Annotated in this window: 75 protein-coding genes, 2 tRNA genes and 1 riboswitch (1 of these 78 running past the window's edge); of the genes, 34 read left to right on the top strand and 43 right to left on the bottom strand. The window is 46.9% G+C overall.

The features are described from left to right. From ICN48_RS05865 to thiE, 8 genes are all read left to right on the top strand, one after another. Positions 1 to 1,126: the 3' portion of an MFS transporter gene (locus ICN48_RS05865; protein ID WP_216152771.1), read on the top strand. The gene continues 74 nt to the left of window position 1, outside the view; only the last 1,126 of its 1,200 coding nucleotides appear in the window; the start codon falls outside the window, past its left edge; the stop codon is at positions 1,124 to 1,126. 213 nt (positions 1,127 to 1,339) lie between these two features. After that, positions 1,340 to 1,414 (top strand) — tRNA-Arg (locus ICN48_RS05860). A gap of 224 nt (positions 1,415 to 1,638) precedes the next feature. Further along, positions 1,639 to 2,472, top strand: coding sequence for an NUDIX hydrolase family protein (locus tag ICN48_RS05855; protein WP_216152770.1), 834 nt, complete (start codon positions 1,639 to 1,641; stop codon positions 2,470 to 2,472). 84 nt (positions 2,473 to 2,556) lie between these two features. Then, positions 2,557 to 2,665, top strand: a riboswitch (TPP riboswitch). Between the two features lie 37 nt (positions 2,666 to 2,702). Beyond that, on the top strand, positions 2,703 to 4,643 hold the full coding sequence (thiC, locus tag ICN48_RS05850; protein WP_255539489.1) for a phosphomethylpyrimidine synthase ThiC: 1,941 nt from the start codon (positions 2,703 to 2,705) through the stop codon (positions 4,641 to 4,643). A 28-nt stretch (positions 4,644 to 4,671) separates the two neighbouring features. After that, a complete protein-coding gene (locus ICN48_RS05845; protein ID WP_255539488.1) occupies positions 4,672 to 5,823 on the top strand; it encodes an FAD-dependent oxidoreductase in 1,152 nt (383 codons plus the stop codon). Further along, entirely contained in the window at positions 5,814 to 6,011 is a 198-nt protein-coding gene (gene thiS / locus ICN48_RS05840; RefSeq protein ID WP_216152769.1) for a sulfur carrier protein ThiS, read from the top strand. The genes ICN48_RS05845 and thiS overlap by 10 nt, the downstream gene beginning before the upstream one ends. Positions 6,012 to 6,039: 28 nt before the next feature. Further along, complete coding sequence (locus tag ICN48_RS05835) at positions 6,040 to 6,858, top strand: thiazole synthase (RefSeq protein WP_216152768.1); 819 nt, start codon at positions 6,040 to 6,042, stop codon at positions 6,856 to 6,858. 35 nt (positions 6,859 to 6,893) lie between these two features. Next, entirely contained in the window at positions 6,894 to 7,820 is a 927-nt protein-coding gene (gene thiE / locus ICN48_RS05830; RefSeq protein WP_216152767.1) for a thiamine phosphate synthase, read from the top strand. Between the two features lie 42 nt (positions 7,821 to 7,862). On the opposite strand, the gene thiD is transcribed toward thiE, so the two are convergent. After that, on the bottom strand, positions 7,863 to 8,741 hold the full coding sequence (thiD, locus tag ICN48_RS05825; protein ID WP_216152766.1) for a bifunctional hydroxymethylpyrimidine kinase/phosphomethylpyrimidine kinase: 879 nt from the start codon (positions 8,739 to 8,741) through the stop codon (positions 7,863 to 7,865). Positions 8,742 to 8,762: 21 nt separating this feature from the next. Here thiD and ICN48_RS05820 point away from each other — a divergent pair. Continuing rightward, positions 8,763 to 8,838: transfer RNA gene (locus ICN48_RS05820), tRNA-Asn, on the top strand. Positions 8,839 to 9,140: 302 nt separating this feature from the next. Here the strand turns inward: ICN48_RS05820 and ICN48_RS05815 are convergent. From ICN48_RS05815 to ICN48_RS05740, 16 genes are all read right to left on the bottom strand, one after another. Further along, the gene (locus ICN48_RS05815; protein ID WP_216152765.1) at positions 9,141 to 9,596 is read right to left on the bottom strand and encodes a hypothetical protein; all 456 of its coding nucleotides are present in this window, start codon (positions 9,594 to 9,596) and stop codon (positions 9,141 to 9,143) included. Beyond that, positions 9,583 to 10,215, bottom strand: a complete 633-nt coding sequence (locus ICN48_RS05810) for a phospholipase D-like domain-containing protein (RefSeq protein ID WP_216152764.1) — start codon at positions 10,213 to 10,215, stop codon at positions 9,583 to 9,585. Before ICN48_RS05810 ends, ICN48_RS05815 begins: the two co-directional genes overlap by 14 nt. After that, a complete protein-coding gene (locus ICN48_RS05805) occupies positions 10,212 to 10,769 on the bottom strand; it encodes a hypothetical protein (protein ID WP_216152763.1) in 558 nt (185 codons plus the stop codon). The genes ICN48_RS05810 and ICN48_RS05805 overlap by 4 nt, the downstream gene beginning before the upstream one ends. Beyond that, positions 10,766 to 11,251, bottom strand: a complete 486-nt coding sequence (locus ICN48_RS05800) for a lysozyme (RefSeq protein ID WP_216152762.1) — start codon at positions 11,249 to 11,251, stop codon at positions 10,766 to 10,768. Before ICN48_RS05800 ends, ICN48_RS05805 begins: the two co-directional genes overlap by 4 nt. A 196-nt stretch (positions 11,252 to 11,447) precedes the next feature. Continuing rightward, positions 11,448 to 11,726, bottom strand: a complete 279-nt coding sequence (locus ICN48_RS05795) for a hypothetical protein (protein ID WP_216152761.1) — start codon at positions 11,724 to 11,726, stop codon at positions 11,448 to 11,450. A 2-nt stretch (positions 11,727 to 11,728) separates the two neighbouring features. Next, entirely contained in the window at positions 11,729 to 11,983 is a 255-nt protein-coding gene (locus tag ICN48_RS05790; protein WP_255539487.1) for a hypothetical protein, read from the bottom strand. Positions 11,984 to 12,043: 60 nt separating this feature from the next. Further along, entirely contained in the window at positions 12,044 to 12,625 is a 582-nt protein-coding gene (locus tag ICN48_RS05785; protein ID WP_216863758.1) for a hypothetical protein, read from the bottom strand. 13 nt (positions 12,626 to 12,638) lie between these two features. Beyond that, complete coding sequence (locus tag ICN48_RS13845; protein ID WP_255539486.1) at positions 12,639 to 14,198, bottom strand: phage tail protein; 1,560 nt, start codon at positions 14,196 to 14,198, stop codon at positions 12,639 to 12,641. A 76-nt stretch (positions 14,199 to 14,274) separates the two neighbouring features. Next, positions 14,275 to 14,937 carry a hypothetical protein gene (locus ICN48_RS05775; protein WP_216152760.1) on the bottom strand — a complete coding sequence of 221 codons (663 nt, stop codon included), beginning with the start codon at positions 14,935 to 14,937 and terminating at the stop codon, positions 14,275 to 14,277. Position 14,938: 1 nt separating this feature from the next. Further along, entirely contained in the window at positions 14,939 to 16,066 is a 1,128-nt protein-coding gene (locus ICN48_RS05770) for a baseplate J/gp47 family protein (RefSeq protein ID WP_216152759.1), read from the bottom strand. 1 nt (position 16,067) lies between these two features. After that, positions 16,068 to 16,451 (bottom strand): phage tail protein, encoded by a 384-nt coding sequence (locus ICN48_RS05765; RefSeq protein WP_216152758.1) that lies wholly within the window; start codon positions 16,449 to 16,451, stop codon positions 16,068 to 16,070. Next, positions 16,448 to 17,128 carry a phage baseplate assembly protein V gene (locus ICN48_RS05760; protein WP_216152757.1) on the bottom strand — a complete coding sequence of 227 codons (681 nt, stop codon included), beginning with the start codon at positions 17,126 to 17,128 and terminating at the stop codon, positions 16,448 to 16,450. Before ICN48_RS05760 ends, ICN48_RS05765 begins: the two co-directional genes overlap by 4 nt. After that, positions 17,128 to 18,279, bottom strand: a complete 1,152-nt coding sequence (locus tag ICN48_RS05755) for a hypothetical protein (RefSeq protein ID WP_216152756.1) — start codon at positions 18,277 to 18,279, stop codon at positions 17,128 to 17,130. The genes ICN48_RS05760 and ICN48_RS05755 overlap by 1 nt, the downstream gene beginning before the upstream one ends. Continuing rightward, positions 18,272 to 18,457, bottom strand: coding sequence for a hypothetical protein (locus tag ICN48_RS05750; RefSeq protein ID WP_216152755.1), 186 nt, complete (start codon positions 18,455 to 18,457; stop codon positions 18,272 to 18,274). The genes ICN48_RS05755 and ICN48_RS05750 overlap by 8 nt, the downstream gene beginning before the upstream one ends. Then, a complete protein-coding gene (locus ICN48_RS05745) occupies positions 18,454 to 19,227 on the bottom strand; it encodes a hypothetical protein (RefSeq protein WP_216152754.1) in 774 nt (257 codons plus the stop codon). The genes ICN48_RS05750 and ICN48_RS05745 overlap by 4 nt, the downstream gene beginning before the upstream one ends. Positions 19,228 to 19,229: 2 nt before the next feature. Further along, positions 19,230 to 21,140 carry a hypothetical protein gene (locus tag ICN48_RS05740; RefSeq protein WP_216152753.1) on the bottom strand — a complete coding sequence of 637 codons (1,911 nt, stop codon included), beginning with the start codon at positions 21,138 to 21,140 and terminating at the stop codon, positions 19,230 to 19,232. A gap of 2 nt (positions 21,141 to 21,142) precedes the next feature. Between ICN48_RS05740 and ICN48_RS05735 the strand changes: the two genes are divergently transcribed. Beyond that, positions 21,143 to 21,415: a hypothetical protein gene (locus tag ICN48_RS05735; RefSeq protein WP_216152752.1), complete on the top strand. Its 273-nt coding sequence runs from the start codon at positions 21,143 to 21,145 to the stop codon at positions 21,413 to 21,415. On the opposite strand, the gene ICN48_RS05730 is transcribed toward ICN48_RS05735, so the two are convergent. The 26 genes from ICN48_RS05730 to ICN48_RS05605 all read right to left on the bottom strand — a co-directional run bounded on the left by ICN48_RS05730 (position 21,412) and on the right by ICN48_RS05605 (position 39,114). After that, a complete protein-coding gene (locus ICN48_RS05730) occupies positions 21,412 to 21,915 on the bottom strand; it encodes an HK97-gp10 family putative phage morphogenesis protein (RefSeq protein ID WP_216152751.1) in 504 nt (167 codons plus the stop codon). The genes ICN48_RS05735 and ICN48_RS05730 overlap by 4 nt on opposite strands. Before the next feature lie 163 nt (positions 21,916 to 22,078). Continuing rightward, entirely contained in the window at positions 22,079 to 22,474 is a 396-nt protein-coding gene (locus ICN48_RS05725) for a hypothetical protein (protein WP_216152750.1), read from the bottom strand. 89 nt (positions 22,475 to 22,563) lie between these two features. Beyond that, positions 22,564 to 22,995: a hypothetical protein gene (locus ICN48_RS05720; RefSeq protein WP_216152749.1), complete on the bottom strand. Its 432-nt coding sequence runs from the start codon at positions 22,993 to 22,995 to the stop codon at positions 22,564 to 22,566. A 69-nt stretch (positions 22,996 to 23,064) separates the two neighbouring features. Further along, positions 23,065 to 24,609: a phage tail protein gene (locus ICN48_RS05715; RefSeq protein ID WP_216152748.1), complete on the bottom strand. Its 1,545-nt coding sequence runs from the start codon at positions 24,607 to 24,609 to the stop codon at positions 23,065 to 23,067. Positions 24,610 to 24,685: 76 nt separating this feature from the next. Continuing rightward, positions 24,686 to 24,883 (bottom strand): hypothetical protein, encoded by a 198-nt coding sequence (locus ICN48_RS05710; RefSeq protein WP_216152747.1) that lies wholly within the window; start codon positions 24,881 to 24,883, stop codon positions 24,686 to 24,688. 8 nt (positions 24,884 to 24,891) lie between these two features. Then, positions 24,892 to 25,518, bottom strand: a complete 627-nt coding sequence (locus ICN48_RS05705) for a hypothetical protein (RefSeq protein ID WP_216152746.1) — start codon at positions 25,516 to 25,518, stop codon at positions 24,892 to 24,894. Positions 25,519 to 25,529: 11 nt separating this feature from the next. After that, positions 25,530 to 26,228, bottom strand: coding sequence for a hypothetical protein (locus tag ICN48_RS05700; protein ID WP_216152745.1), 699 nt, complete (start codon positions 26,226 to 26,228; stop codon positions 25,530 to 25,532). Continuing rightward, complete coding sequence (locus ICN48_RS05695) at positions 26,225 to 26,605, bottom strand: hypothetical protein (RefSeq protein WP_216152744.1); 381 nt, start codon at positions 26,603 to 26,605, stop codon at positions 26,225 to 26,227. The genes ICN48_RS05700 and ICN48_RS05695 overlap by 4 nt, the downstream gene beginning before the upstream one ends. 3 nt (positions 26,606 to 26,608) lie before the next feature. Further along, positions 26,609 to 26,869: a hypothetical protein gene (locus ICN48_RS05690; RefSeq protein WP_216152743.1), complete on the bottom strand. Its 261-nt coding sequence runs from the start codon at positions 26,867 to 26,869 to the stop codon at positions 26,609 to 26,611. An 83-nt stretch (positions 26,870 to 26,952) separates the two neighbouring features. Continuing rightward, entirely contained in the window at positions 26,953 to 28,323 is a 1,371-nt protein-coding gene (locus ICN48_RS05685) for a hypothetical protein (RefSeq protein WP_216152742.1), read from the bottom strand. Positions 28,324 to 28,420: 97 nt separating this feature from the next. Beyond that, a complete protein-coding gene (locus tag ICN48_RS05680; RefSeq protein WP_216152741.1) occupies positions 28,421 to 28,960 on the bottom strand; it encodes a hypothetical protein in 540 nt (179 codons plus the stop codon). Positions 28,961 to 29,036: 76 nt separating this feature from the next. Then, entirely contained in the window at positions 29,037 to 29,468 is a 432-nt protein-coding gene (locus tag ICN48_RS05675; protein ID WP_216152740.1) for a hypothetical protein, read from the bottom strand. A gap of 8 nt (positions 29,469 to 29,476) precedes the next feature. Next, on the bottom strand, positions 29,477 to 30,931 hold the full coding sequence (locus ICN48_RS05670; protein WP_216152739.1) for a phage portal protein: 1,455 nt from the start codon (positions 30,929 to 30,931) through the stop codon (positions 29,477 to 29,479). 126 nt (positions 30,932 to 31,057) lie between these two features. Then, complete coding sequence (terL, locus tag ICN48_RS05665; RefSeq protein ID WP_216152738.1) at positions 31,058 to 32,458, bottom strand: phage terminase large subunit; 1,401 nt, start codon at positions 32,456 to 32,458, stop codon at positions 31,058 to 31,060. 2 nt (positions 32,459 to 32,460) lie between these two features. After that, on the bottom strand, positions 32,461 to 32,889 hold the full coding sequence (locus ICN48_RS05660) for a hypothetical protein (protein ID WP_216152737.1): 429 nt from the start codon (positions 32,887 to 32,889) through the stop codon (positions 32,461 to 32,463). Next, positions 32,870 to 34,129 carry a site-specific DNA-methyltransferase gene (locus ICN48_RS05655; protein ID WP_216152736.1) on the bottom strand — a complete coding sequence of 420 codons (1,260 nt, stop codon included), beginning with the start codon at positions 34,127 to 34,129 and terminating at the stop codon, positions 32,870 to 32,872. Before ICN48_RS05655 ends, ICN48_RS05660 begins: the two co-directional genes overlap by 20 nt. Positions 34,130 to 34,251: 122 nt before the next feature. Next, positions 34,252 to 34,827, bottom strand: a complete 576-nt coding sequence (locus ICN48_RS05650; RefSeq protein WP_216152735.1) for a hypothetical protein — start codon at positions 34,825 to 34,827, stop codon at positions 34,252 to 34,254. Next, the gene (locus tag ICN48_RS05645; protein WP_216152734.1) at positions 34,824 to 35,030 is read right to left on the bottom strand and encodes a hypothetical protein; all 207 of its coding nucleotides are present in this window, start codon (positions 35,028 to 35,030) and stop codon (positions 34,824 to 34,826) included. Before ICN48_RS05645 ends, ICN48_RS05650 begins: the two co-directional genes overlap by 4 nt. Beyond that, complete coding sequence (locus tag ICN48_RS05640; protein ID WP_216152733.1) at positions 35,027 to 35,449, bottom strand: RusA family crossover junction endodeoxyribonuclease; 423 nt, start codon at positions 35,447 to 35,449, stop codon at positions 35,027 to 35,029. The genes ICN48_RS05645 and ICN48_RS05640 overlap by 4 nt, the downstream gene beginning before the upstream one ends. Before the next feature lie 56 nt (positions 35,450 to 35,505). Beyond that, a complete protein-coding gene (locus ICN48_RS05635; RefSeq protein WP_216152732.1) occupies positions 35,506 to 35,679 on the bottom strand; it encodes a hypothetical protein in 174 nt (57 codons plus the stop codon). Positions 35,680 to 35,903: 224 nt separating this feature from the next. Beyond that, entirely contained in the window at positions 35,904 to 36,893 is a 990-nt protein-coding gene (locus ICN48_RS05630) for a YdaU family protein (RefSeq protein ID WP_216152731.1), read from the bottom strand. Next, a complete protein-coding gene (locus ICN48_RS05625) occupies positions 36,890 to 37,741 on the bottom strand; it encodes a DNA adenine methylase (protein WP_216152730.1) in 852 nt (283 codons plus the stop codon). The genes ICN48_RS05630 and ICN48_RS05625 overlap by 4 nt, the downstream gene beginning before the upstream one ends. Next, on the bottom strand, positions 37,738 to 38,058 hold the full coding sequence (locus ICN48_RS05620) for a hypothetical protein (RefSeq protein ID WP_216152729.1): 321 nt from the start codon (positions 38,056 to 38,058) through the stop codon (positions 37,738 to 37,740). The genes ICN48_RS05625 and ICN48_RS05620 overlap by 4 nt, the downstream gene beginning before the upstream one ends. Next, the gene (locus ICN48_RS05615; protein ID WP_216152728.1) at positions 38,055 to 38,420 is read right to left on the bottom strand and encodes a hypothetical protein; all 366 of its coding nucleotides are present in this window, start codon (positions 38,418 to 38,420) and stop codon (positions 38,055 to 38,057) included. The genes ICN48_RS05620 and ICN48_RS05615 overlap by 4 nt, the downstream gene beginning before the upstream one ends. A 162-nt stretch (positions 38,421 to 38,582) precedes the next feature. Beyond that, positions 38,583 to 38,873 (bottom strand): hypothetical protein, encoded by a 291-nt coding sequence (locus ICN48_RS05610; RefSeq protein WP_216152727.1) that lies wholly within the window; start codon positions 38,871 to 38,873, stop codon positions 38,583 to 38,585. 1 nt (position 38,874) lies between these two features. Continuing rightward, on the bottom strand, positions 38,875 to 39,114 hold the full coding sequence (locus ICN48_RS05605; RefSeq protein WP_216152726.1) for a YdaS family helix-turn-helix protein: 240 nt from the start codon (positions 39,112 to 39,114) through the stop codon (positions 38,875 to 38,877). Positions 39,115 to 39,211: 97 nt separating this feature from the next. Between ICN48_RS05605 and ICN48_RS05600 the strand changes: the two genes are divergently transcribed. From ICN48_RS05600 to ICN48_RS05490, 24 genes are all read left to right on the top strand, one after another. Beyond that, entirely contained in the window at positions 39,212 to 39,604 is a 393-nt protein-coding gene (locus ICN48_RS05600) for a hypothetical protein (protein WP_216152725.1), read from the top strand. An 87-nt stretch (positions 39,605 to 39,691) separates the two neighbouring features. Then, entirely contained in the window at positions 39,692 to 40,336 is a 645-nt protein-coding gene (locus ICN48_RS05595) for a hypothetical protein (RefSeq protein WP_216152724.1), read from the top strand. A gap of 2 nt (positions 40,337 to 40,338) precedes the next feature. Beyond that, positions 40,339 to 40,644, top strand: coding sequence for a hypothetical protein (locus ICN48_RS05590; protein ID WP_216152723.1), 306 nt, complete (start codon positions 40,339 to 40,341; stop codon positions 40,642 to 40,644). Then, positions 40,641 to 40,916 (top strand): hypothetical protein, encoded by a 276-nt coding sequence (locus ICN48_RS05585; protein ID WP_216152722.1) that lies wholly within the window; start codon positions 40,641 to 40,643, stop codon positions 40,914 to 40,916. The genes ICN48_RS05590 and ICN48_RS05585 overlap by 4 nt, the downstream gene beginning before the upstream one ends. A gap of 132 nt (positions 40,917 to 41,048) precedes the next feature. Then, positions 41,049 to 41,183, top strand: a complete 135-nt coding sequence (locus ICN48_RS13840) for a hypothetical protein (RefSeq protein ID WP_255539485.1) — start codon at positions 41,049 to 41,051, stop codon at positions 41,181 to 41,183. Positions 41,184 to 41,406: 223 nt separating this feature from the next. After that, complete coding sequence (locus ICN48_RS05580) at positions 41,407 to 41,727, top strand: hypothetical protein (protein WP_216152721.1); 321 nt, start codon at positions 41,407 to 41,409, stop codon at positions 41,725 to 41,727. A gap of 2 nt (positions 41,728 to 41,729) precedes the next feature. Next, positions 41,730 to 41,903, top strand: a complete 174-nt coding sequence (locus ICN48_RS05575; RefSeq protein WP_216152720.1) for a hypothetical protein — start codon at positions 41,730 to 41,732, stop codon at positions 41,901 to 41,903. Further along, on the top strand, positions 41,900 to 42,712 hold the full coding sequence (locus ICN48_RS05570) for a PD-(D/E)XK nuclease family protein (RefSeq protein ID WP_216152719.1): 813 nt from the start codon (positions 41,900 to 41,902) through the stop codon (positions 42,710 to 42,712). The genes ICN48_RS05575 and ICN48_RS05570 overlap by 4 nt, the downstream gene beginning before the upstream one ends. Before the next feature lie 33 nt (positions 42,713 to 42,745). Further along, complete coding sequence (locus ICN48_RS05565) at positions 42,746 to 43,768, top strand: recombinase RecT (protein WP_255539484.1); 1,023 nt, start codon at positions 42,746 to 42,748, stop codon at positions 43,766 to 43,768. A gap of 239 nt (positions 43,769 to 44,007) precedes the next feature. Next, positions 44,008 to 44,751, top strand: coding sequence for a ribosome modulation factor (locus tag ICN48_RS05560; protein ID WP_255539483.1), 744 nt, complete (start codon positions 44,008 to 44,010; stop codon positions 44,749 to 44,751). Beyond that, positions 44,751 to 45,362, top strand: a complete 612-nt coding sequence (locus ICN48_RS05555) for a 3'-5' exonuclease (protein ID WP_216152718.1) — start codon at positions 44,751 to 44,753, stop codon at positions 45,360 to 45,362. The genes ICN48_RS05560 and ICN48_RS05555 overlap by 1 nt, the downstream gene beginning before the upstream one ends. A 1-nt stretch (position 45,363) precedes the next feature. Then, positions 45,364 to 47,109 (top strand): AAA family ATPase, encoded by a 1,746-nt coding sequence (locus ICN48_RS05550; protein WP_216152717.1) that lies wholly within the window; start codon positions 45,364 to 45,366, stop codon positions 47,107 to 47,109. Next, a complete protein-coding gene (locus ICN48_RS05545) occupies positions 47,110 to 47,424 on the top strand; it encodes a hypothetical protein (protein ID WP_216152716.1) in 315 nt (104 codons plus the stop codon). It abuts the gene before it with no gap. Beyond that, positions 47,424 to 47,636 (top strand): hypothetical protein, encoded by a 213-nt coding sequence (locus tag ICN48_RS05540; RefSeq protein ID WP_216152715.1) that lies wholly within the window; start codon positions 47,424 to 47,426, stop codon positions 47,634 to 47,636. The genes ICN48_RS05545 and ICN48_RS05540 overlap by 1 nt, the downstream gene beginning before the upstream one ends. Before the next feature lie 148 nt (positions 47,637 to 47,784). Continuing rightward, positions 47,785 to 48,009: a hypothetical protein gene (locus ICN48_RS05535; protein WP_216152714.1), complete on the top strand. Its 225-nt coding sequence runs from the start codon at positions 47,785 to 47,787 to the stop codon at positions 48,007 to 48,009. 174 nt (positions 48,010 to 48,183) lie between these two features. Next, positions 48,184 to 48,405 carry a hypothetical protein gene (locus ICN48_RS05530; RefSeq protein ID WP_216152713.1) on the top strand — a complete coding sequence of 74 codons (222 nt, stop codon included), beginning with the start codon at positions 48,184 to 48,186 and terminating at the stop codon, positions 48,403 to 48,405. Further along, entirely contained in the window at positions 48,392 to 48,868 is a 477-nt protein-coding gene (locus tag ICN48_RS05525) for a hypothetical protein (protein ID WP_216152712.1), read from the top strand. The genes ICN48_RS05530 and ICN48_RS05525 overlap by 14 nt, the downstream gene beginning before the upstream one ends. Further along, positions 48,865 to 49,140, top strand: a complete 276-nt coding sequence (locus ICN48_RS05520) for a hypothetical protein (protein WP_216152711.1) — start codon at positions 48,865 to 48,867, stop codon at positions 49,138 to 49,140. The genes ICN48_RS05525 and ICN48_RS05520 overlap by 4 nt, the downstream gene beginning before the upstream one ends. After that, positions 49,137 to 49,406 carry a hypothetical protein gene (locus tag ICN48_RS05515; protein ID WP_216152710.1) on the top strand — a complete coding sequence of 90 codons (270 nt, stop codon included), beginning with the start codon at positions 49,137 to 49,139 and terminating at the stop codon, positions 49,404 to 49,406. The genes ICN48_RS05520 and ICN48_RS05515 overlap by 4 nt, the downstream gene beginning before the upstream one ends. Then, positions 49,403 to 50,047 (top strand): hypothetical protein, encoded by a 645-nt coding sequence (locus tag ICN48_RS05510; protein WP_216152709.1) that lies wholly within the window; start codon positions 49,403 to 49,405, stop codon positions 50,045 to 50,047. The genes ICN48_RS05515 and ICN48_RS05510 overlap by 4 nt, the downstream gene beginning before the upstream one ends. Then, complete coding sequence (locus ICN48_RS05505; RefSeq protein WP_216152708.1) at positions 50,044 to 50,301, top strand: hypothetical protein; 258 nt, start codon at positions 50,044 to 50,046, stop codon at positions 50,299 to 50,301. Before ICN48_RS05510 ends, ICN48_RS05505 begins: the two co-directional genes overlap by 4 nt. Continuing rightward, entirely contained in the window at positions 50,298 to 50,519 is a 222-nt protein-coding gene (locus ICN48_RS05500) for a hypothetical protein (protein ID WP_216152707.1), read from the top strand. The genes ICN48_RS05505 and ICN48_RS05500 overlap by 4 nt, the downstream gene beginning before the upstream one ends. Then, the gene (locus ICN48_RS05495) at positions 50,519 to 50,737 is read left to right on the top strand and encodes a DUF4224 domain-containing protein (RefSeq protein ID WP_216152706.1); all 219 of its coding nucleotides are present in this window, start codon (positions 50,519 to 50,521) and stop codon (positions 50,735 to 50,737) included. Before ICN48_RS05500 ends, ICN48_RS05495 begins: the two co-directional genes overlap by 1 nt. 1 nt (position 50,738) lies before the next feature. Further along, positions 50,739 to 51,737 carry a tyrosine-type recombinase/integrase gene (locus tag ICN48_RS05490; RefSeq protein WP_216152705.1) on the top strand — a complete coding sequence of 333 codons (999 nt, stop codon included), beginning with the start codon at positions 50,739 to 50,741 and terminating at the stop codon, positions 51,735 to 51,737. The last annotated feature ends 525 nt before the right edge of the window (positions 51,738 to 52,262 follow it).

Genomic DNA, 52,262 nt, shown 5'->3' with positions numbered 1-52,262 from the left:
CAATTTACCCATTACTTCAGCCAATGGCTGGGGTCGTGAAACATTTGCGCTGACTATTGCCCTGCAAAATCTGATTTGGGGTGCAGTTCAACCAGTCACTGGCGCGTTAGCCGATCGTTATGGCGCATTTAAAATCATGGTCGCTGGAGGAATTTTGTATGCCTTAGGTTTGGCGGGCATGGCGATCTCTACCGATGTGATGAACTTCACTCTGGCTGGCGGCTTACTCATTGGTTTGGCACAAACCGCAACTACCTACAGTGTGGTCTATGGAATCTTAGGTCGCAACGTATCGGCAGAAAAACGGGTTTGGGCAATGGGCATTACTGCAGCTGCCGGTTCATTTGGCCAGTTCCTCATGATTCCAACAGAGCAAGGTTTGCTCAGTATGTTTGGCACTCAAGATGCACTACTGATGTTGGCATTGATGGCTAGTTTGATAATTCCAACTGCGTTTATGTTGCGTGAGAAGAATTTCACTCACAAGCATCATTTGGGTGATCAAACGATCAAGCAGGCTTTAAAAGAAGCCATCAGCAACCCCAGCTTTCGCTACTTAACCTTGGGTTATTTTGTTTGCGGCTTTCAGGTGGTGTTTATTGCAGTTCATCTAGCTCCATACCTAAAAGACCTCTCTTCAAGTTATCCAGCCGTAGGCGCTCCAGTTGTCGCCACAACTGCCCTAGCCTTGATTGGCCTCTTTAATATCTTTGGCACCTATAGCTCAGGCATCTTGGGTCAGCGCTTTCCTAAGCGATATTTGCTATCCGCAATTTATATTGGGCGATCCATTGCTATTACAGCATTCTTATTGCTGCCCCCAACGCCGATGAGCACATACATCTTTGCAGCCATCATGGGATTCTTATGGCTGTCCACTATTCCATTAACTAACGGTATCGTTGCGCAAATTTTTGGCGTGAAGTATTTGACAATGCTTTCGGGTCTCATTTTTTTCTCGCATCAGCTGGGAAGTTTCTGCGGGGCTTTCCTCGGTGGTTATTTGTTTGATCAGACAGGTTCGTATTTAATTGTTTGGGAAATTGCAATTGGATTGGGTGTCTTTGCCTGCCTAGTCAACCTTCCTGTAAAAGAACGAGCAGTACATCGAGTAGCCAATGCTTAGGAAAAGATCATTCCCATGGAACATCATTTCCTATGGATTTGCTTTCTTTGTTTTGCTATTTATTTTTTCGATGTACTTTGCACCCGATATGATGGTGGCAGTAACCAATCAGGTTTGGGCTCTTTGTGGTTGGTAGCTCTTGGCAGGTCTTGACGGGTCTTGATAGGTAATTCGTTAGAATTCCCCTTAACATATTTTTAGATTCACATCCGACTCGCCGTAGCACAATGGATAGTGCACATGCCTCCTAAGCGTGGGATACAGGTTCGATTCCTGTCGGCGGGACCAAAAATTCTTCAAACTTATCCACAGGCCTTGTGGATAAATCCTCAAAAGTTTTCGTAAGTCACAGATTTGTATAGGATGACCTAGCTTGCCTAATTTGTGTGCAGAATGCATTGCACTATTTTGCGTGTTTGCTTATGAATATTTAATCTAGTTCCTATCAGATTTTGTGTTAGGAGCATTGATTAACAAGGGCACAGAACGCCAAGTTCCCTTACACTTGGGCCATGAATAGCCTATCAACCAGCACACTAGCAGCCCTTGAGGAAATGCTCCAAAACACGGCGCGTTCTGCTCCCGGGGATTACTTGCCAATTTATTTATCCCGCGGTGCAACAGGTGAACAACTCATCGGCCACCTAAGTCCTGATTTCACCCCCTATTTGCAAGAGTCTTTGCACAAGGAATCTATTCCAATGATTTCAATAGGGCATGACAAACTCTCCATTCAATTAGGCAAACCCAGGGATTTATCAAATAGCCTTTATCAATTAGCTAATCGCATGAGGTTGGGTGGATTTATTCCAGGCTGGCGTAACGAAGACTTTGCTTGGGTTGATCAAAATGGTCACAAGTACTTTCGTATGGAACGCGCTGCGTTTCGTACCTTTGGCTTTCGCAGCATGGCAACGCATATCAATGGCTATACGCAAGGCAATACGGTTTGGTTAGGTAGACGCAGTGAAACTAAGCCTACCGATCCGGGCAAGTTAGATAACCTAGCTGCCGGCGGTATTACAGCCGATGAGACGCCCTGGGTCAGCGCGCGTCGCGAACTTTGGGAAGAAGCTGGCGTGCCCGAACAAACTGTAGATCAAATCGAGCCTGTTGGTCGTATTCATATGCGCCGACCATCCATCGGGCGAGGCTTTCATGATGAACAGCTCTATGTTTATGACTTAGAGCTTGCGGATAACTTTGTACCAACCAATCATGATGGTGAAGTAAGCGGTTTTATTGAAATCTCCCTCACCGAGGCTGCCGCACGCATCTTGGCCGATGAATTTACCTCTGATGCTGCTTTTGTTACTGCGGACTTTATATTGCGTCGCAATAAATAGATCTTTTGGTCTTATTGAGCCGTTTTATTCCTGTTTGACTGGCATCATGCCGTAATCAGCCAATTCGTGGTTAAATCCATGTTAAGGATGAAACAGGGGTGCCCTTTAAAGCGGATTTAGCTTGAAGGCGCTGAGAAAGACCCTATAACCCGATCCAGGTAATGCTGGCGTGGGGAGTTACATCAGACCGACACCCGGTTTCGTCCATCTAAAACAGCTAGGAGATGGACATGAGTACAGGCAACACCTCAACTAAAAATGCTAAACACGAGATTCCCAGTTTAAAAAGTTTGGAGCGCGACTTTGGACAAAAGTTTGCCTATCCAGCCTCGACAAAAACTTATCTCCAAGGTTCTCGAACAGATATTAAAGCGCCAATCCGCATGATTGAGCAGCTACCTACTCGGGTTGGCGAAGAAATGATTGCCAATCCGCCAGTACCGGTCTATGACACTTCAGGCCCATACAGCGATCCAGATGTTGTGATCAATCTTGAAAAAGGTTTGCCAAGACTGCGTGATGCTTGGATTGCAGAACGTAACGACACAGTACAACTTTCCGGCCCTACTTCTGAATACGGTGTTGCTCGCTCTCTAGACGAGGCTACACAAAATTTACGCTTTGCTCACATTAGCGCACCGCGCGTAGCCAAATCTGGTCATAACGTGAGTCAGATGTATTACGCCCGCCAAGGAATCATCACCCCTGAAATGGAATACATCGCTCTGCGTGAATCCATGGGTCTTGAGCAACTTCGTAAAGATCCAGCATATAAGCAGCTTCTTAAGCAGCACCCAGGCAAAAGCTACGGTGCTAACTTACCAGAAATCATTACTGGCGAGTTTGTCCGCTCTGAAATTGCTGCGGGCCGTGCAATTATTCCGGCCAATATTAACCACCCTGAATTAGAGCCGATGATTATTGGCCGTAATTTCCGCGTGAAGATTAACGGCAACTTAGGCAACTCTGCGGTTACCTCATCGATTAATGAGGAAGTAGAAAAGATGGTGTGGTCTATTCGTTGGGGTGCAGACACCATCATGGATCTCTCCACTGGCAAGCATATTCATGAAACGCGTGAATGGATTATTCGTAACTCTCCCGTTCCTATTGGTACCGTTCCAATCTATCAAGCTCTAGATAAAACGGGTGGAATTGCAGAAGACCTTACTTGGGAAATGTTCCGCGATACTTTGATTGAGCAAGCCGAGCAAGGCGTGGATTACTTCACTATTCATGCGGGTGTTTTACTGCGCTATGTACCCTTAACGGCTGATCGTATTACCGGCATTGTTTCTCGTGGTGGTTCGATCATGGCTAAATGGTGCTTGGCTCATCACAAAGAAAACTTCCTTTATACGAAGTTTGATGAGATTTGCGAAATCATGAAAGCCTATGACGTGTCATTTAGCTTGGGTGATGGCTTACGTCCAGGCTGTATTGCTGACTCCAATGATGCCGCTCAGTTTGGCGAACTCCATACACTCGGTGAATTAACTGCCAAGGCCTGGAAACATGATGTGCAAGTCATGATTGAAGGTCCTGGTCACGTACCAATGCAGCGTATTGAAGAGAATATGACTGAAGAGCTGAAGCATTGCTTAGAGGCTCCTTTTTATACTCTCGGACCATTGATTACCGACATTGCCCCAGGCTATGACCACATCACTAGCGGTATCGGTGCAGCGCAAATTGGTTGGTATGGCACAGCAATGCTTTGTTATGTCACACCAAAAGAACACTTAGGCTTGCCGGATAAAGAGGATGTGCGCGAAGGCATCATCACCTATAAGATTGCTGCCCATGGCGCTGACTTAGCAAAAGGTTTACCTGGCGCGCAAGTGCGCGATAACGCCCTATCTAAGGCTCGCTTCGAGTTCCGCTGGGAAGATCAATTTAATCTTGGTCTAGATCCTGAGCGTGCACGTGAATATCACGATGCGACTTTGCCAGCAGAAGGCGCCAAGATTGCTCATTTCTGTTCAATGTGCGGTCCGAAGTTCTGCTCTATGAAGATCACTCAAGAAGTTCGTGACTACGCAGCAACACTAGATGCAGATGGCAACCCCAAAGCTAAAGTCATTCCAATTGCTGAGGTGACCGATGCGTCTAAGGGCATGGAAGAAATGTCAGCTGAGTTCCGTAAACGCGGCAGTGAAATTTATCAGTAAGTCATTTGGGCATTAAGTCGAATAAGCAATGATGACTAGCGCGAGCTTCTCCAATAGCAAGTATGCGATTGTTGGCGGCGGCCTGATGGGTCGCCTGCTAGCGCTTGCGCTTGCTAAAGGCGGTGCTCAAGTTGATCTGTTTGATAAGGGGGGTCCCGACGGAGCTCATGCTGCCGCCAGGATTGCTGCAGCAATGTTGGCGCCCTTAGCCGAATCAGCCATTACCGAAGCTTCGGTGGTTCGCATGGGTTTGTATAGCCTGCCTCGCTGGAAAGAGCTTATTGCCAGTTTGACTGCTCCGGTTTACTTTCAGCAAGAAGGCACCTTAATTTTGTGGCATCACCAAGATGTTAGTGATGCAGAGCGCTTTGCTGCGCATCTAGAAAAAAACTGTCGTTCTAATTCTGGACTAAGTGCACCGCAAAAACTCAATAACGAAGCATTACGAGAAATTGAGCCTGGCGTTGCTGATCGGTTTAATCAAGGCCTGTATTTACCCAATGAAGGTCAATTGGATAATCGCCAATTATTAGATGCCCTCGCTAATGAGTTAAAGCTACAGAAAGTAAATTGCCGCTGGCATACCGAGATCAATCCATCAGAACTGAGTAAACAGACAAGCTATAAGGCAGTAATTGATTGCCGCGGCACGGGCGCTAAGGAATCGTGGTCTTCTGGCGAATCACCTAATAGCTTGCGTGGCGTACGTGGTGAAGTGATTCGACTCTACGCTCCAGAAGTAAAGCTGCGTCGCCCTACGCGCTTAATACATCCGCGCTATCCAATCTACATTGCCCCCAAAGAAAATGATATTTATGTGGTGGGTGCAACGGAGATTGAATCCGATGATTTGTCAGAAATGAGTGTGCGCTCTGCGATGGAATTACTGAGTGCGGTGTACACAGTTCATAGCGGCTTTGCAGAAGCCCGTATTTTAGAGATGGCTACGCAGTGTCGCCCAACTTTAAAAAATAATCTTCCAGAAATTAGATCCCAAAAAGATAAAGGACTTGCTGATTTGATCCTGATCAATGGCTTGTATCGCCATGGTTTTATGATTTCTCCAGCAGTGCTGGATTGCGCCTTGGAGCTTTTAGAATTTGACACGAGCAAAACGGCATTGGAGTTAGGCTTGAGCCTTACTCAAGACAATAATCGTATTGAGGTGGTATGCGCGTAATCGTCAATCAAATTGCTTATGAGCTGCCTAGCAAGAGCATGGTGAGTGATGCATTGGCTTTAATTAATGCAAAGCCACCTTACGCTGTTGCTGTAAATCTGAATTTTGTGCCTAAGACAAAGCATGCAAACTTTGCTTTAAATGAGAATGATCGCATTGAAGTCATTGCCCCAGTGACTGGAGGTTGAATTAAATGAATATAAGAATGAAGTTGAAATGAACGCACCTCTACCCAGCAGCCTCAACAGCGCCGATACGCTTGTCCTCTATGGCGAGAGCTTTGCGAGTCGCTTGCTATTGGGTACATCACGCTACCCGTCTCCGCAGATATTAGAGAATGCAGTGCAGGCATCTAATCCCGCCATGATTACTGTGAGTCTTCGTCGCCAGGGAACGTCTACTGCGCAAGCGCATAGTGGCTTTTGGGATTTACTCAAGAAAATGGCTGTTCCAGTTCTTCCAAATACTGCTGGCTGTCATAGCCCCCAAGAAGCGATTACGACAGCACAAATGGCGCGTGAAGTTTTTGAAACGGATTGGATCAAGTTAGAACTCATTGGTGATGACTACACTTTGCAGCCCGATGTTTTGCGCTTAGTGCAGACAGCAGAGACGCTCATCAAGGATGATTTTAAGGTACTACCGTATTGCACTGAAGATCTGATTTTGTGCCAACGTTTGGTTGATGTGGGTTGCCAAGCGGTGATGCCTTGGGCTGCACCAATTGGAACAGGGCAGGGCCCTTTAAATCCGTATGCCATGAAACTCTTGCGCGATCGCCTCAAGGTTCCGCTTTTGGTCGATGCTGGCCTGGGCCTCCCTTCACATGCTTGTACCGTCATGGAATGGGGGTTTGATGGCGTACTACTCAATACTGCAGTAGCCTTGGCAGATGACCCGGTAGTAATGGCTAAAGCCTTTGCGATGGCTACTGATGCTGGTCGTGCAGCCTATTTATCTGGCGCCATGAAACCCCAAGAGTCAGCCCAAGCAAGTACGCCTCTGGTGGGCACGCCTTTTTGGCACCAATCATAGTTACTTAGTTACACCAAGTTGAGTACACTGAACTCATGAGCCTAATTCGAGATCTTGCAGACCAAATCGTTGCTGCGCATCGCAATGAAGATCTAAGCATTGCGATACCAGCTTTTAGCCTCAACTCACCGCCTCCACTGATTGACAATGAAGCCGCTGCTGATCATTACGAACTAGCTGGTGCTTTAGCCAGTATTGAGATGGGGTTTATTGAGTCAGATGCAAAAGTGTTAGGTAAGGCATGGTCACGTATGACTTTGCAAGATGGCGGTTTTAATCCTTTTAAATGGCCCAGCAGACCAGAGCATTTTGATTTATTGCCTTGGACTCGGAACATGAATCCCAACGCCTTCAGAGAATGTCCAAAACGCTTAGGTTTATACGGTGTCATGCCAGATGCTGACTGGGTCAAACGTATGGTGGATGCCCAATTACCAACTGTACAGCTACGCTTTAAGTCGGATGAAAAATCCAAGATCAGAAAACAGATTAAAGAATCTGTTGCTGCCGTCAAAGACAGCAAAACCCTGCTCTTCATTAATGATTATTGGCGAGAAGCGATTGACGCAGGAGCATATGGTGTGCATCTTGGTCAAGAAGATTTGGTAGATGCCAACTTGGAAGAGATCCGTGCAGCAGGCTTAAGATTGGGTTTAAGTACGCATGGCTATGCAGAACTAGCTTATGCAGATCGATTTTGCCCAAGCTATATTGCGATGGGCGCTGTTTTTCCGACAAACTTAAAGAAGATGCCAACAGCACCACAAGGGCTTGGTCGCTTATATCAGTACGCCAAATTAATGAGTAACTATCCACTGGTAGCTATTGGTGGCATTGATCAAGATAGTATTCATGCGGTTAGTAAGAGCGGTGTTGGTTCGGTGGCCGTAGTGAGGGCCATTACACAAGCCAAGGACCCCAGGGCAGCAGTTAAGCACTTACAAGAATTAATGCAGGCTTAGAGCTTTCTTTGCTTCTTTCTCTGTTCAGTATTGGTTTTAATTCTAATCTTTTTCATCTAGCAGTACTGTTTGATAAAAATCATGCATATGCCATAAAGGGCCTGGACCTTCACCAATACTTAAGAAGCGACCCGCCTCTAGGCCTGCCTCTACATAGGCAATTGCTTTAGCAACTGCATGCGCTAGATCATGACCATCAGCAAGGTATGTAGCAATTGCAGATGCTAGAGAGCATCCAGTGCCGTGGGTGTTTGGAGTATTCACGCGATAGTGTTTGAATTCTTTTGTCTGGACAACTTCAAGACCATCTTCGAGTGTGCGCCACATTAGGTAATCGGTAATTTGTGTATGCGTGCTATCTAAGTGGCCACCTTTGATGAGTATTGCTTGTGGACCCATCTCGAGTAATTCTTCTGCGGCTAATTTGAAATCGTTGGGGCCACTAATCTCGCGACCAAGTAACAAAGAAACTTCATCCATGTTGGGTGTAATGAGCGAGGCAATCGGAAACAATTCAGTGATCATCGCTTGGGCGGTATCGTCACCACCTAAGCTTGCGCCAGAAGTAGCACGCAAAACAGGGTCAAGGACAATGCGTTTCACACCGTGCTTGCGTAAAGATTTAGCAACTGTGCGGACTATTTCTGGACTTGCCAGCATGCCGATTTTGACAATATCAGCACCAATATCCATTAAAACAGCATCAATCTGGGCTTCAACTACTTCAAGCTCTACATCCTGAATACGGGTGACGCCCAAGGTATTTTGGGCAGTTATTGCCGTGATGACAGACATCCCATAGCCACCTAAGGCGGTGATCACCTTGAGATCGGCTTGCAGCCCCGCCCCGCCGCCACTATCAGACCCAGCAATGGTCAGTACTTTGGGGATCTGTACAGAAGTAGGAAGAAGTGATTTCATCTTGCTATAATATCGGCTTATTCCTCGATAGCTCAGTCGGTAGAGCGCCGGACTGTTAATCCGTAGGTCCCTGGTTCGAGCCCAGGTCGAGGAGCCAAATAGTAAAAGGGGTTGCCGTCAGGTAGCCCCTTTTTTATTGTCCAAGAATAGCGGTTTATTAGGCAATTGCCTAATATTTTCTAAATAAGAGCCCCATAATCCCACGCATTTTTTGCTCAAATTCCCATTGGTCGGCGCAATCTTCTATGTCTTTATTACAGAACCGCCCTATCGTTATTTCCTCGTTGCAATAGAGGCATCTACCCGTGAACTTTAAGGGCTGATTCTTGGCTCTTTGACGTGCTACCGAGTAATCCCTGAATTTATCCTCATCTTCTGATGCCTGATCAATGAAATCGGTCATGGCAAGGCCTCATACTTCAAGATGACCTCATTACGCTCTGCCTCACTTATCGAACATTCAGCTGCGAAGTTGGTAAGTATTTGTTTAAGGTAGATTGCATCCTGTCCTGATAATCGGAGTGCTTGACCTCCAATTCCAAAGCTGGTTTCTGCGCCGGCTGGTACGCTGGCTCCTGATGGGCGCAAGCCGATAGCAGGGTTAATGTCAGCAAGGTATTGATTGCGTTTTTGCTCGATAGCATTTTTCTCTCCCAGAGTGTTTTTCTCGATCTTGTTTTGCTTGGCGCCAGCCTGATGCTCTGCCGCCCTTGCACCATCATTGCCTTTGGCGATCTCAATTACCTGATCTTTTTTATCCACCACGCCACGATGATGATCGCCGGCGACAAAGCCCCCACCAAATGACAAAATGACGGCCAGAATTGCTCCTAAAATGAAACTAAGACTTGGCATGATTTGCTTTCTGTTGCTGTTGTTGTGCGATAAGGTGCTCGTTAATTAATTCAGCCTGAAAGCGAGCCAAGGCATCGGGACAGGTAAAGATGCTTTGGGTGTTGTTTTGAGCCTTGAAGTTGGAGCCACCAGCCTGCCCTCTGCCACCAACTACAAAATAGCCCTCGCCACTTGCGCTCCAATTGGTTGAACCCTCACCACCTACTACGCCATCAATCACAAATCCCTTGGTATGGCTTATTTGATGTGTAGCTGATTGCCCGATTGTGAAGTGCGTATTAAAGGCTTTGAGGTTGTGAGCCTTATCCGCATTAAGCAGTTTGGACTCATGAACCCCGCCAGCCTGCGACTTGTCCAAGGTAATCATCATGGTGATGTCAGGATCAAGCGCCTTTTGCATCAATATCTCGTTAAGCTCATCGTCATCAAACCCAAACATGTTGAGATAAATGGACACACTTGCCCGAGAAAAAACGTGCTTTAGGATTTCGTGAACGTTATCTCTGCCAACGTAGAACAAACGAAAATCTGAACTTGAATTAGGCGAGAAACTACGCTCTTTGGTGTACTGAGCCAAATCATCCAAATTAAATCTTTGGAGTGTTGATGGATTATTCATGGCAAGAATCCTGAGCGCCGTGGTGAGAATACGAAAGTGGCTTGATAAGGGTTTGGCTTGGGGTTTACGTTGTTGTCAACCAGAGCACGTATGTTCCAGCCAAAATTACAGTAGAGACATGTATCAGTGGAAAATATCCGCTTCACATAGGTCAACTGAAATAGCCCACCAGCCTTAACAAGGCACCACCCCTCTTTGGCGCCTTGGTTGTCTTTAATGGTGTTATCACCCGAGAAGGTGGCGTTATAGGGCGGGGTCAACCAAACAAGGCAGAATGAATATGCAGGGTTACGCCTTAACCATTTGACTTGCGCCCAGTATCCGGTACCGTTAATTAATTTAAAAGTAGCGTCGCCATCCAAAGAGTTATCCGGTGTCATAAACCAATTGAGCCAGTTTGGTAAACGTGGGCCATAACCTTGATAGCTTTGGTTGTCGCACCAACCCATTTGCTGTGTTGCAAGTAACGGCAATACAAAAGCTAATGGGTAGGCTATCAAATATGAAAAGAGAAAGTTCACCAGCGCCAGCGCTGGGTAAAGTAAATACATCATGACAGCCCCTCTAGGCAAACAGCCACTTCAGCATTTCTGCGTTTAGTTAATCCAGGCAAAGGCACAAGTACCCCGCCGACCTTGGATTTATTCCACTTCGGCAATTCCTTGCAAGCGGCAACATAGTTATGACTGGCCAGATACCTAGCGGCATGACTAGCCGATTTATTGCAGGCGGCTGTAGGGCCCTCGTTGTAAACGATGTCGCCAAAGGCACCGAGCACATTGGCAGGCAATCCAGGCACGCAGCGCTCAACAGTGAGCACCGCCTCTTTCATATCTTGATCCATGAGCGCGTCACATTGAGCAAGGCTGTACTCTTTGCCGCGAACCACATCCTTGCCCGTGTGGCCCCTACATACAGTCAGAACGCCGCCTGTATCGTCATAAGCCCACCTACGCAAACCCTCTGCAGGCGTTGCTATTGCTACCGCCAAAGCTACAGCAGAAGCAATACGCCTTTGGTTCTCGCTTGGATTCATACGCTTTCCTGAAAAACAATGCGGGATAGATTGCTCCCAAAAATGGCAAGAATTGATAGCAACGCAAAAATGCCTTTGGGAAATGAGTCTGAGTAATAAGGCAGCAGATACTCTGCGCAAGAAAATAGCGCCGCCAATACGTTAAATCGAATAGACCATGCCCTTTTAAGAATCGTCTTCCAATTTGGGTAGAGCTTCATGGCTTATCGGCCTTCCGATCGAGCAAATCAAACATGCGCTTCATGTCCTCACGCAGGGCATGAAACTGTTGATCAAAGCGCTCCATGAATTGCTCAAGGTCGCTTTTTCTGTGATAAAACTCAGAAACATGGAGCTTGAATTCGCTTAACTCCTTTTGAGTTTGATCGACCTTCTTTTTGACGTCTTGATAGTTTGACCAAAGCACAGACCAGAGACCCAATATCAATAGGTAAACGAGCAACTGGACAACTTCTTTTGTTGAAAATGCTTCCATGCTTAATCTTTCAAAATGGCATCGCTGCCTAGGTTGGGTTCAAGGGCTTTATCGCAATGCCCCTTTTGAAATAGGTCGAGAAACTTGCACATCACACAGCCCCAAGCCTTGCCCTCATTGCGAGCTTTAGCGCTTCGGCTGGAAATCGTTTCTGCCGGATCACCTAATGTGATGGCGTTGCCACCTTCATCAATCCACAACAGCAAATCGACGATGTACTTTCGCAGATAAGCCCAGCCTGTTTTAAGGTATTTCATTGACGCTCCATAAATGAAAAAGCCGCCCGAAGGCGGCCTTAAGTGGTTTATAGGTAACTGTTAAAAGTTGATTGCTTGTACTGCATCAACAGTCTTTGCGGCTGCTACTTGCGCTTGCAAAGTCGCATTACGAGTTAGGCAATTGAGCTTAAATGTCTTAAAGTCAATTCCAACCTGTTGAATCTGCGCAACGGTGTGTGGCAGATACGCCCAGTTACTATTTTCATCGCAGCACGCCTGCAGAGTTGTCCAGTTCGCCGGTAAATTCGGAAACAGGCTAGACATAACGCTACCTGATAAATTGAGCTGGTCAGTCTCGTTGCTTGGATATGTGTAAGACTTGCCAAGCGCAGAAGATTTAAAACCACCGACTATGGCGGCGGCGCAAGCAGAACTAATGGTGGCTAGTTGGGCTTGCTGGGCTTGAGCTAATTTCTGGGCAGCAGTAGGTTGAGGAATATCTTTTAAAGTCCACGCCCCATTTGCAAACACTGCCACTTGATTAGCGCCGGCGCTAGGAGGGGCTAGAGCTGTTGCGAAGGCGGGAATCAAAAATACCCCATCCTCAAGAGGTGATGGATCTGCATTTGATGAATTAATAAAAGCCCCAGATTGAGGGTCATAGTTATAGATTTTGGTCATTTTCAGCTCTCAATTAAAATTTAATGCAAGCAAGCAGCGCAACGTTGCGTGGACGTGAAACGCCTCCACCCCATCCAACCCCATGCATCCAGTCCCCGCTATTTGTGCCTGCTGAAGCTGGGGAAATTGCATATTCGGTTGACCCACTGTAATTTGTTGATGAATTTGCATCATCGTCATACCCAAGTATGGCGCGATGAGTTTGTCCAGTATCGGACCCAGTTCCAGCGCAAAGACCATGAATCAAGTTTTCAGATTGCGGCGCATTCGCAGCAATTGCAGAACCCTTTTGCCACGAACCAAAAGTACGACCGCTATCGATCCCACGACTATCGTCGTATGCACGCAAAAACTCACCGCGTAAATCAGGAAGGTTGAAGGTCGTTGTCCCATCTCCTGCGCCAAAGGTTATCCCGATTGCGGAGAAAAGCGCCGAATATGTCGAACGCGATATTGCTGCGCCATTTGCCTTAAGCCATCCACTTGGTGCGGACGTATTTGCAAAGAAACTTACCGATCCTGGAGCGCCAGATAAAGCCAACATGGCGGCAGCTGCGGCCTGCACGAAGGCTGTAGTAGCAAGTTTTTGACTGTTATCACCTGCAGTTGGCGTGGTGCCGTGAGCAATGCCGCCTGTGTTTTCACACAAAACCCAGCCATTGAGCGTACTATTCCACTCCACCTCAACAAAGCCATTAGCCGCAATTTCACCTGACAGCAAAGCCACATGCGCCTGAGAATAAATTGTGCTGGCGGCTAGACCATTCGGTGAAAATGTAGCCGCACCGGTATTGGTGTTTTTAGCCTTAAATGATAGAAGCATTCCATCAACAGGCTGCGTGACAGGTGGGTTGTACTGTGCTTTATACGCATTTACCGTGCCAGTATCCATCGCAAAAGTCATGGAGCTACTTTGAATCGACGGGACTATTCCTGCTGGCAAGAAAGGGGCATTAATAGCTTGAGCAATATTTGCCGAAGTAATCGTGGTTTGACCATAAGCAACAGTAACCACCCACAAGCCAACATATCCACTATCAGCTGATGGTGTAACTTGGGTGCCAGTAGCTGCAGCAATACCAGCCTTAACTTGCAAGGTACAAACACCGTCACGGGTAGTATTTTGAGCTGCGCCATTATTGCCAGCGCCTGAGAATGCTTGAGAAGGATTGCTTGCGTTGTAATAAGGCAAGACCAGTGCATTTGAATCTACGTCCTGATAGATCGCCTCAATCAGGTAATTCACACTAAAGCCGTTAGTGGTTGGCGCAGGGCAACTCAGCGTTACAGCGTCCAACAAAATACCCTGTTTAAGGATCTGATGTGCGGTATCAGCCGCCAATGAGCCGTAGGCTGTGCCATCCAAGTTGGCAAGGCTATAAATCTCACCTGGCGCAACTTGCACCTGCATAGATACTGGGCTTGTTGGACTACAAGCCAGTCCATTCACAATCGTAGCCGTCCCAAGCATGGCAGCGGCAACCTTTGCTATTGCCACCATCGTATTTCGATTGGTGTTTAACAAGTCAGAATCTAAGGGGATAGATCCAGGGTACACAATCTGTCTTTTCATTTTGCATCCAATAAAAAACCGCCCGAAGGCGGCTGGTTGTTAAAACTGATTTGGGCGCAACTTTCTGCGCCAACGATTAATTGCTGATTCGAGCCCAAACGGTTGTGCCGACGGGTTTCACGCTATCAATGGCGGCATATATATCCGCATCGGTTACAGCGCCTTGGATCATGCTCAAAGAGGCAAGCTCTGCTTGTGATGCCTGTCCATAACCACCCGTTGAAATGCCATAGCCAGCAACATTCGGAATACCCGTACTCGTTGGCCTAAATGCGGTTACAAAGGCCTGAAATGGCAAGAGCATGGAGCCATAACCACCTGCTACTCCATAACCGATCAATGGGCCACCATAAACGCCAGTATCAAGCGGTCTAGTGGGCTCAAATACTGCTGGGGCTCTGCCCGTTAGATCGGTTAAGACTTTAATTAAGCCGTTGCGTGTTGCACGCTCACGAAACAAGTTGATGATGATGGTATTGCGAAACGATGCGTCTGATTGACCAGACTTGCGCAAGACAGATGAGCCAAAGAAATCAAAAGCAATCATGTCAAGCCAGCCATCCGTCGCAGTTTTAATGCGAGTCTGCAAGGTTGCATACATGATCATGCTGTACACAAATGCCTTGGCCCACGCGATACCGGACAAAAGAGCGTTGAGTATTGGATTGCTATCGCTAAACCAATTAGGGATTAGCGCCTCAATCCTCGACAAGAAATCATTTTGATCACCTGTTGCCATATCAAGCCACCGCTACCGTTCCAGCCTTAATGACCTGTTTATTGTTTGCAGACAAGTCGCCAGTTGCTCCATTGAGTAAAACTGCCGATACGTTAATCACCCCTGGGGATGCCTCATAAGCAACCTGAGATAAACGAGTCCACGCCAATGAAGACCCCAATGGCAATGCATTGATGTAATTTGTCAGCGCTGTAGAAACCAGTGCAGCAGTTGCGGCATGGTCATATCCCGCAGCCGTTGAAACCGTCATACCAATATTTGCCAGCACAACAATGGGAGCGAATACTCCGAAGGTGCTGGTTAATGGCCTTACTGCATCGACAGCGTTATAAACCGATGCTAAGAGTGACGATGTTGGATAGCCAGTTCCATCATCAACAACCAAATAGAAATAACCCATCTGAGCCGTACCGCTGTACTGCTGGTTTTCAACCAATGTACAGGTCAAGCCCTGCTTAAGCGCAGAAGCGGCAAAGCCAACGGCCTGTTTAGTTGCCTTTGAGAGTGACGAAATATAGGCAATAAACCGAATGCGCAATGCGGTATCGCTCTCCGCGTCGGCACCATTGGTAAACGCTGCGGAATTGGTGACCGTATCAATGCCAGGTATTGCCTGCCCTAGGGTATTAACCCCATTAACGGATGCATTGCCGGCGGCACCAGCAGAAACCGCAATAACTGGAACATTAACGGATGCATTGCCGGCGGCAGAAACATAACCCCCAAGAGCAGCGCTATAGGCTGGATTTGTGGCATCAACCACAACAGCATATTGCTGTGTACCGTCCGCAGTTTGAGCAATAGCACCAATGGGGATGATTGCTTGAGCTGTGGGGGTAAACCGTGAGAACGTCACCAATCCACTTGCCGCAACTACCTGCAGGCGAACAAGCCCAAAATCAGCCATCCAAGAATCTAAATCGGCATCGCTTGAGGTGGCTGCGCGCGTAACAACCAGTAACTGCAAAATCAAACTTTGCAACCAAAGAGCTACCGCACTGTAAGCCTCAACTATTGAGCGCAAGATGCTCCCAACAGATAGATCCACCAGCTGGGTACTGCTACCTTGAATTGCCGCAACTTGATTGCGTACTAGCGTTTGAAAATCTTGCGCCTGTAAATTAGACATATCACTTGCTCACATTAAAGTTCAAACTGGTTTGCTCACCCGTTGAGGCATCGGTATAAGAAATTTCCACCGAAAACCCACCAGATACACCGCCATTAATCGCTTTCACATTAACCACCGGTGCCGGAGTTTTTGCCACCGAATCTTCCAAAAGAATCTGCCCTCTAATGAGGGCAGTAATCTTAGGAATATCGGCTAATTGACCAATGTATTGCGGCAAACCAGCGCCGTAATCAAGCTGAAAAATGTAATCGCCTGGATTGGTTAGCAATCTTCGCAAGATACGCTGTTTGCCTCTCAGAATGCCGTTAGCCGTTTGCATGTCGCCAGTACCGGACGGGGATAAATCACCGCCTATGTAATGCGATAGATCATTTAAGCTCATTGTGGTTTTCCTGATGTTCCTGATCCAGGCTGTACGCCTGCGGTCAGATGGTTTTTCAGGCTGATGCTATCGGCTGTTACATCACCACCACTGACAGCCAAATTACCAGCCACAGATGCGCCATTACCACCACTGACAGCCATGCCGCCCTGACCAGTGATAGCGCCCTTGCTTAATGTCGTGCCGTCGGTCTCTGTATTGCCTTTAGTCGTTGTGTTTCCACTGACAATCAAATTTCCAGTGATGCGGACATTGCCATCGTTTGAAAGCTGAAGTACGGTGCCCGATGGGTCCGATAGCGTAAGCATTCCATTGTTGGTAGATTTGATTGAGGCCCCACTTTTATGCACCAACCAAAACTCACCAGACGGACAAGGAAGCGGTCTATCTTGGTCATTAAAGAACCGCATACCAACTGAGCCTACTTCGTTATCGCCCTCTTGATAGTCGATTTCAACCGCATCGCCAATGGAAGGAGGGCAAAAAATTCCCCAGCCATTCCCAATGAAGATTGATTTAAGCGGTAGCCAACCAGTCTCCACGTTATCCGGCTGAAGCATGACCTTCACAGCGTATGCGCCAGCGTCATAACTGGAAATAGTGCCGTGTCGCGTATTTGCACGCCCCTGAGTGGCCTGCTGTGCGGTTGATTTCAGCTGGTTGAGTAAATGATTCATTACTGCGGATTCTCCAATACAGGGCCAGTATTCTTAGCCCTGATATTCATGCGATAACCTTCAGACATACTCATGGAGCGCATTACGCTTTCAGGGTAATAGGCTTGATCAAATGAGCTGCCAGTGCCTTGAACCACGATCATTCTTGAACAATCCAAAATACTGTCCGCAGGCAAATACCCCGTAAGCCGCATTTCATGAGCCACGATCTGCTTATAGATGCTTTGTGCTCGTTGCTGGGCCTTATCACGATCAAGCCCAGGGAATGTATAGCGATAGACCTGCGATCTTGCCTCGGCTTGCCCAGGCTTTATAGCCTTTGCATTTCTAGGCCAAGTTTCTGAAAAGCCAGCTTTGCTTTTTGAGTTCCAGCTATGGACTTCAACAACAACACCCTTTGCGATATGCAAAGCTCTTGTAAACCTCAGATCCACAACATTGGATATGGCATAACCATGACTAGCATCGGGAGCCTTCCAGTCAATGATGTAGTCACCACTTGATGCGACGCGAGGCTGGAAATACAGATCCCGACCTTTGACATAAACATCAAAATCTTCCAAGTTCGCTAGGTAGGTTAAAAGCTCCCATTCGCTTTGCTCTTGAGTGGTGCTGGAATGATCGTGGGCATAGTAATAACCAGCCGTTTTTGTGGTTGCGACAATGTTGCCAATACCAAGCCCATGACGCTTTGCCAAAACTGCTGCAATCTGGCTAGAAGTCTTTTCCTTGAAATGCTCACTGGTTTTGGTATCAATCAGTTTTGCGGTTAAGTCTCGGCCTGTTAGCTCAAGAGCTCCTAGAACTGGGTCATAAGCAATATCATCAACGCTTCCAAAAATCAAACTATCAGCCTGCAGTGGCACATAGTTATTTGGGTCCAATGGACTCTCATTAGCAAATATTTCAACGCCAATATTTGCCTGATTTGAAAGCCAATTTATATCCCTTGTGGCTGGCAACAATGCAGCGGAAAACTTTACTCGAAAAGTGTCGGCACTGCGATAGGCATTGTTATCAACCTCCCATGAAGTCCATCCAGGCACAATCTCGCCAACTGAATTGCCATAATCATCAAGGTAGTAAATCTTTACTGCGCCCCTTGGCTGACGTGAGGATGGCGTGGCGGGAGTGATATTTAAGCTAGGCATTCCACACCCCTGTTGAATCGCCGTTGTATGGCGGAATAATCAAGGCCACCAGTCCGACCAACTTTGGATCGCTAAGTCCATTGGCTTGCGCTATCTGCACCCACCCCATTGGGTTGCCATACTGCTGCGCGGCAATCTGATAAAGATTCCCACCAGCAACTGTGATTTGCTTGCTCATTTCCCAATGGATCCTAAGTTGTTGGTCAGGCTACCAAGCGTTGCATTCATCGAAACTAGATTAGTGAGCTTCTTGACATTTGCAGTTTGATTAATCAATGCACTTGCCTGCTTTGCTATTGGGTTCCCAGGAAGAATTCCCCCAAGAGTGGTGACTGAACTTACGGCTGAGTTTGTAGCCTGGATAAGTTGCCCCACTTGCTGCCTTGCCTGGACCAAAGGCTGAATTACTTGATTTAACTGCGATTGAGTTGCCTTCGCAAAATCTTTGATTTCTGCAGTAGCAGTACGAATATCGGCCATTGCCGACGATAAGCCCGAATCATTTATCAAGCCAGCCAATCCACTGGATTTATCTAGGTCATCATTAATTGCCTGATTAATGCCTGTGCTCGATAGCGGCGCAGGCCTTGTCAGGTCTGAAATCACTTCAAGCGAAATGCTGTAAGGGGATTTATAAAAACGCTGAAACTTGTACTTGAACGAACGAATCAGCACGCTATACATGTAGTCATGCATCGAGAGAACCAATGGCAAGCCATCAATTCGCATGCCATCGATCATTTTGGCGCGATCAATTGCGCCTTGACCCATGAATAGCCCACTCCACTCAATCATTGATGGAGACTCGCCCATTACATCAATTTTTCTTACGCCACCAACTAGCTCGTGAACGTTTAGACGTTGATCACCACCAAAGCCGATTTCCTCTGGGACCTCAACACCATCAAATTGAAATGTTCCAAGCACTAAAGATGTATCAGGTGCCATAGTTAATTCAATCCAACAGGAACAGGGCCCATAGATGGGTCATAAGTAGGAGCGCCTGCACCAGGGCGGGATGCCTCTCTTGCTTGGTGCTGACTAACGGCTTCGGCTAACTTTCTGCCATCAACATTAAGTTCCGTTTTCACTTGAATGGTTTTTTGATTGCCACCATCAGCTGAGGGCTTGTTATTAACCCAAGTACCGCCACGCCCAGCCCTAACAAAGTGTTGTCCAGCATGATCTTGCTTTACAGCATCATTTTTCTTGGTGGCATCGTCATACACCCACACGCCATTATTGGCACCACGACCATGGCGCTCAAAGTGTTGGCCAGGATGATCTTTGTCATGAATGCCATCACCAAAAATCTTAGGCAGTACATAGGAAAGACCAGCAACAGCGGCCACCAATGCGCCCAATCCCAATAAAACGGGGGCAACAGCTACGCCACCAATGGCAAGTGGGGCGCTAGCCATAGCGACAGCCCTTAATCCAAGAGCAACAGGATTAAGCAATGACAAGCCCATGAGCGCAGACTTAAATAGCAATAATGAGCCACCTAAAACCGCCAAAACTGACACGATCGCGAAAGCCTGAACAATAAACTTAGTTAGAACTGGGTAGGATTGTGAAAATTGGGTGACCTTATCAATCACGTTAATTAATAACTCTAGAGATCTAACGGCTAATGGCAATATCTTCTGTCCAAGCTCTAATTTGAGACTTGCTAACTTAGCCTCATAGTCAACTTCTTTGCCGCTTAATGTTGTGGCGCCAAGTTTTGCAAGATCATCAACACCGAGCGCATTTTTTGCAGCATCAATATGTTTTTGAATATTGGCACGCTCTTGGTACATCGTTACCCATTGACTGCCGCCAACTCGATTGCTAAACAATTTAGCAATCTCCATCTTCATGGCCTCGCCGTCTTGAATGCCTTTTGCCCGTAACTGAGGCAACATGACTTCATTCATGTACCTGAATTGATCGGTTCGGAAAAGGTCTGCATCCTTTAGTGATCCAGCATCGATCTTAGCTAGGTGTCCCGTCTTTCCATAATGCAGCTTATCCTTTTGGAGCAAGCCCATTTTGTTCATTTCCTCAGCCACCTGCTGAGTAGTACGGCCCATATACATATTTTGGAATGCCGACATCAAGCCAGTACCGGTACGACTACCGCCCTGCTCCTGAGCCATGTGCATGAGCCCAAAATAAAACGCCTGATCAGACAAAGACTTGGCAGCAATACCGCCAGTTTTAATCATATTTAAATACTCGGTTGGCTTTACCAAACCACCAGACGCTGTATAGGCGCGAGTCATAAAGTCCATTGTCTCTTTGAACTTTTCTGCGCTAAATTTCCCAGTGCTCTGATCTATAAGGGCTCCACGCAACTCGCCTACTTTCAGCGCATCCATAAACATGCGCTCTGCTTTTTCGCCATGACCACCGCCATGCCCACCTTGAGTCATTACGGACTCAATGCCAAACTTCATCTTCAAAAGCATGGGCGTTACCTCTTCAGCATGATGCATATCGCGAAGTACGGAATTAGCCTCAGACAGCATCTTGAGCGTATCAGTCGAGCTGGCGCCAATAATGCGCTGTGCTTTTGAATACTTGTCAGCTTGAATTAATGCCGCATCCCCAACACCCTGGGCCTGGAGCTTTGCCATTTGGTTTTGATATTTCTTAGCCTCTTCAAGCGGCCCTTTCATCAAATGAAGCCCTAAACCACCTATTGCAACCAATCCACCGCCCAGCATGGCGGTTTGACCAATGCTTTTGAGCTGGGCATTGAGCTCTTTTGCGCCCAAATTTGCTGTGGCAAAATGCTTAGACATGCTGGCAAGGCCAGCGGTCACATTTTCAACCAGCGCTATCTTTACCGCAACTTTGTAAGCATCTAGGCTCATATATGACTTTCTTTGAACGCATCCAAGAGTTTTTAGCGAATAAATTTAGCTTTATTCAGTACCCACACATTCGCCAAGAATCTAAGCGCCCTAACTGGCAACGCCACGGAAGCAACCCATTAATTGAAATGGATGGCAATAGCGAAAAGGCGCGCCTCAGTTGGGCTGGTAAATTGTTTGTGCTGATGTACTCTTTGATTGCTGGGGGCTTCTCTTTAATTCTGATACTCGTTGCTTGCATAGTTCTCTACGCAATTGTTTCTAGCTGGTTCTAACCCTCATGAATATCGTGGTCATACTCCAACTCAGCGGGTATTGAGCCACCACCCAGCAAACCTCTAATTGCTGCGCCACCTACAATCTTTTTAATTGCATTACGGTTTTGCTCAACAGCCGGACCAAGGAATGGTCTAGGCGGTATCTTTTCCGTACCTAGCTCTTGATAAACGGCAATATCTGACGTTGAACCAACAACGGCTTCCAGGCTATTGACATCCGTTTGATGGCCTATTGAATCTCTTAAGGCGCCAGACCGAAGCAAGGGGTCGTTTTCAGTAAAGCCCCTCCTAACCCGATCTTCTTTGGTGCTATCTGCTAACTGCTCCCAGTCAGGGAATGGTCCAATAGCCTCTTGATATTCACCAATCTCATCTTTAGCGGTTTTTTCAACCTTTTGAGCCACCTTCTCAAGCCCATGAGCAAGTTGCATGTGAAAGCCAACCTCAACAGCAATTAGCTCGGCTGCGAATGAACCAAGATCTTCAAATGACCTCATGATTTGTCCTTAAAAGTCATGCTATTGAGATCAAACTCAGCGCCATTAAATTCTTGAAATGTAATAGCAAAAGCAGTTCTCGTCACATCATCAAGAGAAAAGGCGACATCAAAAGGAACTCCATTGTGGACAAGCCATAAACAATCGCTTATGGCGTTGTCCTCTAGGAGTTTTTTAGTTCTGAATCACTTTTCTGCTCAGACTGAGGATTAAGGAAATGCTCCATGACACCAAGCATTGCGGCTTGGTTGCCCTCATCCCCCAGGCGCTTGTATAGAGCCCTTAATTCACCCTCGGTGCTTGGCGTAATGACTATGTCGCCATCAATGCCAGCAACATACTTAAGGTGAAATACCTCAGATAAATAGCTCACGTTGAGCTTTTCACCACCCGAAGCCTTCGCAAAATCTAAATTCGCCAATGGGTTTGGCTTCTTCAATTTAATGATTCGGCCTAAATCGTCGATAACCTCAAATTCCTTTGCGGCAGCTCTTGCGATCTGCTCACTTGGTTTGAGGGTTACATTTACATCGCCAACTTTATTTGTATTTTCAGACATTTTCACTTCTCCAAAATCACCATTAAAGGTGCGTGGCAGGCGGGAGGTGTGCCCCGCTTTTCAGGAATGACCTTAGCCACGCATAAGTCTTAAATTGGTTCGCGAGAACTAAAAAAGAAACCGATGGTCAGCGACACAGACTTATCTTGCTGCCAATCGCCAGCGTTATCAAAAGTCAATGTACCGCCTGTAAATCTCCATTGAGTAACAGAACCATTTGGTTCATTAATTGTTAACTGCATGGTGCAAGGCTGACTGCTGATTCCGTTGTAATAATTTTTTTCTTGCGTTGCAAAGTAGTTATCAATATCGGCTGACATACGTTCAACTTGAATACTTCCACTCCAACCATCGATGTGGACTAACTCAGCATTTTTTCCGTTAATTGGCTTAACTCGCTGTTTGGTGATTTCTTGCTTTGGCTTGAAATCAAGGATATTTCCGAGATTGAAATTTGTGCCATCGCCAGCCACAATTGCAATGCTTAAGTCACGTCCGGTTGATCGTCCAAGAGTACTCATATTTGATGCCTCCAATAATGGAAAAAGCCCTCACGAATGAGGGCTTAGGTGTTAGTAAAAAGTATTTAGTTATTGAGCCGCTGGCACTGGTGCGCCGCTTGGAATAACCGTGGCTTGTGAGCCTTCAACGTTGACGAGGAAGGTTTCAATTACGGACCAGTATTGAACCTTGACATCGGCTTGCTCGATACCCAAAGAGACTTGAGATAAAGGGTTATTGCCTGCGTCTAATTTTGTCCAAAACGCTGGGCCACCGTTAACAGCGCCGATCATTCCTTGGTTTTGAAGGCTTGCAAAGAAGCCATCTAATCCAGCTTTTGCCTGACGGCGTTGATCGATCGTCTGCAATTTACCAACCCATTGACCTGACCAGCCACCAATGCTCTTAGCAATGAAGTTAGTCAATGATGTGTAGTTATCGCCACGCGTCAGCGGATTGCTTGAAGTGTTGTGACCAATGCGGGATGAGAAGAAGTTGCCGCCCACAGAAGGGTTGCTAATCACGTCGATACCAGCATTTGCCAATTGCAATAAATCAGCATCAGAGTATGGACGTGTTACTGAGGTGCCTGGCAAGCCATTACGCTGAGTACCGACAATGCCCTGCATTGGGCGATTCAACAGCGAGAGGTGCGGAGCATAAGCAGCTCGCAAACCAGCAATAGCCGCCTGTGGAGATACCAAGCGAATCAATCCGTTATCGGTATCGTTGAAGTAAGTCCAGTCACCGAATTGCAACCGGAAGCACCAGTTATCGATTCCAGCCGTATTCTTGGTTGAAACAGCATTAGCGATCGTGTCGCCTGCAGGACCTGTACCAATGACATAGCAGTTCTCACCAAGTCCAAATGCCGCCTGACTAGCCCATTGAGTGGAATCATCAGCATCGCAGAGTGATACAACGGCAGCGCCACTTTTACGCAATGCATACATGCCGGTACGATTGGTGCCATCAACACCAACCAATGAAGTGGAAGTTACGCCTGTGTATCCATCAGTACCGCCAGCCAATGTAATGCTTGCCACAGTTGCGGATGCAGCGCCCAAGTTATCGAATGTTTCCACATTTCGACCTGGCATTGATACCGTTACTTTTGTGGTGTTTAAGCGAGTGCCAGTGGCAACGCTAATAGCCGTATTGTTGCCATAACTGCCGGTGTACTTACTGCTCAGAGTTACGACAGCATTATTGGCAGAGGCGTTGATCAACGCAGAAGCCCCACGAATTGAGCTTTGACCAGAGTTAATGGCTAATGCAATAGCAGTAGCGTCAGCAGCACTTGCGGCTGTAATCGTACCTGTAGCCGATGTATCGGTTCCGTCGGTAACTCGCACGAACATAAACATGCTCGCGCCTTGCATACCCTGAATCGTTACATGAGCGCCCATGTCGTATTTGCGAGGCATGATTGGGCCAAATTGGGCTTTGTAGTCAGCAATGCCACCACCATAGGCAATTTGATTGACTGGACCCCATGATGCTGTACCTACCAATGCAGAAACATTGGATTGCGCGCCGACAATGGGAGCAGCGCTTGGCTGCATGATTTGCACCCACCAGTTAGGGACGTTCGATCCAATAGGATTAATTTGGCCTTGTTGAACAATAGGCATAAAACCTCCAAAATAAAAAAGGCCGCATATAGCGACCTAAAAATTGAAATCCACCATTTAAGGCGGTCGGGCGAAATTACTTTGCTGTCTTTTTCGCTACCTGAGCGCTTTGAACAGTGTCGACATCTGCTACCGGAGCATCTGCAACCTTTGTGACGAAATGCTCTGATCCGTTTTCGAGAATAAATTTCACCTCGCCGGCATCGGAAATTGATTGGCCTTGGCTATATGACTTGCCATTAGCTGTAAATGGTTGGTTTGCAATTAAATGCATGAATTCACCTATGTATTGGTTATGTTGAGGTTGGCGCTACCTGGTGTTGCTGGTGGCGAAGGATTGGCTTGCGGGGCAGAAACATTGACATTGACAACGTGCTTAGTCACAGGCCATGCCACCGAAGTAAGCACGATTGAGTATTCAACCGAATAAAACAAGTCGCGCCGATAAATACCCTGCTTTTGACTGCTATCATCCTGAGCGCTAGTTGAGTACCGCAAAATTGCGCTACTGCCATCTGACACAGGCAACACATTGATATTCGCCAAGGCGCTATCAATAGCCTTTGCAACAGGATCTCGCAAGTCATGGGTAGAAGCCCAAACCGTTATCTGAAAATCACGCTTGCGCCTTTGGATTTCTTGAAAGTAATTTACAGACCCATCAGGGTTTGTGGTTCCAGCCTGCGGAGTTCCCTGCCCCACCCAAGTTTTTTTATCACCAGGGCGAGGGAAAACAGAAATATGCACCTTACCGATCGGAAGATCAGAGGCTAACTGCTCTGGGTTGGGCCATCCCTGATAAACAAGAACTGGGCAATTTCCAATAGAGGGGGCGGCATTACCATTTGGATAAGCTGCGCCTGCAATCAATGCAACCAAAGCCTGCCCAACGTCTGTAATGTCTGCCATGTACCACTCTCTTAAGGATGCATTTCTATTGCATTAATTCGCCAACCAATATCAGACTGCTCGGCACCATTAACCACAAACATCCTGCCAAGATCGTCAATCAGCCTATCGCCAGAACCCACCACAATTGGTACAGATATTGGGAGGTAAACCATCGATCCCATCTGCTCAGACGTTCCGCTTGGTAATGCCTCAGCATTTCTTAGTCTGCCCTTGCCAAAGATCATTGAGCAAGGCCAGCCAATAAAAGTGCCGTTGTTATTTAATGGGTTAACACCAAGCACATCAGATGACTCGGTGCTCGTATCTGCAATACCGCTATACCCAAGGGCACCTACCGCACCCACAGCACCAAGAGGGGCAGCTCTCGCAATCCGAATAAACCGATTGCAGTCAATGCAGATTATTGGCAATAGTTGCTGTTGGGCTGCAATATATTTAATGTCTGTTGGATTTTCCGAATGAATCAGATAGTCGCCAGGTCGGGTTAAGCGCCCATCAAAATCGCCATACCAAATAGGATCGCCTGGTAGGTTTGGGGATTTGTAAGTACTATCACCAGCATTAAATGCGGCATTAATACTCAGGATCTGATTGCTTAAAGGGTCGGTGGCTTGGATTGGTCTATATACGTTGTAGACCAATCCCAGTCGCAATGCCGCCTTTGCCCTACCTGCATAAATCTTGGCGTGTATTTGAGCTGCGTTCATACGATGACCGTTATTCCACCGCCACCAAGGTTAGGCCCAGGTGGTATTCCAATAAACCCGCACATTTGACGGCGAAAATCAAAATACAATGCTCGTCGGTCTCGGTGCTCATTTTTGTTGTGCTTCCAAACTGCAGCTTCATCCGTATCAAGATTTTGCGAAGTTTGATCGACCTGATCAGTTTCTAGTTGATAAAGTCTGGCTAAAAAGACCGTTGTAAGAGTTGCCTCTTCCTCGGGTCTAAAGTTATTGAGCTTATATTCAAGCACGCCGTACTGGGTTGAAAACCGATAGCCAGAGGCGGGCAATGATTGAGAGCCAAAACTGCCATATCCAGCAAAGCGCCGGACGTCTGCCTTTTGTGCGTCGGTTAACATTTTTTACTCCAGTGGGGCTTGACGATCAATCAATAGCTTGATTTCTTCGGGGTCAGTGACTTCCATGCCAGCATGCCAGTAGCGATGCTCACCAGTATCTTCATCAATAAAACCATGCGGTGCCGACAATGTAATGCTTGTTGGCAGTAAAGGCTCATCGCTTTTTACCTTGCCTTTGTTGGGTTGCTTAGGAGCATCTTCGCCCTGCGCGCCATCCTGTTTCAAATCTTCAATAGATGCAGTTTTTGGATTAGCTTTTGCCATGATTTTTACCTTGCCTTTGTTGGGTTGGGTTGTGCCCGACCGCCGAAGCAGTCGGGCAACAAGATTGCTACCTAATTAATAGGTCAGGCCGCATGTTCAAGTATGATCGCGCGCTTGTAATAAGTTGGCGATGCAGTTGGAATGATGTTGCTAGTTGCAGTTGCATCAGTTGGGACGGCAAAGCCACCAATCCAAAACCATGACTGCGCAACGATTTGTTGCAAGCGGTCGATAGGTGCACGCACAACTTGCACAACATCGTCAACGGTTTGAACAACGCTATTTTTACCGGCGGTATCAAAAGCACGTTCAGCCATACCAGCAAAGTCGCCCTCAACCAATGCACCAGGAGCACAAAGAATTGGACGGCGAACACCGGCGGTAACGCCAGCATTGGAGGCCTGCACAGGGGCTTCTGTAGTTGGGATGAAGTTGCAACCAAGCAATTGGAATACCTTGCCAACACGCATTTCTTGGGAGCCGTACTGACCTTGATACATCAACTTAAAGTCGTTATCAGCCCACAACTGGCGCATAGACATATTGTCCAAGTACAAGTTGAAGTTCACGCTATCCATGCCGGTGTTGTTACGCAACAAGGCAACAGCATCTTCAACAGCGCCCAAGGTCAATTTATCAGTAGAAGCAAGTGAGGCTTGTGTAGCTGTAGCCTGAGTTGCTGAACCGCCGATGTATTTACCGTTTGGACGGATGATTGGAGGCGCATAAGTGCTTGTTACGGCATTTAGAGCAGTACCGTCAGCGACAGATACGTTACCTGAGAAGGTCAGTGTGCCAGACACGCCGCTTGTGCCGCCACCAGTGATAACCGTGGTAGATACGTTAGTGCCATCAGGCGTAGCGCCAATAACGCTGTAAACAGTGCCACCAACCAATACAGGCAATGGGTTGCTTACCGATACAGCCAACATTTGACCGTTTGACAATGCTGTGGTGAAACCACGAATATCATCTACCGCCAATGTAGTTGCAGGAGCGCCCAAAGTGGTACGCACACGAGTATTGCCACCCATGTAAGCGTTAAATAACGCATTACGCGCAATACGATCTAGCGACTGACGAGCCTGCACGCCATTGACCTGAGCGTTCTTTAAAAATTGATTGGCGATACCAACTTGTGAGGTAACGATATTCAGATCGATCGAATCGCCGTATTGGTTAATACCAAGCGTGTACTGCTCAACCGTGAAGGATGACGGCGTAATGCCATTGTCCATATTGGTATTTGTGTTGGCAGCCAATGGGGTTGTAACAGGGCCTTTTAAGCCGTTACGAGTTTTGGTGACAGTTTCACCAACGTTAATTGCTACAGGCTCACGATCCGCTACGGCACGATAGCCAATAGAGGATTGCAATGCATCATGGAACTCACGCTCCAAGAAACCTTGTTGAATAATTGGCTGTAAAGCCGTTGGCATATTTTGAATAGGCATATTTCACTCCAAGAAAAATGAGGTTGGTTTCATTCCCCTTGGTGGCCTGCACCCGATGGGATACTCGCCCTAGCTACATAGCCAGGGCGTTTACTAATTACTTATTACCTTTAAGCGCAGCGGCTTTAGCAGCCGCATACTCTTCCTGAGTCATTTCCGAAGCCTTTTTAGAGGCTGGTGGATTTGGATCAGGTGCTTTATTGGTGTTGGTGGTTGTTGACAGCTTTTCAAATAGGTAAGGCTTATCCGTCTTAAGGCCCTCCATTAATTCATCGGCACCCTCTAAAGAACCATCTTCTTTTAAAGATACCTTTGAAAGATCTGCCAACTTCAAACCGTCAAGATCGATCATCCCCGCCTTTAAAGCGGCGGCCTTTAGCTCTGCGCGAATAATTCGACTATCAGCATCAGCCTTAGCCTTTGTGGTCGTTTCTTCCGCATCCTTAGCGGCCTTAATCGCAGCTTCTTCCTTCTCTTTTGCCTTTGTGCGGTAGTGCGCATTTTCACGACGCAGCTCTTGCACATATTCAGCGGAGAAATTTTCAGGCTCCTTTGGAGGTGGCGCTGGTGGCGCTGCCGGTGGAGCCGGAGGATTTGCTGGTGGATTAGGATTTGGGTTTGGGTCTGAATTAGGCATCTAGCCACTCCAATAAAAAAACCGCCATCAGGCGGTCGGTTACAAAATTCCCACATCAAGCGGAAGGTTTAAAGCATTAAGAGTCGTACATGCTCACGCCGAGCACCAAACTTGTTGGGACTGACCCAGCTAAAGTAAGTGCCACCCTAACCCTCGATCCAACGGGTTTGCAGGCCATGACGTTGCAGTTTGTATTGGCGTTACTCGTTCCAGGCGTATTTGCATAAATGCTAAATAGCAATGGTTGAACACCGGTATTAAATTGCGGATCTACTGATGACATTACCAATGAATCTGCGTTGCTTGTCGAGCTACGCTTCTGACTGGTGATCGTTCGCACCCATTCAGGTACATCAATATCGAAATACGCAACGTCGCCAACAACTAAGCCAGCCTGTGCCAGCACGTTGTAATAGCGATCGTAGCGATAAGCGCCATTGCCATTTTGACGCTTCATTGAATCAACAATTAATGCGTTGGCAACAGTATCAAGGTTGTAAGTCGTCATTTAGAGCCTCAGTCGTTTGCATCTGAATTAGGTTTTTGCAGCTTTGGCGTTTGCGCCGTTGGTGCAGGCGGGTCAGCCTTAATGCTTTCTAACTCGTCTTGTGGATCTTCAATGTCGTAAGAATTTGACAGCGATTTGATTGCTGTTTCTCTCGATAAAAGCTCGCCAGTACGAAGCGTTGTCAGGGTTTCAGCTTCCGTTTGCTTATCTGCATAGGTTGGCGCATACCATGCTGGCCAGCGCAATGAAACCTTTTTGTCAGCATTAAGAGGCTCAATTGCTTTGCCGTAAATCTTGAGCTCATATTTTGCTGAAACGGCTACTATTTTGCGTAGAAGCGAGAGCAAAGCGCCTTCTCCATAGCTAATGCGTAGCTTATCTGCAAGCCAGATCAAGGCTTGATTCATAAGCTCCATGGCGCGGCCTGATTGGGCGGCGCTTACCTTGTCAGCATTGGCGCGATTTCCATGAATCGACTCAAGAGCCAGCTCACGTAATGCGCGCACATACTCAACCACTGCAGCTGCAGCATCACCACTAATTTCTAAGAGCTTGGCATCGCCTTCAGCGGAAACCACTAAAGCATTTCCGGCACCGCGAACAATCTTGCCATCCTCGACAGACGGCTCTTTAAGAACCAATGTCGGCTCACTGCTGTATTTCAAGCCTCTACCAGCTTGCGATAGCTGGTAATCGATTTCAATGCTGGTATTAATGGCATCCAAGAATGTGCAGGCACCATCAATGCCATTACCGCCAGGCAGATTCTTCACCCACTCAACCGGCACAAAGCCTAAAGAATGATTTTTTGTCTTGGCTGCATCCACTACGGGACCAGCATTTTCATCCTTGACCTTCCAGGGAGTGAACCACGTCTCGTTTGTGTCATCCCATGTGCGCCGAAACCAAAAGTCAGCAACTAGATCATCGTTGCTTATGGCGTAACCAGCCAGTTTTAAGGCTGAACCTTTAACCTTGTATTGCTCCGTGATTGACTCTAGCGTATCAGGCGCATCATCACGCCAAACGGGGGTCAAGAACTGTGTGCCCTTAACTTCAAAGAACATGCGTCCGTTAATCACGCGCATGAAGATTGCCACCGATCCCACTGAGCCACGCAATGCTGCCTCGATCATCACCTCATTGAGCTTTGATTCTTTGATCAAGTCAGAGAGTGAATCACGGGTGTTCTCATCTTCGCAGTCGATGGATGGGAAATGCCCTTCGCTAAACAGTAGCGAAACAGAATCATCAACCACAGTCTTGCAAAGTGCATAGCGCACAGATGGGCGACGATTGCGTAACGGGATATATTCCCCGCTAGTGGTCATTTCCGTTTGAAAATCATGCTCCAAATGGTCGTACAGCTTTCCCTCTAGCACCCTAGTTAACACGTCGATGGTGAACTGGCGCTCTGGGTAGTCCTGATCTCGCTCAATTTTCGAGGTAATTGTTTTAAACATCAGTCCTAATCCATATTGGCCGCGCCTGCCGCCGTAAAAACACGCCTAAGCGTAGAAGGAGATTCGGCACGCTCCACATCACGGCCTGCAAGTTTTATTAGCCCCAATCCCTTGCTGTGGGTTTTACTATCGCTGCATGTGTGGCACACGAATGGTTCGAGCTGGTTCAGGCGGTGCAATCAATTCAGAAAATGCCCTTGATAGCGCATCGACCTGATCGTCCGCAGTTCCGTTTGGAAACATTCGCATTTCATTAATCAATTCATCATTCCATTGCCCTCTGAGCATCAGCACATTGCCGACGTTGATCTGAGAAGCTAATGGTTCAGCCCTGACAATCTTGTTTCCTGATTCAGGGGATGAATGAACGGTGTATCCAGTCAAGCTACGAATCAAATACAAAACCTGACTCTTGCCTGATTGCCCTGGGTCTTGCGGCAAGCTAATGCGCACACCTTTGCCATCACGGGCAGCGGTATTTTTTAACGCCGCATCACGCTCATCAGTCGTACAACGCAAACGGACCATGTCGCCAATGATGAAACGACCATCAGCCATCTTTCCAAGTTTTGCGCCGACGGTGTAGTCACCATCAACCGATGCCGCCAAGTCCCAGCCACGAATCCATTTAATGGGTTCAGCGGGTATTGCATCAATCACCTGAATAGCATCAGGCTTAATAATTCCACCCTCGGGAGGCGCTGGGCGTTGCAGATATTGACCTGCAAACACATAGGGCGCAGCCCTTTCCATCCGATGTAAATCTTCAAGAGTGTGCTTTTCAGGCCATAGCGCAGTGCCATCTTCCTGAATTGCGGGTAAGCAAACATGCTCCCACTCTTCTCCGTTACCACCATCAAGCAACCACCCTGCCAAGTCATGCTCATGCAATCTCTGCATGATTAAGATGATTGGAGTTTGGGGGCTATTTTTACGACTTTCTAGCGTATTTTGAAACCAATCAATAACACCTTGCCGAATCACATCGCTTTTAGCCTCATCAGGCTTGTGTGGGTCATCGATGATGATCGCACCACCAAAGCCATCACGATGCTTGCCGGCGCCGAAACCTGTAATGGTTCCACCGGCACCAGCCGCATACATCACGCCACCCTGCGTGGTCGTCCAATGACTTTTTGCGTCAGAGGCAAGCCTGCAGCCTGGAAATACTTGTGCGTAAGCCTCATGCTGAACCAATGCACGCACGTTGGCGCTGTTATTGATCGCCAATGGCGCCGCATAACTTGCATGAATAAACTCAGCATCAGGCACTTGACCCAACGCCCATGCAATGAAGTTCACTACGGCAATCTCGGTTTTTGAGTACCGAGGTGGCACGTTGATGATCAGACGCTTGCATTCGCCACGAAATACCCTCATTAGGGCATCGCAGATAGGCTTGTGGTGTGGGCCACGGAGCCATTTATACCTACGCCGTTGAAAAAACATCCAACGGCAGAATGAATAAAGGTCTGCCTGCGCTAGTTTTGCCGCCGCGAATCGTTCGTCAGGGCTAAATTCGCGCATGGCTAAAACTCATCGACAATGGTTTTGGCTACCCGATGAAATTCATCGTTGGTCATGTAGACGCTTTGAATGGGTCCACCGGAATTACCAGTTACCTCAACCCGCTGCGTATCTTTCCAGCCAGCTTGCGACTTCAACCAAAAGATGATTGAGGTCGTGTCGCCACCAATTGCCTTCTTGTAAAGCGTTTGAGCGACCTTAACATTGGCTTTTAGTTTGCCAGTGGTAAGTTCGTTCTTGAAATTCTTAAGTAATGTTGGTTCAGAGATTGATTGACCATTGGCGCTTTTTACAAATAACGCAATGTCAGCATGTCGCAGACCAAAGGCCGCTAACTGCATCACCAAGTCTTTTTGCTCTTCTGTTGCCTTAAACGCCATGCGACCAGCGCCAGTACGTTTACCGCCAGATTTACCCTTTGCTCCAGGCATTTACATTCTCCATGCGCTCTTTTTCCACCAGGGAAAATGCGCGTCCATCACCGGATAGCATTGCCTGCTGTCCAGTGAATTCTTGCCAACGACGCACGATAACGTCGCAGCACTTTTGATCAAGCTCCATTAACCGAGCTGATCGACTGTGTTTTTCACAAGCGATTAAGGTGGAGCCTGAGCCGCCAAACAAGTCCAATACAACATCGCCACCGCGACTGCTATTGCAAAGCGGATACTCGATGAGCGCTACTGGCTTCATGGTCGGATGAACATCGTTACGCTGTGGGCGATCAAAACTCCAAACCGTTGTTTGCTTGCGATCACCGAACCAACGATGCGACCCTGTTGGCTTCCAACCATAAAGGACGGGCTCATGCTGCCAGTGATAGTCTTGGCGACCCATCACAAGGGCTTGCTTTACCCAAACACAACATTGCGCCAACTTCCAGCCTGCATCGAGCATGGCCTTGCGAAAGTTCATACCTTCCGAATCGGCGTGAAATACATAAATTCCAGCACCGTCTTTGGAAACAGCAAAGAGCGCGGCATACACGTCATACAGGAATTGATAGAAATCCCCGTTCGACATGCTGTCGTTCTGAATCTTCAATGCGTCTTTGGTTTTACCCTCATACGACACGTTGTAAGGCGGGTCGGTAATCACTAAGTCGGCTTTGTAGCCGTCCATCAGCAACTCAACGTCGACCAGCTTTGTGCTGTCACCGCACATCACTCGATGATTGCCACAGAGCCAAATATCACCAGCGCGGGATATGGACTCACCACCCAAGGCGGGGGCATCATCTTCATCGGTTAACCCAGCTTTGGAGTCTGGCTCGAGCAATTTACCCAAGTCTTCGATACCAAAGCCAAGCAGATCAAGATCAAATCCATCCGCCTTAAGATCGCCTAGCTCTAAGGCCAGCAGGTCTTTATCCCATCCGGCATTTTCAGCGAGCTTGTTGTCAGCAATGACGTAAGCACGCTTTTGCGCCTGCGTCAGATTGCCGATCTCAAGACATGGCGCCTCGGTAAGCCCAAGTTTGCGCGCAGCTAAAACGCGTCCATGTCCAGCAATGATGCCGTTATCGCCATCCACCAAAATTGGATTGGTCCAGCCAAACTCTCTAATGCTTGCGGCGATCTGAGCTACCTGAGCGTCAGAGTGTGTCCGCGAGTTACGAGCGTAAGGTATCAACTGCTCGATAGAACGAGTATTGATCACTAAGTCGCGCATTAATTCGGTGTGTGGAAAAGCAAAAAACCCGCACTTGGCGGGTTGATGCGGGAAATTTGTTAGACCAAAATCCCTACGATAGACAAAATGTACCTCAAGTGAACCAAACCCGCAATAGTTTTTTAAAAATCATTAAAACCGACTAAACCATGTATTTCAAAAAATGAATTCAGCCGATCGCAAGCGCGCTCTTGAAGCACTCTAGCCGTGTTGCGAATGATCTTGATGTCACGCACAACCGTACTTTGAGAAAGTCCCCACGACTTCGCAATCATGCGGGTGGAATATTCCTCGCGCTGCCTTGCGGTGCCAAAGACGCTCACCGCCATCGCCAGCGTAGCCCAGTCGTCTTGAGTAGCCATCATCGGCAGGCTGTAGTCACGAACCCCTTTGATTCCATTGCTCTTGAGCAGGTGATAGCCGTACCTGGCGTGAACCGCATCAGCTTCGGGCTGAGGCAAGTGATGCAGTACCGCACCCCTCACCATGGCGCACTGCCCCCTGATTTCAAGCGAGGAAAGGCCGCTAAAGTTAATCGTACCCTTCTCCCTCTCTTGCACAATTCCCATTTCTTCCATCATGCGCTCGATCATGCTTTGCATGGCGCTCTTTTGGGTCGCTGGCAAGATTTCCATCAGGAAACTCACATGCAATGCCTGCTCAACGGATTTAAAAATCGGGGTAACCACATCACTCATGACTTCATCCTTTTGAACAATTCGCAACGTATGCCATAAACTCGGCGCTTAAATTCACAACCAAAATACTTTTCGCCATTCCACTCAGTCGTGACCTTGTAAACAAACTGACCACATGCCTTGGCCTTCCGTAGCGCATCAAGCTCCCTACGAATTGCGACACGTTCAGGGTCTCCGTACTCCCAAGATTCCAAAGCGGTCATTGGCGCACCGTCACTTCCACCTCAACTCTTGGATCGCCATAACTCTTGCTGGCTAACACTCGAACAACCTGAGAGTCATCCTTCCACACAACCTCGTTTGCGCCGTCTTTAACGGCTTTGACGACGTTATCAAGGTCTGGGCGCTTGGTATGCAAGATCTCGCCCAATGCGGCGGCACGTTGCTTTTTAAGGCTCCAACTTTTGGGAATGGAGAAGTAGGCTCGTACCGTGATTGCAACCGCACCTTCGATGGGCGTTAATGAAGCCATGGCCTGACCAGCTGCGAGTTTTACGAGGTTTTCGTATCTTGCGGTTTTCTCGGGGGTGTAGTGGGCCACATGACCATTGCGCACGAATGACCTTGCCCTACCCTTTGCAACTGGCTCACCAGGAATGGTGAAGGCGATGACTTGAGGCATCAGAATTTCCTTTTTATGTCAAAAATATTCAAATGGAGATCCGCAATCACCATCGCCTATCCCAATGCCTTAAACGTTTTGAAAGGCTTTGTGCCACGCAAGCTCTTTTCGTCGTAACGGTGAGGCATTGGATGAGTTCTTGAATAATCCAATTCAAACGAATGCTTTGGTTTATTTAAAACTCTTGCGTTGATGCGTTTTGCAGGTTTTTGACCGTTCTTAAATTTCATACACACCCTCTCTCGTTAAAAATGCTTTTCTTGACCTCATAACCACAAACCCCATTGCCCACGATTTCCGAGCTTCCATTGCTTGATGAAGTCGTCCTGCAGGGTGATCCACATGGGATAAATCTTTTTATCGAAGCAAAAATCTCTAAACTTTTCACGTCCCATTCGTTGGCGCCAGGCAAGCATTTGACGGACGGCACAGCGGTGCTTTTGTACTTGCACATTCAAGCCTTAGCCTTTCTTTTCTCACGCCAATCCAAGATGAATTTGCGCATGTCGGGGTAGCTGGCAAACCGTGACTGCTTCGGGTCACCACCGCATTCGACCCGATAGGCGTGTTCGATCTGAGCATCTGTACCAAGCGGCAATTCTTTGGTTTTGGGTGTTGCTTCGGCTGGTGTCCAGTCGGCAAGGTAATGCTCGTCAGGACCAAAGAAGGTTGCTGGTTGCTTGATGAACTGAGAATCGGTTGCCATGGTCTTGCAGAAGTTGGCATAGCGCTTAACCCCCTCAACCATCACGCATGGATCAACTCCAGCCTTGATTCGTGCTTTCCATGCCTTTAGCGATGCGGCCTTACTTGCACCTGGGCGTTTTGGATACAAACCCCAAGCATTTTCAAAATCAGAATCGACGGAAGGCGCAGCCTTCTTAGGTTTTATATTTGGTTCTTGGTTATTGGTTATTGGTTCTTGGTTAGTAATAGCCGTATCACAACTCGTATCAGGTGCGTTGCAGTTCTGCTCCTGTACTGAACCTGTACCCGTTTCAGGTGCGTTGCAGTTTTGATCGAATAATCTGCGCAATGTTTCCATTGGTGTATCCCATTTAGGAATAACACCAAATTCCCGCAAGGCTTTAAACATAAGGCTTCGCTCTTCACGATAGCGTCTTAATCGCTCCTTCTCATGTTGCTTTTTCTCTTGATCTTCATGGCTGCCTTCGTGGTATCTTTCGAGCTCTTGATCGCATCTTTTGTTATGCCACCCATCCGCTTCAAGAATAAAAAATTCATTGAGTACAACCTCGACAGAATTTTTTTCTTCTTTTGTTTTTGCTCCGATGAGTCGTTGCACTTGAGAAATTTCTCTCGGAAGGGCTTTTTCGGTCGAATAATATTTGCGAATGCATCTGAAGTAAGTGGCGTCCTCGACAAAACTAAGGTGCCCAGTTGCTTCGGCATAGTCGCCTATATGGAATGGAAAGTGGTTCATGCAATTAACCTTTGCTGGTAATTCTCTGGCTCGAGTGAGGATGTGCAGCTATCGTTTAGCCACATGCACTCTGTTTTGGTTTTTGTGCCTCTGAAGGCGCTAATTCGGGCGCTGGTGCTTACCTTTGTCCAGCCCTTAAATGCCTGCTCATAAAACTCTGATTCATAGCCGCACACCATCACCATGCCTTTAAGTGAATGCACCACATCAATAAGCTCTTGATGATCCTCGCGGCTCATTTCGTGGAAATACATTTTTTCCTTGGCGCGCGATCTCACCTCTGGCAAATACGGTGGATCCACGAAATGCAAACAATCTTGTGCATCATGCTGTTGCAATACCGAAATTGCCGGACGATTTTCAATGAGTACCGCAGAAAATCTTTGGCCTAAAACAGCGATATTTTCTGGGTACCGAGCCCATAGATGCATCGCCGTAGAATATTTACGTTCGGTATCAATACGAAAGCCAGTGGTGTTTTTGGTAGCTCCCGCCGAACCAAATCCCATGCTTGCCCTAACAACCATGCGTCTGGCCAGCTCTACTGGGTCATCCGTTGGTTCATAAGCAAGCTCAAATTCATCCCTGGCGTACGGCGTTAGTACGCAAGCATCAATTAGTCTTTGGCTTAATGCGGGATCGCGCAGCACGCGGAAAAAATTGACGACCTCAGAATCAAGGTCGTTGTAAACCTCGCAATAAGCAGGCTCCTTTTGGAGCAACACACCAGCTGCGCCACCAAAAGGCTCAACGTAATTGCGATGCTCTGGCATGTGGCTAATAACCCACTTAGCCAAGCGCCATTTACCGCCGTGGTAACGCATTGCGGGATGTTTGATAACGGTCATAGAAGCTCTAATTGACCCTTCGGAATTGAAACTGGATGAATGAGCACATGACTAAATGAGCACTCTCTTTTTGTGGCAAGCCTGATTAGGCGAAATTTCTTATTCACAAGGACGTTGATAGCCCTTGATATAGAGCTGTAATCAATCTCTTCGTAGCGACTCTTGTAGGCAGCCTCAATCTCGCGCATGGGCATATTTGGACGGCGATCATTGGAGACGATGAAGAAGATTCGATCCTCTTGGCTGGTGAAATACTCAGCCGGCAAGCTGTGAAAGCATTGGGCGCTGGTATCGCGAAAGGCGGTTGATTGCCTCATTTGAACCCCAACAAAAGCCGAGCAGCTGCAAGCTGATCCCTCAAAATTCTGTTTTCACGCTGCAGTTCAGTTTCTCTTTGGCGCAAGCTGGTTAGGTCATAACCTCTAGCGTGAAGCATCCACAGGAGCGGGGCATCGTTTCCACAACGATCCATAAGGTCAGTAAGTTTTTCCCACTTAATACCTTCTTGGTTGGATTTCCATCGGGAAAACTGCGCCTTATCAATACCCAAGTCTCCAGCCGGAGTTTTATCAATGTCATACCCTGCTACTCGAAGGCAAAGCGATATTGATTCGCCAAGACTTCTTTGGATTGATACCTGTTCAGGCGTTACTGGGGTTGGTAGTGCTATCTGGCTCATTGATACCTCGCAACATTGTTGAGAGCGGTTGAGTGGTCAAAATTGACAAAAAAAATGAAACTAGAGTCATGGATCAACTCACGCAAAAACTGGCGACCACCCGCAACCTGAGAGAATGGAGTTCTCACACAACCATTAACAAAGGAAGGGGTAGTCATGACTTCAAACAACACTGGGGCCACCATCACTCTTCGTTGCCCCAAGTGCAACGAGCAAACCTTCAAAACCGGAGCCAAGCCTCAACGAATAGAGGATTTCAATGGGGCCATCTGTACGGGTTGCTCCTACGTTCTGACAGAGAACGACATCGGATTCCAGACCGTCGAGATAGTCAAGAACCAAATCTCTATCGCAATCAAGAAGGGGTTGGGGTAATTTTTGAAGGGCCACAGAGAACCTTTCGGTCTGTTCTAGTAGCTCGCTTATGTCGATTTTTAGCTTGGCCAGGACCAATTCAGACCCCCTCTTTTTCGGCCAGCTCGGGCCAGCGCTCTTTCCAGCAACTTGGGCACAGCTCCCGCCTGATTACCTCCCCCGCAGACTCCTGTTCGATAAGCACGCAGAGTTCTGCGCCTAGCAATTTATTGCTACTAACTGCATTTCGAAGGTAGCCAACAGATGTGCCGCACTTATCTGCAAAGGCCTTTTGCTGGGATGTTTCTAGTGAATTTAAGAATTTGAGTAATTTATCCATAATGAACGAAACAATACCTACAGGTAATTATCTTGTCAAGGAAAAGTTACCTTTAGGGAATTTACCTATAAGTAATTACCCCCCAAAATGCAAATCTATGGATAGACGCAAAGCGCTCGAGCTGTTGATTGACGAGAATTACCCTTCGGTTGCCGAATTTGGCAGGGCCGTAGGCTTGGATCCGTCCTATATATCTAGGTGTATGTGGCCAGAGGACAAAAAGGGGTACAAAAAGATTGGCGTAGAGATAATCGACGCAATTGGAGTGGTTCACCCTTTTTGGGACTACGAATACTCCAATAAGGCATTTAATGAAAAATTTGCCAGCATCGCCAAATCCTCCCCGTTGACAGAGGAGCTTTTAGAAATTTTTGAGAACCTGAAGAATTTAGATGACAAAAAGGCAGTTATTGGACTAGCCCACCGATTGGCGGTTACTCAAAAGAAAAGCCCTGGTGATTCACCTGCCGCCACCCCAAAAGCGGCGTAAGGTGGATAAATCCAAGCCCAAGGCGCAACTCTTATTTTTTAGCGAATTCCACTTGGTCCCATAAATACCCTGCGCAAAGGAGAGGTAATGAAAGTTTTTGAATCATTTGAGAAGAAATTTCTTTTTTCAGCAACGCGTGCAATTTTTCTGGTCTTAGTGCTCTTAACCATGCTCGCCTTCATGGTCGGCTCCTATAAGTTTATTGATAGATACCAAGAATCAAGAGTTAGTACAAAAGTCTCCGTCGATAGTGTTTTTTCAGCTATCGAGACTAGCAATAAGAATTCGCCACGACAAGGCGCCGCCACAACCGAGAATCAAGACCTGCCAGAAGATGTGGAATCTGGATTAAAAATCCCAAAAATCATCAAAGAAACGATGACTGGAAGAAATAAGGAAGTTCTTGATGCATGGCTAAATTCACTTGACCCAGAGGATCGTCAGAATTTTATTGACGAAATACATGCCGTCTTTGAAAAGGCGATGGAAAAAGAAAAGGCGCAAGGGAAAGTTCCTAGCGAAAAGCAGGGCATAATTTTTGGTGAGGCGCTCAATAAATATAAAGAGTTAAAGTTTCAAAAAATTGACGATCGCAATTCACAAGAAGCAAAATTTGAATCAAATATGACTTTGTACGCTGGCATTTTTGGTGGTTTTATTGCCATAATTTCACTGCTATCTCTTGTATTGGTGCTGCTTGCCATTGAGCGGAATACAAGAAAACCATCCTGAATATGAATGACGATAAAAACCAATCACTCCAAATAAAACAAGATTCTGCGGCTCGAATCAATCAATTGCTTGAGGCACGAGATGCTAACGAGCAAACATGCCCAATTTGCCAATCTAAAAATAGCTATGTGGTATTGGATAGGTATCTTTTGCTAAACGTAACGGATAGTGGGGACCCTAAAACCGCAAAGGTTGCGGGATCCTTGCCGCTTATTCCTCTAACCTGTAACAAATGTGGGAATACCCAGTTGCTCAATGCCTTTGTTTTGGGCGTTGGTAACGATTTTTTTAAAGGTAATGCAGAATGAGCGTACAAAAACCAAATTTAAGGCTCATTGCCGGAGCAAACAATTCTCTACACGGCGGATCTGAACCGCCATATAATGACCCGATGGAAGCTAGAGTAACCCGAATTGAAACGATCATCCCAACGCTTGCGACTAAAGAAGATTTAGCCAAGGTGGGCGGCGAAATTCGCACCGAAATGCATAAAGAATTCCACGCCATGACTTGGAAGCTCCTAGGTGGAGCCTCTGCCCTTGTCGCTGCGGTCTACTTCATCGCCACTCACGCCAAGTAAAACCTACATTTTCGACTCCTAAACCCGCTACGGCGGGTTTTTTGTTGTCTAAATAAAATGGCGTGCCATTGATGGCGGAAGAAAAAATCACCTCCTAACCCAGTAGACATAAGCCTCAATCATGGCGGAAGGATGGCCTTGATGGATTTAAACGGCATCTTAAAATCCGCAATCGCCCATGCCGATGACGTCGTCATCCGCCATCTTTGTGAGCGCAATATCAACAAAAAAATTAAGTGCACTATGGCTGAGACTTACTGCACTTAACCATTCCAAAACCCAAAAAATCCTGCTACGGCGGGTTTTTTATAGCCCAAATTGCGTACAAGCGCCCTAGCCTCTCAAAAATCCCAAAAAAAAAGCATCAAAACCTCATTAGGGAATCTACTTAGAAAATAATTACCTGTGGGTATTGACTAATACATTACCTGTAGGTAAAGTAGAACCTATCAAGACGTTTTTATGAATTTCAACTGAAGGGGACTTAGTGATGAGATTAGCAGGAATTGACCGCAGTCTAGCCAGCACAGCAGCTGCTCACATGGATGCCGAAGGCGATCGCACCGATGAACACGACAACAAGGTTAGCGAGATAGAGGCTGATTGTTTAGCTGGCAAAGGCACTGATCACCTCGACTTTGAGGACACGATCTATGGGCAACGTAACGCCATTAGCAAGATCTTGGTGGAATACAACCTCATGAAGCGCCCTGCTGACGAGTGCGCCAAAGAGCTTATCGAGCTTTTATCAAAGTTGCACATCGAAGCCGTAGAAAAGTCTGCTGAACACCAAATCATTTGGAGCCGCTAATCATGAAAAAAGGCTTCTATGTCTCCCCTATCGGCCAGCCAATCTTTTGGGTTGATGAACAAGAACATCAAAGCGCGCACAAGCGCACAGATGCCGCATTTAACTGGTCACTTATTGGCGCGGCAGCATTTTTGCTTGTGGTTCAAGTTTTTCACGCAGCTAAGGCGGCGTTATGAGCGTAGAGCCATCAATCATCGTCCGCGCAAGTTCATGGGCAAGTCTTTTTGACTGCGCCTACAAATGGAGCGCTATTCACATCGACGGCATGCGTAATGTCGTTGGATTGAGAGCCGCCCTTGGCACCGCCATTCATGCCGGCACAGCTGTATTTGACCAAGGCCGACTTGATGTTGCCGGCATTAGCGCAGATGACGCAGCTGGTGTTTTTGTAGATAAGTTACGCGATCCTGAGAATGAGTTTGATCCAGGTCGTGATGACATCACCATGCCCGATGCAGAGCGTATTGGCCTATCGCTACTTACCAAGTATTGCCTTGAAGTATCACCGAACTACAACTTTGTAGCGGTTGAAATGGAAACCAAACCTCTTGATATTGATTGCGGAGGTGGTGTCATCGTGCGGCTTACCGGAACCATGGACCGCGCACGCATTCGCAAATCCTCTTGTGGTGTTGGCATTGCCGATATTAAGAGTGGATCTGCCGCAGTTCAAAAGGGCGTTGCCGTTACCAAGGGCCATGGCCCACAAATTGGAACTTACGAGCTTCTGTACGAGCACACCACTGGCGAAGAAATCACTGACATTGCCGAGATTATTGGCTTAAAAACCAAAGGCACGTCTGAGATTGCTACGGCAACACTCGCCAACAGTAAACGCGTAATGATCGGCACCGAAGATCAACCAGGACTCATTGAGTTTGCCGCCGAAATGTTCAAAAGCGGTCGTTTCTACCCAAACCCTAAATCGTTGCTTTGCTCGGAGAAATACTGCCCACGCTTTGCAACTTGCCACTTTCACGATTGAATTTTTTAACCAACTAGAAGGATTAAACACGCCATGACAACATCAAATATTGCAGATTTAAAAAGCAATCAATCACCAGTTCGCCCATTGGCAGAAATGAAGCCAAAAGAGCAAATTGCTTATTTGCTCAAAACCAAGCAAGCAGAAATTGCCAAAATGCTTCCAAAGCACTTAAACGCTGAACGCTTACTAAAGGTGGCTCAAATTGCAGCAACCACTACGCCAGCTTTGGCAAAGTGCGACGTTGCAAGTCTTGTTGGGGCTATCGGTCAGTGCGCTCAGATGGGGTTAGAGCCAAATACCGTATTGGGTCATGCCTATCTTGTGCCATTCAACACTAAGCGCAAAGATGCCAATGGTGTTGAGCGCTGGGTAAATTCTGTCCAAGTAATTATTGGCTACAAAGGCTTGATTGACCTTGCGCGCCGATCCGGTCAGATCGTTAGCATTGCCGCCCACGAGGTTTGCGAAAACGATGTTTTTGAATTGGTCTATGGGCTTGATGAAAAGTTAAACCACACCCCTTCGATGGGTGAACGTGGCGCAATCGTCGGATTTTACGCAGTCGCCAAACTAAAGGATGGCGGTCATTGCTTTGAATTTATGAGCCGTCTGCAGGTTGAGAAAATTCAAGAGGCAGGCGATAAGAAAAATAAATATCCATCAAAAGTTTGGCAAGAGCATTTCACCGAAATGGGTCGAAAAACTGTAATTCGACGCCTAGCCAAGTACCTTCCACTTTCAATTGAATTTCAAACTGCAGTCGCCCTTGATAACGCCGCAGCAGGTGGAAATGATCAAGCGCTTGACACGATTGATGGTGAATTTAACGTAATCCAGGATGGTCAATATGGCGCATATGTTGGCGATGAAGGCGGTCAAGTTGTTGACCCATCAACTGGCGAGATAACCGATCAATCAGGCCAATCAAATAGCAACTGGACTCCATCGTCAGAAGAGCAAGCTGCAATCAAACAGCGCGAATTGCAGGAAGCTGGAATTGCTCCAGAGACAACATCAACCAAGACTCGTAGAGCAGCCGCGAACTTGGAATAACGATCATGGGGCCAATGCAAATCAAAGGGAAGTCCTCCGCTAGTGATCCTAGCGGCCCGATAGTAGTTGCGGCCCCGCCCTATCAACGAGCTGAAAGCGGATGCTGGACAGGAAAGCAAACGGAGGATGGGCAAGCTATATGTGGTTTCTAGAGACCCATGTAGCCCGACACCCCACCGAACAGACGCAGCGAGTAGGTTCACCCAAACACATTAATTAATTTATTAAGGAAATAAAAAATGACCAAAAAATCAACAAACAAAAATCAAGACGATGATGTAAAAAACTTACTCTCAATGACCTCTGACACCGTAGGCCGCGACTTATTGCAAGCCCTCGTTCAAGAAATCAAATTGCTCCCTGATTTATGGGTAAAGCTCTCAAAGAAAAAGCAGGATGACGTGATCGATCGCTTGCGTGATCGTGTTGAAACCAATGTGAAGATGGTGGTTCACCTGATTGCCAGTAACGGCGCAATCAAAGTGGTTGCCGATCTTGAGGGCGTAGCAATTAAAGATGACATCAAGGCCACATTCAAGGTTCACAAAGCCCAAGATATTGAGTCTTTGCAGCACCTATTTGAATCAGTGGGTCAACCTTGCATGCTTGTAGTGGCTGACGTAGATGCTCATACAGGCGGCATGAAAGACATTCAAGGTGAATCAGATCAGCGCGCCATGGACTTGGGTAAGGAATACAACCCCAAGGGCGATGGCGACGGCATGGATGGGGCGTTTAAAGGTGGTGAAGTTGTTGATGTTCAAGCCATCGAGCACAAGCCTTTGGAGGCTGAATTAGATAAGGCTTTCGAAGATGGCTATGAGGCCGCCAGCGAAGATAAAGACCAATCGGCATGCCCAACAATGACCGGAGCATTGTGCATTGAGTGGATCAAAGGCTGGAAATCCTACCAAGAAGAAAACAATACCGACTGGTGGCAAGAAAACGGCAATGATGATGAACTTGGCGGGGAGGCTGCTTAATGAACCTCGCACTTTTTTATGATACAGAGACAACAGGTTTGCCATTGTTCAAAGAGCCATCTGAACATCCTGATCAACCCCATATTGTGCAGTTAGCTGCTTGCGTTGTTGATCTTGATACGCAAGACGTAATCAACAGCATGAACGTGATCATTAAGCCTGCGGACTGGTCTATTCCACCCGAAGTATCTGCCATACATGGCATTACAACTGATCAAGCACTGCAAGTAGGCATTCCCGAGTCAGAAGCTATTAATCAATTCTTAGCTCTTTGGTCTGGTCGCTTACGCATTGGGCATAACGAGCAATTTGATGCCCGAATCATTCGCATTGCATTAAAGCGTTTCAAAAGCGAAGCTACCGCCAATAACTGGAAGTTAGGAATTAGCGCCTGCACCGCTAGATTGGCAACTTCGCCTTGCGCCCTTCCCCCAACCGAAAAGATGCGCGCGGTCGGCAGAAACCATTTCAAGACCCCGAATCTTGCTGAGGCCTACCGCCATTTCATGGGCGCAGAAATGGAAAACGCTCATAACGCTATGGCAGACGTGAACGCCTGCATGAAGGTCTATTTCGCAATCAAGCAATCAGAAGCTGCGGGAGTCCAATAATATGAAACTCACCAACTTAAGTATTCAGAACTTCTTGGGCGCTCAATCGGTTGATGTTGCCCTAAGCAGGCCCATCACGATCTTTGCAGGCAAGAATGGTGCTGGCAAGTCCTCCATTCAAGAGGCGGTTCGCATGGCTTTAACTGGCGAATCCGTCAGGGCAAATTTGAAGAAAGATTATGGCCAGCTCGTAACGGATGGTCATAAGTCTGGGTTTGCAGAAATTGAGATTGATGGCTCCACCCGAGTATTTGTGACTCTGCCCGATGGCAAGACAAATCCACCAACTGAGTACGTTGCACCAGTAGCCCTACCCTACGTCCTTGATGCCCAGCGATTTGCCAAGTTAGCACCAAATGATCGACGCGCATTCTTATTTGGGCTCATGGGCCTATCTGCCAATGGTGCAGAGGTTAAGAAGCGCCTAATAGCCAAGGGTTGTGATGAGCAAAAAGCGGACTCCATCATTCCCATGCTGCGCTCGGGATTTGATGCGGCATGCAAAGAGGCACAAGCCAAGGCGCGTGATGAAAAGGCGGCATGGCGCGCAATTACTGGCGAAACCTATGGGGAGGTCAAGGCTGCTTCATGGTCTGCTGAGAAGCCAGCTTTTGATGCCCAAGAGCTTGCAGATTACGATCGCGAACTGGCTGAGTGTGAAGCTGATCTTGCCACTGAGAATCAACGCATGGGTGCATTGCAAGCAGATGCAACCCGCCATAACACTGCCAAAGCCAAATTACCCGCTTTGCGTGAAAAGGCTGGTAAACGAGATCGTATTGTTGAGAAGCTGTCTCGTGATGAGGCTGAGCTCAATGATTGGCATAGCAAGGTTGAGTTCTTGCGCGACCTAGTAGCCAAAAAGAAAGCCGTATTAAGTCCTCCGGAGAAGTTGCATTGCCCTGATTGCAAACATGAGCTCATGTTGCAAGACGGTCGCTTAATTGGCTGGATTCATTCGGGGCCCAGCAAGGTAATTTCTGATGAAGATGAAAAAAGGCTTCCCGAGTATGAGAATGCATTTAATCTCATGCAAAACACCGTCGCCAACGACAAGCGCGATCTTGCCGAGGCCGAAGAAGCGATCAAGGCAATCGCTGAATTAGAGCTTGCGGCTGAAAAATACCCCTCGGATGAAGATATTAAAAAGTCAGGTGAGGCAATCGACGGCCTAGTTAACGAACGCAAAGAGTGCGCTAAGAAGATCTCAGAATTAAAGGATGTTGAGCGTAAGGCCAAAGAAGCCGAGGGTATTACTGTCAAGGCTAAATCCTTGCACCAGGGCGTTGAGCAATGGTCGGCTATTGCCGATGCGCTTTCTCCAAATGGCATACCAGGCGAAATCCTCTCGGAGGCATTGGAGCCGCTGAATGATCGACTGCACCAATCCTTTAGCGCCACCAAATGGCTAAAGGTTGAGGTTCATAACGATATGAGCATTACTGGCGGGGCACATGATTACGCCCTACTCTCAGAGTCAGAGCAATGGCGAGTTGATGCAATGCTGGCTGAGGCCATTGCTCACCTCTCCAAATTGAAGCTGCTTGCACTCGATCGCTTTGATGTTCTTGACCTTAGCGGTCGCAGTGAATTAATTGAGTGGCTTGATACCTTGGTGGATGCTAACCAGCTTGATAGTGCCTTGATCTTTGGAACGCTCAAATCAGCACCAAGCGGCCTGTCAGAGTCGATTGAGTCATTTTGGATTGAGGCTGGATCGATTGCTCAACTAAAAGAGGCGGCCTAAATGACCAAGGTATATCTAAAGTCACATGAAAAAGCTCAAGCGATCCTTGATTTTCTTAAAGAGCATCCACAGTCATCAGCTAAACAAATTTCAACAGGATTGCAACTTGGTCTATCAACGGTCTACAACACTCTTGATGATCTTGGAGACTTGCTCGATAAAAAGAGTATCAGGACAAGCCACCAACATCGCGCCACTGTATTTAGCGTTAGCAAGAGCGATACGCGGAAAGTTGTTATGGGTAAGGCCGATGGCAAATCCAACGCGCCAAAACCACATCCACTAATGCAGCATCTATATGGCTGTCGCTCCTAATGCAATCCCGCCTTCATTCCTTCATCGAAGCATGGTCAAACACCTTCATTGGCTATTTCGTGAATTTGCTTGTACAGCTAGTGGTGTATCCGCTATATGGCGCCACCTTCACATTTGGTCAAAACATCCAAATAGGCCTAATTTTTATGGGCGTAAGCATTACCCGTTCATACGCATTGCGTAGATTTTTTAACAAGAAAGTGAAGAAATAATCATGGGAAGAAGAAAAGCAAGTGAAGCACCAACCCCTCAGCCAAGAGCCAGGGTCAGGGAGTCAAATTACACGCCCAAACCTCACCCAAGGCAGCGGGATATTGATTCATATAGGTCACTTCCATCATTGGTTACAGGGAGAAGAATATGAGCGACAAATTTACTAAAGCATTTCCAGTTGAAGGCATGGAAGTCGGGTCGGAAGGCATGAACTTGCGTGATTACTTTGCGGCTAAAGCCATTTCATCCGTTTATGAATTCAATATTAAAAATCTCGAACCAATGGCTGATTTTGTGCATTTTTCAGACTTGATGGCAGAAGAGGCTTACATGATCGCAGATGCAATGATGGAGGCTCGTAAGGATGACTAACTATGAAGATGCAGTTCATATGATGCAGGAATTCGGCGGGTCGTTTGTTAGCCTGATAGCTAAAGCCTGGTATGCGGCAGATGAAATTAATAGGAAAAAGTTAGAGGCTTGTTTTTCTGAATATTTTAAATCTTACGAAAGGATGTACATGCGACATTCAAAGAGGGCAAGGCCATGACCACATTCACCAGAGAAGATCGCATTATTGCTCAAGCAAGCGATATGTCGGCGCACATCACAAACGCCAAGAGAATTCTTGATCAAGCCATGGCAATCATTAACTCAGACCCCATCAATGTCGACTGGAAAGCAGTTGAAGACAAGCTCATGGATGCCGATGTAGAGACTTCACAAATTTGGAATATTTACGACAGGATGAAAAATGACTCAAATTAAATTAGAGGTCGGCAAAAGGTATCGAAACCGTGAAGGTGAGATCGTTGAGATAAGAAAATATGACGGCGCATGGCAAGACCCATATTCCGATGGCAGTAAAAGCTATCGCCCAGATGGAAGATTCTCCATTCCAGGCTTTGACCATTGGGATCTTGTGGAAGAGGTCATTGAACCAGCCAAGAAGTCTCACAAGCTATCCGATGATCTAGCTGATGCAGCTGGGATACTGGCGGCGTGGGGACATAGCGAACTAAGCGAGAGGTTGCTTAGAGAGTCAGAGGCTATTTCTAGGTGTGTCAAGCCCGAGCCAAAGCCTGATGTAATTAAAACTTTTGCCCTTGAATCGAATCCTTTGCTTGGATTGCGATTTAATGAGGTGTTTATTGATGAAGGTCAGCCAAAGATTAAAGTAATTTTTGACGGCCAAACAGGATGGCCTAAATCATTAGAGGTGTTGAAATGAGTAAACATACTGCTGGGCCTTGGAGGTATATAGAAGGAATTAGGGGGGAGTTTGTTGTGCTATCGGGAACTCACCCCGATTTGTCCATTGGTGTTGCTGTAACGATGGGTGAAGAAGCCAACGCCAATTTAATAGCCGCTGCACCTGAGCTATTAGAATCTTTAACAGCATTGGTGACGCTGTTTGCCCCACTTGCTGGAGACTCTACTCAAACCTTATGGATAGATAACGCCCGTGCCGCTATCACTAAAGCTAAAGGAGAGCAAGTATGAATAAGCGCAACAAAAACAAACTACAAAAATTTATAGACCGCCTTGAAATTATTGCTTCTGAAATTAGCGACATGGCTGATATTGAAAAGGATGATGATATTCAAGACCATCTTCAGGACGCACACAGCTATATTGACTATTGCATAGACTTTATTGAAGAAGCTATCAAGCCAAATGCTTTGCATACATATAGCGAAGGAATATCGCCAGTTATGGCTGCAACACTTTCTCCTAGAAATTTTGACCCCAAAAAGGAGCAAGCATGACTGAGCGCCCTATCCTTTTCAATGGTGAAATGGTCAGAGCCATTCTAGACGGCACTAAGACGCAGACCAGAAGATGCGTTAAGCCAATCCTTAATAAGGATGGCAACTACATGCATGGAGGCAATGTAGATCTTGCCCATAAGGAAATTTTAGAGTGGCGACTACAAGATGGTCGTTGGTTTGGATTATATGGATACACAACCGCTGCATATGCAGATTGTCCTTATGGTCAAGTAGGGGATCGCTTATGGGTGCGTGAGACATTTATTCAAGGCTGGGAAGATGTAAATGGTGATGGAGAGCCTGATCAATACGATCAAGACGGCAACGAAAACCCAATCAAAACCTTTTACAGAGCTGATGGACACATAGATTGGGAGGTCGATGGCGAATGGTGCAATACACCATGGAAACCATCTATTCACATGCCTCGCAATGCAAGTCGCATCACATTAGAAATTACCAATGTCCGTGTTCAGAGATTGCAGGAAATTTCAGCTAATGATTGCATCGCAGAAGGCATTAAACACTCGCCTGATGTTGATCCATCTCATGAATTCCAAGAACTTTGGGATTCTATCTATAAAAACTGGAGCTCAAACTCTTGGGTGTGGGTTATTGAGTTTAAGAGGGTTGTATGACCGACAAATTAAATAGTGAGCCAGTGGACTCAATGATGAACGCAAATTACTTAGCGACTGCGCTTCACGGCAGAGTCGAAACAAATCGTCTTTATAGCGACCAAAATCTACTAGCCGCCACCATGCTACGCCAGCAACAAGCTGAAATTGAGGCCCCTGGATGTGCAATTTGGAAAACTCCCGAAGAATTTAACCAATACAAAAAAATCATATTGGCTACTGTCGAGTTTTTAAGAAAGGCAAGTGAGAAATGACATTAGAGGATATTGCAAAGAAATTTGGCCTAATTAAAGCCGATCCTTACTATCCGGGCGGCTATGTTGAAAACGATTTTCCACCGGAAGGCTTTATTAAGCTTGAAGCGCTTGCCAAGTTAATTATTGAGGAATGTCATGATCTTTTTATTATTCGAGGCATTGATAATATTGACATTGCCATGGAGCAATTTGGAATTAAGGCGAGTGAAAAGTAATGTTCCTCTCTAAAGAAGAGCTAAAGCAATTTACTGGCTATCAGATAGTGAGCTGTCAGATACGTGCCTTGAAAGCTTTTGGCGTGCCCTTTGCTATTGGTCTGCATGGTCGCCCTGTCGTCTTAAAATCCGAAGTTGAACGGCTGCTTGGGTCAAGTGATGAAAATAAAAACAGAGAACACCCAAAAGAACCTGACTGGAACGCACTAGGCGCTTAATATGGGTCGTAGAAGATCGTCAAACCTCCATTTACCCCCGCGAATGTATCTTAGTCATGGGGCGTATTTCTACGTTACCCGTGAGAATAAGTGGATTCCGCTTGGTAGAGATTTGGATGCAGCCAAGCTGAAATGGTGCGAATTGGATGGGAGCGAACCCCCTACTGGAATGACTGCCCTCATTCATCGTTACATGGTTGAAGTAGCACCGCTAAAGGCTCCTAGAACCTACAAAGACAATAAGACTGAATCTCTTAAATTGCTAGCAGTGTTTGGCAAGATGAACCCGAGGGATGTTAAGCCACACCATGTCGCTAAATATTTGGACTTAAGGGGTAAGGATGCCCCAGTGAGGGCTAATCGCGAGAAAGCCTTGTTGAGTCATGTATTCACTATGGGAATGCGCTGGGGGATAGTTGATTCAAACCCATGCAGAGGTGTTCACAGAAACAAAGAAGTGGATCGAGATAGGTACATTACCGATGATGAGTTCAAAGCGGTCTGGCAAAAGGCCAATCTCACTATTCGATGCTTGATGGATGTAGCCTACTTAACGGCTCAGCGTATTGGAGACTTATTAGACATTAGGATGCGTGACATCACTAAAGATGGGATATTGTTCGATCAGAACAAAACGGGGAAAAAGATATTAATCGGCATGAATTCGGATTTACAGGCCGTTATTGATAGATCTAGGCGCATTCACCCTACTGTCAAGGGCTTGACCTTGTTTCACAACCGCAAGGGCAAACAATACTCATACGATGGTTTTGACTCCATGTGGCAAAGAGCCAAGAAGAAAACCGAGGTCAAAGACTTTCATTTTCACGACATTAGAGCCAAGGCGCTGACCGATGCTAAGCGCGCCGGAATTGATGCTCAGATGCTGGCCGGACACGCTACTGAAGAGATGACGGCGCACTATGTAAAACGGCGAGAAATTGACTCTATAGAGGCCTTAAAAATGCCTAATATTTTGAGAACTGGAACAGAAGAATAAGGGTCTGCGGTCTGCTTATATTAGGCAATTGCACATCTAAAGCATGGGTAAAAAGGTAATCAAAATAAATGCTTGGAATGATTCAGGCGGTTGGGACTGTTAATCCGTAGGTCCCTGGTTCGAGCCCAGGTCGAGGAGCCAAATAAGTAGAAGCCTTCAGAGTTAATAGCCCTGAAGGCTTTTTTACTTTCTAGTCCATAGACAACATATGGACAACATTCACCACATTACGGCAACCATTTAAAAGCCACCTCATTGAGATTAATTGCAACAACTACCTGTGATTTAGTCTTCAGGCACTAAGGCATGGGGGGGTGGGGTAAAACTCCTCTATTGATATAGCTGCATCAGCCAATATTCACAAAAAAGATCTTTTATGAATGAGTGGCAGCTATCGACCTTGATTTCAACCCGTCGATGCAACACACTACAAACTGCGTAAGCGCAAGGAGTGTTGCTCATGAAACAACGACCTCGAATCTATTACACAGCTACCCAGAAGGCTTTAATGTGGGAGCGCTGGAA

The sequence above is a fragment of the Polynucleobacter sp. JS-Safj-400b-B2 genome (assembly GCF_018881975.1).
Taxonomy (GTDB): Bacteria; Pseudomonadota; Gammaproteobacteria; order Burkholderiales; family Burkholderiaceae; genus Polynucleobacter.
This window is presented reverse-complemented; position numbering and strand designations above follow the sequence as displayed.

What these genes read in the sequence shown, in the direction of transcription:
- ICN48_RS05560 (WP_255539483.1), top strand. Translation starts at nt 44,008, where the DNA reads ATGACCAAAAAATCAACAAACAAAAATCAAGACGATGATGTAAAAAAC.
- ICN48_RS05505 (WP_216152708.1), top strand. Translation starts at nt 50,044, where the DNA reads ATGACCGACAAATTAAATAGTGAGCCAGTGGACTCAATGATGAACGCA.
- ICN48_RS05815 (WP_216152765.1), bottom strand. Translation starts at nt 9,596, where the DNA reads ATGCCAAGTCTTAGTTTCATTTTAGGAGCAATTCTGGCCGTCATTTTG.
- ICN48_RS05580 (WP_216152721.1), top strand. Translation starts at nt 41,407, where the DNA reads ATGAGATTAGCAGGAATTGACCGCAGTCTAGCCAGCACAGCAGCTGCT.
- ICN48_RS05510 (WP_216152709.1), top strand. Translation starts at nt 49,403, where the DNA reads ATGACTGAGCGCCCTATCCTTTTCAATGGTGAAATGGTCAGAGCCATT.
- ICN48_RS05705 (WP_216152746.1), bottom strand. Translation starts at nt 25,518, where the DNA reads ATGGCAGACATTACAGACGTTGGGCAGGCTTTGGTTGCATTGATTGCA.
- ICN48_RS05750 (WP_216152755.1), bottom strand. Translation starts at nt 18,457, where the DNA reads ATGAGCAAGCAAATCACAGTTGCTGGTGGGAATCTTTATCAGATTGCC.
- ICN48_RS05545 (WP_216152716.1), top strand. Translation starts at nt 47,110, where the DNA reads ATGACCAAGGTATATCTAAAGTCACATGAAAAAGCTCAAGCGATCCTT.
- ICN48_RS05520 (WP_216152711.1), top strand. Translation starts at nt 48,865, where the DNA reads ATGAGTAAACATACTGCTGGGCCTTGGAGGTATATAGAAGGAATTAGG.
- ICN48_RS05790 (WP_255539487.1), bottom strand. Translation starts at nt 11,983, where the DNA reads ATGAAATACCTTAAAACAGGCTGGGCTTATCTGCGAAAGTACATCGTC.
- ICN48_RS05715 (WP_216152748.1), bottom strand. Translation starts at nt 24,609, where the DNA reads ATGCCTATTGTTCAACAAGGCCAAATTAATCCTATTGGATCGAACGTC.
- thiC (WP_255539489.1), top strand. Translation starts at nt 2,703, where the DNA reads ATGAGTACAGGCAACACCTCAACTAAAAATGCTAAACACGAGATTCCC.
- ICN48_RS05685 (WP_216152742.1), bottom strand. Translation starts at nt 28,323, where the DNA reads ATGCCTATTCAAAATATGCCAACGGCTTTACAGCCAATTATTCAACAA.
- ICN48_RS13840 (WP_255539485.1), top strand. Translation starts at nt 41,049, where the DNA reads ATGGCCTTGATGGATTTAAACGGCATCTTAAAATCCGCAATCGCCCAT.
- ICN48_RS05620 (WP_216152729.1), bottom strand. Translation starts at nt 38,058, where the DNA reads ATGAGGCAATCAACCGCCTTTCGCGATACCAGCGCCCAATGCTTTCAC.
- ICN48_RS05490 (WP_216152705.1), top strand. Translation starts at nt 50,739, where the DNA reads ATGGGTCGTAGAAGATCGTCAAACCTCCATTTACCCCCGCGAATGTAT.
- ICN48_RS05800 (WP_216152762.1), bottom strand. Translation starts at nt 11,251, where the DNA reads ATGAATCCAAGCGAGAACCAAAGGCGTATTGCTTCTGCTGTAGCTTTG.
- ICN48_RS05810 (WP_216152764.1), bottom strand. Translation starts at nt 10,215, where the DNA reads ATGAATAATCCATCAACACTCCAAAGATTTAATTTGGATGATTTGGCT.
- ICN48_RS05680 (WP_216152741.1), bottom strand. Translation starts at nt 28,960, where the DNA reads ATGCCTAATTCAGACCCAAACCCAAATCCTAATCCACCAGCAAATCCT.
- ICN48_RS05550 (WP_216152717.1), top strand. Translation starts at nt 45,364, where the DNA reads ATGAAACTCACCAACTTAAGTATTCAGAACTTCTTGGGCGCTCAATCG.
- thiS (WP_216152769.1), top strand. Translation starts at nt 5,814, where the DNA reads ATGCGCGTAATCGTCAATCAAATTGCTTATGAGCTGCCTAGCAAGAGC.
- thiD (WP_216152766.1), bottom strand. Translation starts at nt 8,741, where the DNA reads ATGAAATCACTTCTTCCTACTTCTGTACAGATCCCCAAAGTACTGACC.
- ICN48_RS05805 (WP_216152763.1), bottom strand. Translation starts at nt 10,769, where the DNA reads ATGATGTATTTACTTTACCCAGCGCTGGCGCTGGTGAACTTTCTCTTT.
- ICN48_RS05615 (WP_216152728.1), bottom strand. Translation starts at nt 38,420, where the DNA reads ATGAGCCAGATAGCACTACCAACCCCAGTAACGCCTGAACAGGTATCA.
- ICN48_RS05585 (WP_216152722.1), top strand. Translation starts at nt 40,641, where the DNA reads ATGAGCGTACAAAAACCAAATTTAAGGCTCATTGCCGGAGCAAACAAT.
- ICN48_RS05605 (WP_216152726.1), bottom strand. Translation starts at nt 39,114, where the DNA reads ATGGATAAATTACTCAAATTCTTAAATTCACTAGAAACATCCCAGCAA.
- ICN48_RS05515 (WP_216152710.1), top strand. Translation starts at nt 49,137, where the DNA reads ATGAATAAGCGCAACAAAAACAAACTACAAAAATTTATAGACCGCCTT.
- ICN48_RS05630 (WP_216152731.1), bottom strand. Translation starts at nt 36,893, where the DNA reads ATGAACCACTTTCCATTCCATATAGGCGACTATGCCGAAGCAACTGGG.
- ICN48_RS05540 (WP_216152715.1), top strand. Translation starts at nt 47,424, where the DNA reads ATGCAATCCCGCCTTCATTCCTTCATCGAAGCATGGTCAAACACCTTC.
- ICN48_RS05775 (WP_216152760.1), bottom strand. Translation starts at nt 14,937, where the DNA reads ATGGCAACAGGTGATCAAAATGATTTCTTGTCGAGGATTGAGGCGCTA.
- ICN48_RS05640 (WP_216152733.1), bottom strand. Translation starts at nt 35,449, where the DNA reads ATGCCTCAAGTCATCGCCTTCACCATTCCTGGTGAGCCAGTTGCAAAG.
- ICN48_RS05710 (WP_216152747.1), bottom strand. Translation starts at nt 24,883, where the DNA reads ATGCATTTAATTGCAAACCAACCATTTACAGCTAATGGCAAGTCATAT.
- ICN48_RS05765 (WP_216152758.1), bottom strand. Translation starts at nt 16,451, where the DNA reads ATGAGCTTAAATGATCTATCGCATTACATAGGCGGTGATTTATCCCCG.
- ICN48_RS05675 (WP_216152740.1), bottom strand. Translation starts at nt 29,468, where the DNA reads ATGACGACTTACAACCTTGATACTGTTGCCAACGCATTAATTGTTGAT.
- ICN48_RS13845 (WP_255539486.1), bottom strand. Translation starts at nt 14,198, where the DNA reads ATGAAAAGACAGATTGTGTACCCTGGATCTATCCCCTTAGATTCTGAC.
- ICN48_RS05570 (WP_216152719.1), top strand. Translation starts at nt 41,900, where the DNA reads ATGAGCGTAGAGCCATCAATCATCGTCCGCGCAAGTTCATGGGCAAGT.
- ICN48_RS05770 (WP_216152759.1), bottom strand. Translation starts at nt 16,066, where the DNA reads ATGTCTAATTTACAGGCGCAAGATTTTCAAACGCTAGTACGCAATCAA.
- ICN48_RS05855 (WP_216152770.1), top strand. Translation starts at nt 1,639, where the DNA reads ATGAATAGCCTATCAACCAGCACACTAGCAGCCCTTGAGGAAATGCTC.
- ICN48_RS05785 (WP_216863758.1), bottom strand. Translation starts at nt 12,625, where the DNA reads ATGACCAAAATCTATAACTATGACCCTCAATCTGGGGCTTTTATTAAT.
- ICN48_RS05695 (WP_216152744.1), bottom strand. Translation starts at nt 26,605, where the DNA reads ATGTTAACCGACGCACAAAAGGCAGACGTCCGGCGCTTTGCTGGATAT.
- ICN48_RS05530 (WP_216152713.1), top strand. Translation starts at nt 48,184, where the DNA reads ATGACCACATTCACCAGAGAAGATCGCATTATTGCTCAAGCAAGCGAT.
- ICN48_RS05670 (WP_216152739.1), bottom strand. Translation starts at nt 30,931, where the DNA reads ATGTTTAAAACAATTACCTCGAAAATTGAGCGAGATCAGGACTACCCA.
- ICN48_RS05500 (WP_216152707.1), top strand. Translation starts at nt 50,298, where the DNA reads ATGACATTAGAGGATATTGCAAAGAAATTTGGCCTAATTAAAGCCGAT.
- ICN48_RS05655 (WP_216152736.1), bottom strand. Translation starts at nt 34,129, where the DNA reads ATGCGCGACTTAGTGATCAATACTCGTTCTATCGAGCAGTTGATACCT.
- ICN48_RS05575 (WP_216152720.1), top strand. Translation starts at nt 41,730, where the DNA reads ATGAAAAAAGGCTTCTATGTCTCCCCTATCGGCCAGCCAATCTTTTGG.
- ICN48_RS05595 (WP_216152724.1), top strand. Translation starts at nt 39,692, where the DNA reads ATGAAAGTTTTTGAATCATTTGAGAAGAAATTTCTTTTTTCAGCAACG.
- ICN48_RS05700 (WP_216152745.1), bottom strand. Translation starts at nt 26,228, where the DNA reads ATGAACGCAGCTCAAATACACGCCAAGATTTATGCAGGTAGGGCAAAG.
- ICN48_RS05760 (WP_216152757.1), bottom strand. Translation starts at nt 17,128, where the DNA reads ATGAATCATTTACTCAACCAGCTGAAATCAACCGCACAGCAGGCCACT.
- ICN48_RS05625 (WP_216152730.1), bottom strand. Translation starts at nt 37,741, where the DNA reads ATGACCGTTATCAAACATCCCGCAATGCGTTACCACGGCGGTAAATGG.
- thiE (WP_216152767.1), top strand. Translation starts at nt 6,894, where the DNA reads ATGAGCCTAATTCGAGATCTTGCAGACCAAATCGTTGCTGCGCATCGC.
- ICN48_RS05740 (WP_216152753.1), bottom strand. Translation starts at nt 21,140, where the DNA reads ATGAGCCTAGATGCTTACAAAGTTGCGGTAAAGATAGCGCTGGTTGAA.
- ICN48_RS05845 (WP_255539488.1), top strand. Translation starts at nt 4,672, where the DNA reads ATGATGACTAGCGCGAGCTTCTCCAATAGCAAGTATGCGATTGTTGGC.
- ICN48_RS05795 (WP_216152761.1), bottom strand. Translation starts at nt 11,726, where the DNA reads ATGGAAGCATTTTCAACAAAAGAAGTTGTCCAGTTGCTCGTTTACCTA.
- ICN48_RS05525 (WP_216152712.1), top strand. Translation starts at nt 48,392, where the DNA reads ATGACTCAAATTAAATTAGAGGTCGGCAAAAGGTATCGAAACCGTGAA.
- ICN48_RS05735 (WP_216152752.1), top strand. Translation starts at nt 21,143, where the DNA reads ATGACTTTCTTTGAACGCATCCAAGAGTTTTTAGCGAATAAATTTAGC.
- ICN48_RS05635 (WP_216152732.1), bottom strand. Translation starts at nt 35,679, where the DNA reads ATGAAATTTAAGAACGGTCAAAAACCTGCAAAACGCATCAACGCAAGA.
- ICN48_RS05555 (WP_216152718.1), top strand. Translation starts at nt 44,751, where the DNA reads ATGAACCTCGCACTTTTTTATGATACAGAGACAACAGGTTTGCCATTG.
- ICN48_RS05755 (WP_216152756.1), bottom strand. Translation starts at nt 18,279, where the DNA reads ATGCCTAGCTTAAATATCACTCCCGCCACGCCATCCTCACGTCAGCCA.
- ICN48_RS05650 (WP_216152735.1), bottom strand. Translation starts at nt 34,827, where the DNA reads ATGAGTGATGTGGTTACCCCGATTTTTAAATCCGTTGAGCAGGCATTG.
- ICN48_RS05745 (WP_216152754.1), bottom strand. Translation starts at nt 19,227, where the DNA reads ATGGCACCTGATACATCTTTAGTGCTTGGAACATTTCAATTTGATGGT.
- ICN48_RS05600 (WP_216152725.1), top strand. Translation starts at nt 39,212, where the DNA reads ATGGATAGACGCAAAGCGCTCGAGCTGTTGATTGACGAGAATTACCCT.
- terL (WP_216152738.1), bottom strand. Translation starts at nt 32,458, where the DNA reads ATGCGCGAATTTAGCCCTGACGAACGATTCGCGGCGGCAAAACTAGCG.
- ICN48_RS05690 (WP_216152743.1), bottom strand. Translation starts at nt 26,869, where the DNA reads ATGGCAAAAGCTAATCCAAAAACTGCATCTATTGAAGATTTGAAACAG.
- ICN48_RS05660 (WP_216152737.1), bottom strand. Translation starts at nt 32,889, where the DNA reads ATGCCTGGAGCAAAGGGTAAATCTGGCGGTAAACGTACTGGCGCTGGT.
- ICN48_RS05535 (WP_216152714.1), top strand. Translation starts at nt 47,785, where the DNA reads ATGAGCGACAAATTTACTAAAGCATTTCCAGTTGAAGGCATGGAAGTC.
- ICN48_RS05645 (WP_216152734.1), bottom strand. Translation starts at nt 35,030, where the DNA reads ATGACCGCTTTGGAATCTTGGGAGTACGGAGACCCTGAACGTGTCGCA.
- ICN48_RS05835 (WP_216152768.1), top strand. Translation starts at nt 6,040, where the DNA reads ATGAACGCACCTCTACCCAGCAGCCTCAACAGCGCCGATACGCTTGTC.
- ICN48_RS05590 (WP_216152723.1), top strand. Translation starts at nt 40,339, where the DNA reads ATGAATGACGATAAAAACCAATCACTCCAAATAAAACAAGATTCTGCG.
- ICN48_RS05720 (WP_216152749.1), bottom strand. Translation starts at nt 22,995, where the DNA reads ATGAGTACTCTTGGACGATCAACCGGACGTGACTTAAGCATTGCAATT.
- ICN48_RS05730 (WP_216152751.1), bottom strand. Translation starts at nt 21,915, where the DNA reads ATGAGGTCATTTGAAGATCTTGGTTCATTCGCAGCCGAGCTAATTGCT.
- ICN48_RS05495 (WP_216152706.1), top strand. Translation starts at nt 50,519, where the DNA reads ATGTTCCTCTCTAAAGAAGAGCTAAAGCAATTTACTGGCTATCAGATA.
- ICN48_RS05565 (WP_255539484.1), top strand. Translation starts at nt 42,746, where the DNA reads ATGACAACATCAAATATTGCAGATTTAAAAAGCAATCAATCACCAGTT.
- ICN48_RS05725 (WP_216152750.1), bottom strand. Translation starts at nt 22,474, where the DNA reads ATGTCTGAAAATACAAATAAAGTTGGCGATGTAAATGTAACCCTCAAA.